The sequence below is a fragment of the Streptomyces luteolifulvus genome (assembly GCF_008806595.1).
GTDB lineage: Bacteria > Actinomycetota > Actinomycetes > Streptomycetales > Streptomycetaceae > Streptomyces > Streptomyces luteolifulvus.
On sequence record NZ_VZRB01000003.1, the window covers coordinates 1 to 57,671 of the forward strand.

The 57,671-nt window shown below is 69.9% G+C and carries 49 protein-coding genes, 6 tRNA genes and 1 riboswitch (1 of these 56 running past the window's edge); of the genes, 27 read left to right on the forward strand and 28 right to left on the reverse strand.

Annotated features, from left to right (window positions below; all coding sequences use genetic code 11):
- The 4 genes from F7R91_RS04880 to F7R91_RS04895 form a co-directional block, all read left to right on the forward strand.
- Positions 1-1,145, forward strand: a 1,145-nt coding sequence (locus tag F7R91_RS04880; protein WP_150944875.1) for a transposase, incomplete at its 5' end; no start/stop codon positions are given.
- 140 nt (positions 1,146-1,285) lie between these two features.
- Complete coding sequence (lhgO, locus tag F7R91_RS04885; protein WP_150944877.1) at positions 1,286-2,503, forward strand: L-2-hydroxyglutarate oxidase; 1,218 nt, start codon at positions 1,286-1,288, stop codon at positions 2,501-2,503.
- Between the two features lie 63 nt (positions 2,504-2,566).
- The gene (gene trmB / locus F7R91_RS04890) at positions 2,567-3,442 is read left to right on the forward strand and encodes a tRNA (guanosine(46)-N7)-methyltransferase TrmB (RefSeq protein ID WP_191971358.1); all 876 of its coding nucleotides are present in this window, start codon (positions 2,567-2,569) and stop codon (positions 3,440-3,442) included.
- A gap of 75 nt (positions 3,443-3,517) precedes the next feature.
- Positions 3,518-4,870, forward strand: coding sequence for a PrsW family intramembrane metalloprotease (locus tag F7R91_RS04895; protein WP_150944879.1), 1,353 nt, complete (start codon positions 3,518-3,520; stop codon positions 4,868-4,870).
- 103 nt (positions 4,871-4,973) lie between these two features.
- On the opposite strand, the gene F7R91_RS04900 is transcribed toward F7R91_RS04895, so the two are convergent.
- The 3 genes from F7R91_RS04900 to F7R91_RS04910 all read right to left on the reverse strand — a co-directional run bounded on the left by F7R91_RS04900 (position 4,974) and on the right by F7R91_RS04910 (position 7,741).
- Complete coding sequence (locus F7R91_RS04900; protein WP_150944881.1) at positions 4,974-6,014, reverse strand: M23 family metallopeptidase; 1,041 nt, start codon at positions 6,012-6,014, stop codon at positions 4,974-4,976.
- 12 nt (positions 6,015-6,026) lie between these two features.
- Positions 6,027-6,183: riboswitch (cyclic di-AMP (ydaO/yuaA leader) on the reverse strand.
- Between the two features lie 297 nt (positions 6,184-6,480).
- Positions 6,481-6,554 (reverse strand) — tRNA-Met (locus F7R91_RS04905).
- Between the two features lie 47 nt (positions 6,555-6,601).
- A complete protein-coding gene (locus tag F7R91_RS04910) occupies positions 6,602-7,741 on the reverse strand; it encodes a dihydrofolate reductase family protein (RefSeq protein ID WP_150944883.1) in 1,140 nt (379 codons plus the stop codon).
- Positions 7,742-7,818: 77 nt separating this feature from the next.
- Between F7R91_RS04910 and F7R91_RS04915 the strand changes: the two genes are divergently transcribed.
- Both F7R91_RS04915 and F7R91_RS04920 read left to right on the forward strand, forming a co-directional pair.
- Positions 7,819-8,334 (forward strand): MarR family winged helix-turn-helix transcriptional regulator, encoded by a 516-nt coding sequence (locus F7R91_RS04915; protein ID WP_150944884.1) that lies wholly within the window; start codon positions 7,819-7,821, stop codon positions 8,332-8,334.
- A gap of 166 nt (positions 8,335-8,500) precedes the next feature.
- Positions 8,501-9,163, forward strand: coding sequence for a GTP cyclohydrolase II (locus F7R91_RS04920; protein WP_150944887.1), 663 nt, complete (start codon positions 8,501-8,503; stop codon positions 9,161-9,163).
- A 441-nt stretch (positions 9,164-9,604) separates the two neighbouring features.
- Here the strand turns inward: F7R91_RS04920 and F7R91_RS04925 are convergent, their stop codons facing one another.
- From F7R91_RS04925 to F7R91_RS04940, 4 genes are all read right to left on the reverse strand, one after another.
- Entirely contained in the window at positions 9,605-11,506 is a 1,902-nt protein-coding gene (locus F7R91_RS04925; protein ID WP_230989783.1) for an ATP-dependent nuclease, read from the reverse strand.
- 321 nt (positions 11,507-11,827) lie between these two features.
- Complete coding sequence (locus F7R91_RS04930; RefSeq protein ID WP_150944890.1) at positions 11,828-12,850, reverse strand: hypothetical protein; 1,023 nt, start codon at positions 12,848-12,850, stop codon at positions 11,828-11,830.
- Positions 12,851-12,938: 88 nt separating this feature from the next.
- Positions 12,939-13,478, reverse strand: coding sequence for a GNAT family N-acetyltransferase (locus F7R91_RS04935; protein ID WP_150944892.1), 540 nt, complete (start codon positions 13,476-13,478; stop codon positions 12,939-12,941).
- Entirely contained in the window at positions 13,475-14,758 is a 1,284-nt protein-coding gene (locus F7R91_RS04940) for a Tat pathway signal sequence domain protein (protein WP_079160324.1), read from the reverse strand. The genes F7R91_RS04935 and F7R91_RS04940 overlap by 4 nt, the downstream gene beginning before the upstream one ends.
- A 241-nt stretch (positions 14,759-14,999) precedes the next feature.
- On the opposite strand from F7R91_RS04940, the gene F7R91_RS04945 reads away from it, so the two are divergent.
- The 8 genes from F7R91_RS04945 (at position 15,000) to F7R91_RS04975 (ending at position 23,996) form a co-directional block, all read left to right on the forward strand.
- Positions 15,000-15,446, forward strand: a complete 447-nt coding sequence (locus tag F7R91_RS04945; protein WP_150944895.1) for an ATP-binding protein — start codon at positions 15,000-15,002, stop codon at positions 15,444-15,446.
- Positions 15,447-15,516: 70 nt separating this feature from the next.
- Positions 15,517-15,657 (forward strand): hypothetical protein, encoded by a 141-nt coding sequence (locus F7R91_RS41855; RefSeq protein ID WP_191971359.1) that lies wholly within the window; start codon positions 15,517-15,519, stop codon positions 15,655-15,657.
- Between the two features lie 18 nt (positions 15,658-15,675).
- Positions 15,676-15,864, forward strand: coding sequence for a hypothetical protein (locus F7R91_RS04950; protein WP_019759144.1), 189 nt, complete (start codon positions 15,676-15,678; stop codon positions 15,862-15,864).
- A gap of 188 nt (positions 15,865-16,052) precedes the next feature.
- Positions 16,053-16,232 (forward strand): FxLD family lanthipeptide, encoded by a 180-nt coding sequence (locus F7R91_RS04955; protein ID WP_016825826.1) that lies wholly within the window; start codon positions 16,053-16,055, stop codon positions 16,230-16,232.
- Between the two features lie 216 nt (positions 16,233-16,448).
- Positions 16,449-19,403: a lantibiotic dehydratase gene (locus F7R91_RS04960; RefSeq protein ID WP_150944897.1), complete on the forward strand. Its 2,955-nt coding sequence runs from the start codon at positions 16,449-16,451 to the stop codon at positions 19,401-19,403.
- A complete protein-coding gene (locus F7R91_RS04965; protein ID WP_150944899.1) occupies positions 19,400-20,674 on the forward strand; it encodes a lanthionine synthetase C family protein in 1,275 nt (424 codons plus the stop codon). Before F7R91_RS04960 ends, F7R91_RS04965 begins: the two co-directional genes overlap by 4 nt.
- A 21-nt stretch (positions 20,675-20,695) precedes the next feature.
- Positions 20,696-22,774, forward strand: a complete 2,079-nt coding sequence (gene fxlM, locus F7R91_RS04970) for a methyltransferase, FxLD system (RefSeq protein ID WP_150944901.1) — start codon at positions 20,696-20,698, stop codon at positions 22,772-22,774.
- 88 nt (positions 22,775-22,862) lie between these two features.
- Positions 22,863-23,996, forward strand: a complete 1,134-nt coding sequence (locus tag F7R91_RS04975) for a hypothetical protein (protein ID WP_150944904.1) — start codon at positions 22,863-22,865, stop codon at positions 23,994-23,996.
- A 6-nt stretch (positions 23,997-24,002) separates the two neighbouring features.
- Here the strand turns inward: F7R91_RS04975 and F7R91_RS04980 are convergent, their stop codons facing one another.
- From F7R91_RS04980 to F7R91_RS05000, 5 genes are all read right to left on the reverse strand, one after another.
- The gene (locus F7R91_RS04980; protein WP_150944905.1) at positions 24,003-25,718 is read right to left on the reverse strand and encodes a relaxase/mobilization nuclease domain-containing protein; all 1,716 of its coding nucleotides are present in this window, start codon (positions 25,716-25,718) and stop codon (positions 24,003-24,005) included.
- Complete coding sequence (locus F7R91_RS04985) at positions 25,715-26,449, reverse strand: MobC family plasmid mobilization relaxosome protein (protein ID WP_225320531.1); 735 nt, start codon at positions 26,447-26,449, stop codon at positions 25,715-25,717. The genes F7R91_RS04980 and F7R91_RS04985 overlap by 4 nt, the downstream gene beginning before the upstream one ends.
- A gap of 172 nt (positions 26,450-26,621) precedes the next feature.
- Positions 26,622-27,551 carry a DUF2637 domain-containing protein gene (locus tag F7R91_RS04990; protein WP_150944907.1) on the reverse strand — a complete coding sequence of 310 codons (930 nt, stop codon included), beginning with the start codon at positions 27,549-27,551 and terminating at the stop codon, positions 26,622-26,624.
- Between the two features lie 432 nt (positions 27,552-27,983).
- Positions 27,984-29,294 (reverse strand): DUF3631 domain-containing protein, encoded by a 1,311-nt coding sequence (locus F7R91_RS04995; protein ID WP_150944909.1) that lies wholly within the window; start codon positions 29,292-29,294, stop codon positions 27,984-27,986.
- 233 nt (positions 29,295-29,527) lie between these two features.
- On the reverse strand, positions 29,528-29,758 hold the full coding sequence (locus F7R91_RS05000; protein ID WP_150944911.1) for a hypothetical protein: 231 nt from the start codon (positions 29,756-29,758) through the stop codon (positions 29,528-29,530).
- A gap of 94 nt (positions 29,759-29,852) precedes the next feature.
- On the opposite strand from F7R91_RS05000, the gene F7R91_RS05005 reads away from it, so the two are divergent.
- Positions 29,853-30,545, forward strand: a complete 693-nt coding sequence (locus tag F7R91_RS05005) for a helix-turn-helix domain-containing protein (RefSeq protein WP_150944913.1) — start codon at positions 29,853-29,855, stop codon at positions 30,543-30,545.
- Complete coding sequence (locus F7R91_RS05010) at positions 30,542-32,125, forward strand: site-specific integrase (RefSeq protein WP_150944916.1); 1,584 nt, start codon at positions 30,542-30,544, stop codon at positions 32,123-32,125. Before F7R91_RS05005 ends, F7R91_RS05010 begins: the two co-directional genes overlap by 4 nt.
- Before the next feature lie 40 nt (positions 32,126-32,165).
- Here F7R91_RS05010 and F7R91_RS05015 read toward each other — a convergent pair whose 3' ends face one another.
- Positions 32,166-32,450, reverse strand: coding sequence for a hypothetical protein (locus tag F7R91_RS05015; protein WP_150944918.1), 285 nt, complete (start codon positions 32,448-32,450; stop codon positions 32,166-32,168).
- A gap of 244 nt (positions 32,451-32,694) precedes the next feature.
- Between F7R91_RS05015 and F7R91_RS05020 the strand changes: the two genes are divergently transcribed.
- Complete coding sequence (locus F7R91_RS05020) at positions 32,695-33,177, forward strand: DUF5994 family protein (RefSeq protein WP_150944920.1); 483 nt, start codon at positions 32,695-32,697, stop codon at positions 33,175-33,177.
- A 24-nt stretch (positions 33,178-33,201) separates the two neighbouring features.
- On the opposite strand, the gene F7R91_RS05025 is transcribed toward F7R91_RS05020, so the two are convergent.
- From F7R91_RS05025 to F7R91_RS05060, 8 genes are all read right to left on the reverse strand, one after another.
- On the reverse strand, positions 33,202-34,395 hold the full coding sequence (locus tag F7R91_RS05025) for a PP2C family protein-serine/threonine phosphatase (RefSeq protein ID WP_150944922.1): 1,194 nt from the start codon (positions 34,393-34,395) through the stop codon (positions 33,202-33,204).
- Between the two features lie 78 nt (positions 34,396-34,473).
- Positions 34,474-34,974, reverse strand: coding sequence for a DUF5994 family protein (locus F7R91_RS05030; RefSeq protein ID WP_225320532.1), 501 nt, complete (start codon positions 34,972-34,974; stop codon positions 34,474-34,476).
- 103 nt (positions 34,975-35,077) lie between these two features.
- A complete protein-coding gene (locus F7R91_RS05035; RefSeq protein ID WP_150944923.1) occupies positions 35,078-36,019 on the reverse strand; it encodes an STAS domain-containing protein in 942 nt (313 codons plus the stop codon).
- Positions 36,020-36,509: 490 nt separating this feature from the next.
- Positions 36,510-36,582, reverse strand: a tRNA-Lys gene (locus F7R91_RS05040).
- Between the two features lie 98 nt (positions 36,583-36,680).
- The gene (locus F7R91_RS05045) at positions 36,681-38,216 is read right to left on the reverse strand and encodes an amino acid permease (protein ID WP_150944925.1); all 1,536 of its coding nucleotides are present in this window, start codon (positions 38,214-38,216) and stop codon (positions 36,681-36,683) included.
- Between the two features lie 118 nt (positions 38,217-38,334).
- Positions 38,335-40,458: a DEAD/DEAH box helicase gene (locus F7R91_RS05050; protein ID WP_150944927.1), complete on the reverse strand. Its 2,124-nt coding sequence runs from the start codon at positions 40,456-40,458 to the stop codon at positions 38,335-38,337.
- 227 nt (positions 40,459-40,685) lie between these two features.
- Positions 40,686-41,162, reverse strand: a complete 477-nt coding sequence (locus F7R91_RS05055) for a hypothetical protein (protein ID WP_150944929.1) — start codon at positions 41,160-41,162, stop codon at positions 40,686-40,688.
- Positions 41,163-41,271: 109 nt separating this feature from the next.
- Positions 41,272-41,622 (reverse strand): metallopeptidase family protein, encoded by a 351-nt coding sequence (locus F7R91_RS05060; protein ID WP_191971360.1) that lies wholly within the window; start codon positions 41,620-41,622, stop codon positions 41,272-41,274.
- Positions 41,623-41,727: 105 nt separating this feature from the next.
- Between F7R91_RS05060 and F7R91_RS05065 the strand changes: the two genes are divergently transcribed.
- The 8 genes from F7R91_RS05065 (at position 41,728) to F7R91_RS42505 (ending at position 48,818) form a co-directional block, all read left to right on the forward strand.
- Complete coding sequence (locus F7R91_RS05065) at positions 41,728-43,347, forward strand: metallophosphoesterase family protein (protein ID WP_150944931.1); 1,620 nt, start codon at positions 41,728-41,730, stop codon at positions 43,345-43,347.
- Positions 43,348-43,427: 80 nt separating this feature from the next.
- Positions 43,428-43,500: transfer RNA gene (locus tag F7R91_RS05070), tRNA-Glu, on the forward strand.
- Between the two features lie 52 nt (positions 43,501-43,552).
- Positions 43,553-43,627: transfer RNA gene (locus F7R91_RS05075), tRNA-Asp, on the forward strand.
- 24 nt (positions 43,628-43,651) lie between these two features.
- A tRNA-Phe gene (locus tag F7R91_RS05080) sits at positions 43,652-43,725 on the forward strand.
- Positions 43,726-43,882: 157 nt separating this feature from the next.
- Entirely contained in the window at positions 43,883-44,161 is a 279-nt protein-coding gene (locus tag F7R91_RS05085) for a hypothetical protein (protein WP_331000533.1), read from the forward strand.
- A 136-nt stretch (positions 44,162-44,297) separates the two neighbouring features.
- Entirely contained in the window at positions 44,298-48,251 is a 3,954-nt protein-coding gene (hrpA, locus tag F7R91_RS05090; protein ID WP_150944935.1) for an ATP-dependent RNA helicase HrpA, read from the forward strand.
- A gap of 94 nt (positions 48,252-48,345) precedes the next feature.
- Positions 48,346-48,420 (forward strand) — tRNA-Asp (locus F7R91_RS05095).
- A gap of 200 nt (positions 48,421-48,620) precedes the next feature.
- Positions 48,621-48,818, forward strand: coding sequence for a DUF6274 family protein (locus tag F7R91_RS42505; protein ID WP_150944937.1), 198 nt, complete (start codon positions 48,621-48,623; stop codon positions 48,816-48,818).
- A 463-nt stretch (positions 48,819-49,281) separates the two neighbouring features.
- Here the strand turns inward: F7R91_RS42505 and bldC are convergent, their stop codons facing one another.
- Both bldC and F7R91_RS05110 read right to left on the reverse strand, forming a co-directional pair.
- Complete coding sequence (gene bldC / locus F7R91_RS05105; RefSeq protein WP_003949541.1) at positions 49,282-49,488, reverse strand: developmental transcriptional regulator BldC; 207 nt, start codon at positions 49,486-49,488, stop codon at positions 49,282-49,284.
- A 512-nt stretch (positions 49,489-50,000) separates the two neighbouring features.
- Positions 50,001-50,852: a hypothetical protein gene (locus F7R91_RS05110; protein WP_150944939.1), complete on the reverse strand. Its 852-nt coding sequence runs from the start codon at positions 50,850-50,852 to the stop codon at positions 50,001-50,003.
- A gap of 222 nt (positions 50,853-51,074) precedes the next feature.
- Here F7R91_RS05110 and F7R91_RS05115 point away from each other — a divergent pair, with 222 nt between their 5' ends.
- Complete coding sequence (locus F7R91_RS05115) at positions 51,075-52,169, forward strand: Leu/Phe/Val dehydrogenase (RefSeq protein ID WP_150944941.1); 1,095 nt, start codon at positions 51,075-51,077, stop codon at positions 52,167-52,169.
- Between the two features lie 297 nt (positions 52,170-52,466).
- Entirely contained in the window at positions 52,467-52,718 is a 252-nt protein-coding gene (locus F7R91_RS05120) for a DUF3073 domain-containing protein (protein WP_067022460.1), read from the forward strand.
- 75 nt (positions 52,719-52,793) lie between these two features.
- On the opposite strand, the gene purM is transcribed toward F7R91_RS05120, so the two are convergent.
- From purM to F7R91_RS05145, 5 genes are all read right to left on the reverse strand, one after another.
- Positions 52,794-53,867: a phosphoribosylformylglycinamidine cyclo-ligase gene (gene purM, locus F7R91_RS05125; RefSeq protein ID WP_150944943.1), complete on the reverse strand. Its 1,074-nt coding sequence runs from the start codon at positions 53,865-53,867 to the stop codon at positions 52,794-52,796.
- A gap of 34 nt (positions 53,868-53,901) precedes the next feature.
- A complete protein-coding gene (gene purF, locus F7R91_RS05130) occupies positions 53,902-55,431 on the reverse strand; it encodes an amidophosphoribosyltransferase (protein WP_150944946.1) in 1,530 nt (509 codons plus the stop codon).
- Positions 55,432-55,492: 61 nt separating this feature from the next.
- On the reverse strand, positions 55,493-56,254 hold the full coding sequence (locus F7R91_RS05135; protein ID WP_150944948.1) for an META domain-containing protein: 762 nt from the start codon (positions 56,252-56,254) through the stop codon (positions 55,493-55,495).
- A gap of 51 nt (positions 56,255-56,305) precedes the next feature.
- Positions 56,306-57,103 carry a maleylpyruvate isomerase family mycothiol-dependent enzyme gene (locus F7R91_RS05140; protein ID WP_150944949.1) on the reverse strand — a complete coding sequence of 266 codons (798 nt, stop codon included), beginning with the start codon at positions 57,101-57,103 and terminating at the stop codon, positions 56,306-56,308.
- A 334-nt stretch (positions 57,104-57,437) separates the two neighbouring features.
- A protein-coding gene (locus F7R91_RS05145; RefSeq protein ID WP_191971361.1) for a hemerythrin domain-containing protein crosses the window boundary here: on the reverse strand, positions 57,438-57,671 show its 3' portion. The gene runs 192 nt beyond the window's last position; 234 of the gene's 426 nt are visible here — the last part of the coding sequence; its start codon lies off the right edge, out of view — the gene reads right to left on this strand; its stop codon occupies positions 57,438-57,440.

The following is a 57,671-nucleotide window of genomic DNA, read 5'->3' on the forward strand; positions in this document are numbered from 1 at the left end:
CCGTCCTCGATGACGCGGTGGCCACCCAGGATACCGTCACCCAGATCATCTCCGCGGTCCGCCGTGTGATCCGTGAGGTTCCCAGGGGCGAGGAGACCGCGGCGCAGTGGTGCCGCGCGCACGACTACAGCGACCCGGGCAAGCCGAGGATCGCCTGGGACGACGAGCAAGCGCGCGCCGCGCTGGTCGACGCGCTGGTCACCGACGCAGTCAACCTGCTCGGACACCTGCCTGAACAGGAACTGGGCGAGAGGGCGGCGAACGCGGTGGGCCTGCTGGCCCTGGTCGCGGGCCAGGACGTGGAGCCGGCCGAGGACTCCGACGGGCGCGACGGACGCTGGCGCATCGCGAAGCGCACGGTCGCGGACCGGACGGTGTCCACCGTCGATGCGGACGCACGGCACATCCACAAAAACCGCACCCGCCACCAGGACGGCTTCAAAGGGCATGCGTCCTTCGAGCCGGAGAGCGGCCTGTTCACCGCGGTCGCCCTCACCAGCGGCTACGGCCCCGGCAACCACGAGGCCGCCGTCGCCGCCGGTCTGCTGGCCGACGAGGAGGAGGGCCAGGAGTTAACCGTGCTCGGCGACTCCGCCTATGGCACCGGCGACCTGCGCGCACACCTGCAGGCCGACGGCCACACCCTGGTGATCAAGCCGCCACCGCTGCGGCAGGCCATCCCCGGCGGCTTCACCATCGACGACTTCCTCATCAATACGACGTCCGGCACCGCGACCTGCCCGGCCGGACACACCGCCAACCTCGGACAGGCCAAAGCCGACGGCGCACGCACCGCCCAGTTCAAACGCCTCTGCACCGACTGCCCCCTGCGCGGACGCTGCACCACCTCCAAGACCGGACGCACCCTCAACATCCACCCCCAGCACGAACTGCTCACCGCCGCCCGCCACCAGGCGGCCACCGACCCCGTCTGGCAGGACGAATACCGCAGATGGCGGCCCCCCGTCGAACGCGCCATCGCCTGGCTGGTCGCCAAGGGAAACCGCCGGGTCCCCTACCGCGGCGTCATCGCCAACAACCTCTGGCTCCACCACCGCGCCGCCGCCCTCAACCTCCGCCGACTGATCACCTTGGGACTCACCAGGACCAACGGCAACTGGCACCTCACCCTCGCCACCGCATAAGCAAGAAGGGCTGTCCGGCCTACGGCCGGACAGCCCACGACAAGATCTTCAGCAGCCTTCTAGTCGTCCACGTTGCCGGGTCAGGTCCTCCCTGCGTTTGAATGCGCTGTCAGTGGCGCAGTGCACTATCGAGGTGGGAGGTGGTGCAGGTGCCGGACGTTGCGTACGACTGTGACGTGCTCGTGATCGGGGGCGGGATCGTCGGGCTGTCCACGGCCTATGCGATCACGCGTGCCGTGCCGGGCACGCGGGTGATGGTGCTGGAGAAGGAGCCGGGGCCGGCCCGGCACCAGACCGGGCGCAACAGCGGGGTCATCCACAGCGGGATCTACTACCGTCCGGGCTCGCTCAAGGCGAGATACGCGGTGCGGGGCGCCGCCGAGATGGTGAAGTTCTGCGCTGAGTACGGCATCGCGCACGCCGTCACCGGCAAGCTGATCGTCGCGACCGAGCGGGAGGAACTGCCATGTCTGCACGCGCTCGTGCAGCGCGGCCGGGAGAACGGCATTCCGGTCCGGGAACTGGGCCCGGCCCAGATCGCCGACTACGAGCCGGAGGTCCAGGGGCTCGCCGCCATACACGTCGGGACGACCGGCGTGTGCGACTTCGCGGGGGTCGCCCGGCAGCTGGCCGAGGGATCGGGGGCGGAGATCCGCTACGGCGCCGACGTCATACGGGTCGACCGGCGCCCCGCGCTGGGAGTCGCCGTGCTCACCGGGGACGGGTCCGTCGTCCGCGGGCGGGTGCTGGTGAACTGTGCCGGGCTGCACTGCGACGAGATCGCGCGGCTGACGGGGGACGACCCCGAGATGCGCATCGTGCCGTTCCGGGGGGAGTACTACTCGCTGGCGCGGCCCGAACTGGTGCGGGGACTGGTGTACCCGGTGCCGGATCCGGCGTTCCCGTTCCTCGGGGTGCATCTCACGCGCGGGATCGACGGAGATGTGCACATCGGACCCAACGCGGTGCCGGCGCTGGCCCGCGAAGGGTACGCATGGGGTGTGGTGCGGCCGCGGGAGCTGGGGACGACACTGGCGTGGCCGGGAACCTGGCGGATGGCCCGGCGGCACTGGCGGTACGGGGCGGGGGAGCTGCGGCGGTCGGTGTCGAAGAGGGCGTTCACGGCGGCGGTGCGGAGGCTGCTGCCGGCGGTCGAGGAGGGCGACCTGGTGGCGACGGCCGCGGGCGTACGGGCGCAGGCGGTGCTGCGGGACGGAACGCTGGTGGACGACTTCCTGATCCAGGAGGGGCCGCGGGCGGTGCATGTGCTCAATGCGCCCTCTCCGGCGGCGACGGCCTCGCTGCCGATCGGGCGGGAGGTGGCCCGGCGGGCGCTGGCTATGCTGGGCAACGCCTGACCGGGACGGTGCCTGGACCGCGGGGCCCCCTTGCCTCCCGCCCGCCGTAAAATCGACCTCACTGTGTCTGACTCCCCCCTCACCCCCGAAGCCGCCCGCCCCGCCGCGCCCGCCCCCGGCGAGCGGACCCCGCACGTCCCCGGTGTGTCCGTCCGGCACACCCGGGCCAAGGGCGAGCCCCGGTTCCCGGACGGGCCGCGGGCCGATCCCGCCGGGTCGCACTTCGAGCGGCGGATCCGGAGCTTCCAGCCGCGGCGGAGCCGGGTGACCGCGGGGCAGGCGGACGCCCTGCAGCGGTTGTGGCCCAAGTGGGGGCTGGACATCGACGGACGGCAGGTCATCGATCTCATGGAGCTCTTCGGGAACGGCAGTCCCGTCGTGCTGGAGATCGGGTTCGGGATGGGGGAGGCCACGGCCCAGATGGCGGCCGCCGCCCCCGGCACCAACATCCTCGCCGTCGACGTACACACCCCCGGCCAGGGCAATCTGCTCAATCTCGCCGATCAGAACGGACTGTCCAACATCCGCGTCGCCAACGGGGACGCCATCATCCTGCTGCGCGAGATGCTCACCCCGGACTCCCTCGCCGGCCTGCGCGTCTACTTCCCCGACCCCTGGCCCAAAAAGCGGCACCACAAGCGGCGGCTGATCCAGCCGGAGTTCCTGTCGCTGGCCGCGACCCGCCTGAGGCCGGGGGCGATCGTGCACTGCGCGACCGACTGGGAGCCGTACGCCGAGCAGATGCTCGAAGTGCTCATGGCGCATCCCGCCTTCGAGAACACCCAGGCCGACGGCGGTTTTGCGCCGCGTCCCGACTTCCGGCCGCTGACCCGTTTCGAGGGGCAGGGACTGGACAAGGGACATGTCGTGAACGACCTGCTCTTCCGCCGCGTACAGCGAGAAGAAGACCGCACAGACCAACCCCTCACCGGCGCCTGAGCCCCCGTGCACGCCCTTGCGGGCGGCACGACGAACCGTCGCGGGCGGCGCCTCTGCCTCGTTAGGGTCAATGCCGTGGCCACCTTTCCCCCGTACCCGACGCACCCCAGCGACACCGCCGGCGGCGTACTGCGGCACGCGCACTGGTGGCAGCGCAGATGGGTGCGTTACGGCGCGCTGATCACCCTGCTCGCGCTCTCCGGGCTGGTCATCCTCGCCCTGGTGCGTGAGCAGACCGGCACCGAGGGGTTCCTGGTCGGGCTCGGGCTCGCCGTTCTTCCCGTACCGCTGCTGATAGCCGCCTTCCGCTGGCTCGACCGGGTCGAGCCGGGGCCCTGGCCGAACCTGCTGTTCGCCTTCGCCTGGGGCGCCTGCGCGGCGGCACTGATAGCGATCGTCGCCAACAGCTTCGCGACCAGATGGATAGAGACGGCGACCGCCGATCCATCGAGTGCGGACACCCTCGGGGCGACCGTGATAGCGCCCGTGGTGGAGGAGACCGCGAAGGGAGCCGCCGTCTTACTCGTCTTCCTCTTCCGCCGCCGGGAGTTCACCGGGATCGTCGACGGGGTCGTCATCTCCGGCGTCACCGCGACCGGCTTCGCGTTCACCGAGAACATCCTCTACCTCGGTACCGCCTTCGGCACCGACCAGCTCACCGGCGACCGCGGGATCGCCTCCGTGACCGCCGCGACCTTCTTCGTGCGCATCGTCATGTCGCCGTTCGCGCATCCTCTCTTCACCGTCCTCACCGGCATCGGCTTCGGCATCTCCGCGCTCTCGGCGGAGCGCCAGCATGTGCGGCGCGTCCTGCTGCCGGTGTCCGGGCTGCTGCTCGCGATGGGCATGCACGCGATGTGGAACGGCTCGTCGGCCTTCGGCGAGTACGGGTTCTTCGCGGTGTACGCGGCGTTCATGCTCCCCGCGTTCGGCCTGCTGACCTGGCTGGTCATCTGGACGCGGCAGCGCGAGCTGAAGACCGTGCGGGCCGAGCTGCCCGCCTACGCCGTGACGGGCTGGCTGACCCCGGCCGAGCCGTACGCGCTCGGCTCGATGCAGGCCCGGCGGCTGGCCCGGGACTACGCCCGGCGCCGCTTCGGGAAGCCGGCGGCACGGGAGGTGGCCCAGTACGAGGCGTACGCGACCTCGCTGGCGTTCCTGCGGCACCGGGGGCGGCTCGGCCGGGCGGGCGCCGACTTCGTCGTCAGGGAACGCGAGTTGCTGCAGGAGTTGTGGCGACGGCGCGGGGTGGCGCGGCCGGCCCTGGACTACGCGGCGCGGGCCACGGTTCCCCCCGTGCAGGTGACCGCGCCGCCCTGGCCGGTGCACGGGGTGCACGGCGTGCACGGGGTTTACGGGGTGTACGGGGTGCACGGCAGCGGGTATCCGGCGGTGCCGTATCCGGCGTACAACCCGTATCGGTCGTAGGGAGAGGGTGCCGGAGCCACGGGTCCCCCCGCACACACCGAACCGGCAGCCCTGACGTCGGGGGGATGTCGTCAGGGCTGCCGGGGTCGGGTGGGGGTGTACGTCAGGGGGTGAGGCCCTTGCCGCGCAGCCAGGCCATCGGGTCGATGCCGTCGGCGCTGCCGCCCGCGTGGACTTCGAGGTGCAGGTGGGCGCCGGTCACGTTGCCCGTGGCGCCCACGCGTCCGATCACGTCACCGGTGGTGACCTTCTGGCCGACGCTGACGTTGATCGACGACTGGTGGGCGAACCACAGCTCGGTGCCGTCGTCGAGGGTCAGGACCGTGCGGTAGCCGTAGGAGCCGGACCAGCCGGCCTCGGTGATGGTGCCGCTGTGGATCGCCTTGATCGGCGTGCCCGTGGGCGCGGCGAAGTCGAGGCCGGTGTGGTAGCCGGAGGACCACATGGAGCCGGCCTGGCCGAAGGTCGAGGTGATGGTGTACGAGGAGGTCGGCAGCGTGTACTGCCGGGCGAGCCGGGCGAGACGCTCGGCCTCGGCCTTCCTCGCGGCCTCCTCCTCCGCCTTCTTCTTCGCGGCGGCGGCCTCGGCCTCGGCCTCCTCCTGCGCCTGGGCGGCGGCGTCCGCGGCCTTCTTCGCGGCGGCGGCAGCGGCGGCGTCGGCGGCCTTGGTGTCGACCTGGTCCTGCTGCTGCTCCGCCTGGGCCATGATCCGGGTGCGCAGCGCCTCACCGGCGTCCGAGGTGCCCTGCTCGGTGTCGGCGGAGGTCACGCCGACGCTGCTGAGCGCGGTCGAGGAGCCCGTGGCCTCGTCCGGGGCGTCGTCCGACAGCAGCGAGCCCACGGAGGGCAGGTCGGGCATGGAGATGGACACCGGCGGCTTGCCGGTGTTCGCGCTGGCCATACCGCCCGCGCCGACGGCGGCGATGACACCGACGCCGAGGACGGTGGAGCTGCGGGCGAGTCCCCCGCCGCGCTGCTTGGCGACGCGATGCCGGCCGCGTACGGGGCGGAAGGACTCCTCGGTGGGGTTCCACTCCTCCCACGGGCCCTCGTCGGTGTGGATGCTGCCGTAGCCGTAGGTCTCGGGTTGACGCTGGCTCGGCACGAACGGGGCTTGCGGGGCAGGCCGGTTGGTGGACGCCACGTGGGCGTACTCCTTTCCTTCCTTCTCGCCTACCGGGTTAGCTGACGGGTTCGGAGCAGGAAGGTCTCCTACGCGCGTATGCCGGCCGTGCCTGCACGGCGGCCTCCACGCGATTCACCCCATGGTGGTGGTTCCCCGGTTCCCTTGCGGGATTCGGCTCGTGAGCACGGAGCCGCCTCTTGTGACGGCTGGGACGACCGCGCTGCGTTATCGAACGTTAATAGACGTGGGCACCCGATTCCAAGCTGTTCCACTTGATCATTAACGCTTTTTCGGGAGGACGTACGGGCTACGAGCGGTAAAAATCGGGCGAGTTGGCCAATCCTCAGCGGGTCCACAAGTGTTGACGGTATGTCAGTTGTTATGCGGAGGGCTGCCGTCCGATCACCCTCCGTCATGCCCACCCTGGGAGATGCAAACGCACCGAGGGCCGGAACCCTTTCGGATTCCGGCCCTCGGCCTTCAGTAGCGGGGACAGGATTTGAACCTGCGACCTCTGGGTTATGAGCCCAGCGAGCTACCGAGCTGCTCCACCCCGCGTCGGTGAACACCAGTGTACGCCATGCGCGGGACGCAAAGCGCCAGCATTAATCCTGGGGGGCGATCAGGTGGCGATTGGGCGCCTTTGCCCGTTCCTCGAACTCCGGCAGTACGACCACATCGGCGCCCTCCGCCGTCAGCAGCCCGCTTCCGTCGGCACCCGCGACGAACGTGTCCGGCTCCCGCCAGGCCGTCACCACCCGCCGTACCCCCGCGTCGAGGATCAGCCGGGCGCAGGGCGCGGGCCGGGACGCGCGCCGGGCACAGGGCTCCAGGCTGCTGTACACCGTGGCGGACGCGAGCCGCGGGTCCGCCGGGCCGATCTTCGCGAGGGCCGCCTCCTCCGCGTGCACGACCGGGTCGGTGCCCTCGCGCGAGTATCCGCGCGCGAGTTCCATGCCGTCGGCCGCCACCACCACCGCGCCCACGCTGAACGCGGTGCGAGACTGCGGGCACCGCTCGGCCAGCTCACAGGCCAGCGCCAGCCAGTGCCGGTCGGCCGCGGAGGGCAGGTCCGCGGTGCCGGGGGCGGTGGGCTCGTAGCGCATCAGAACGACGTCCTCGATCCGCCGGGTCTCCACCAGCCGCAGCCGGCCGCCCTGGTAGGCGCCCGGGCCGAACATCCGGGGCGCGTCGGGGGAGCCGACGAGCAGCGGTGCCAGTACCAGCTGGAGCTCGTCGGCGAGACCCTGCTGGAGCAGCTGGGTGTGTATCCGTCCGCCGCCCTCGACCATGAGGCGCCGCACGCCGCGCACATCGTGCAGATGCTCCAGGATGCGTCGCCAGTCGAGTTCCGGGCCCAGGGCGACGACGTCGGCGGCGACGGGCTCCTGCCGCAGGCGTTCGGCGCCCTTCTCCGTCGTATAGACGATCTTCTCGCCGCCCGTGTGCCAGAAGTTGGCGCTCGGGTCCAGGTCGCCGGAGCCGCTGACGGTGACCTTGAGGGGGTATTCCGGCTGTCCCGCCTCCACGCGGGCGGCCCGGCGCTCGGGCGAGTAGACCAGGAGGCGGGGGTTGTCGGCGCGGATCGTGCCCGCACCCACCAGGATCGCGTCGACGGACGCGCGCACCTCGTCGACCCGGTCGAAGTCGGCCGGGCCGGAGAGCAGCAGGCGCTCGGGACCGGTGTCGTCCAGGTAGCCGTCGAGGGAGACGGCGGCGGACAGCAGGACGTACGGGTGGGGCATTCGGCGCACTCCCCGGTTGGGTGAGACGATGGCTGGCTGGTCTTGGTTCAAGTTTGAAACAAACCTACACTGGGGGCATGACGACTCGCTGGCTCACTCCGGAGGAGCAGCGCGCCTGGCGCGCGTACGTCGCCGCGACGCACCTCCTGGAGGACGCGATCGACCGGCAGCTCCAGCAGGACGCCGGCATGCCCCATCTCTACTACTCCATCCTCGCCAACCTCTCCGAGGCACCGGAACGCAGGCTGCGCATGACCGACCTCGCCGAGAAGACGAAGATCACGCGCAGCCGGCTGACGTACGCGGTGACCCGCCTGGAGAAGGACGGACTGATCCGGCGCGAGAACTGCCGGTGGGACAAGCGGGGCAGCATCGCCGCGCTGACCGACGAGGGAATGGCCGTCCTGGAGCGTACGGCACCGGGGCACGTCGAGACGGTGCGCACCTTCCTCTTCGACCAGCTCACCGACGAGCAGGTGGAGCAGCTGGAGGAGATCTGCACGGGGATCGCGCGGGCGCTGGAGGGGGACGGGGAGCGTCCGTCGGTCGACGAGGTGCCGTGGCTGCGCCGGTCGTCGCCGTCCTGTTCCTGATCTCCCGCTGATCGCGGCAAAACGGTTGCTTCAACTTTAAAGCAGGGGTAGGGTCCCGGACCATGGATCTGCTTCAAATCTGAAGCAGATCCGGCCAGGTGTCACATCAGCCAGGTGTCACACGAACCAGGTGGGCAGCGACACACCACCGGACCGGAGATCCCGCATGCCCGACTTCCCCGCCGCCACGCCGCGCGCCCGCGTCCGGGTACCGCTGCGCTTCCACGAGGGTTACAGCGTCGACGCCGAACTCGTCACCTTCCACGGCCTGGCCGACGGCCGGGAACACGTGGCGGTCGTCCTCGGCGACCCCGGACCCGTTCCCCTGGTCCGCCTGCACTCCGAGTGCCTGACCGGGGACGTCTTCGGCTCGGCACGCTGCGACTGCGGCCCGCAGCTGCGCGAGGCCGTCGAGCGCATCGCCGACCACGGCGGCATCCTGCTCTACCTGCGCCAGGAGGGCCGGGACATCGGCCTCTACAACAAGCTCGACGCGTACGCCCTCCAGGACCGGGGCCTCGACACCTACGAGGCGAACGCCGCCCTCGGCCTCCCCGAGGACGCCCGCGACTACACGGCGGCCGCCCAGATGCTCCAGGCCCTCGGGATCACGGAACTCGACCTGCTGTCCAACAACCCCGACAAGGCCGGGCAGTTGCGGGACCTGGGCATCGCTGTCCGCGACCGTGTGCCCACGGGCGTCTTCACCACCGCGCACAACGTGCGGTATCTGCGCGCGAAGGTGCTGCAGACCCAGCACACCCTGCCGCTGGGCGAGTTGGGGGAGTCGCAGGAACTGCAGGAGCTGATGGAGCGCAACGCGAGCTGAGGCCCCGTGTGCCATCTCGATGTGTAGCGGTTCGATCACTCAACGTCACCAACGCCGAAGCCCCAGGGCAGATGCACTCTGCACTGGGGCTTTCCGGTAGGCCCTGTGGGACTCGAACCCACAACCAATGGATTAAAAGTCCTGGCCAAAGCTTGTTGGGTGGTTCTGGATGCTGGTTCTATGTCCGGAACCACCAGGTCAGGGCAGGTTTGCTTTAGGCGCGGTCCACGTCAGGACGCCTCCTGCCGAACCGTCCGCTCACGCATCGCTCACGCATGGCAGGTAGCAGAGAAGCAGCTCAGCCCCATCAGGGGCAACACGATCTCGTTGCTCAGCTCAGACTGCGGCGCCGCCAGGGACTTGCCGGCCAAGAGGCGCACTTGACGACATCCGGGAGCCAACCTGCAAGGTCTGCTCCCGGAATCTCTGAAAGGTGTTGGCCTACTTCGCCAGATGTTGGACGTTGTCCAGCATGGCTACCAGCTCGACGGGCGGCTCTGAAGAGGCAGTCAGAGTTGCCTCCCGATAGGTAACCGCGTCCTTCCCTGCGAAGCCGTCACCAGAGTCGATCAGCTCCCGCCGACGTGCCCACCACGCCGGCCAGTCTGTCTCCAGGTAGATCTCAAGGTTGTCGTGGAACACCGCGTAGGTGGCCTCCGCAGCAGTCGTGGGCCACGGGGCCACGGACGCCCCGAGATATCGCAGGAGATCGGCGTTCTTCTCAGCGTTTTTCCGCGCCTGCTTCTCGAACTCCAGCTCCTTCTCTCGTCGCTTCTCCTGGGCCAAGTCCCGTACCGACTCACGCTTGCGCTGCTCCATGCCCGCGTCCCCGTCGAAGACGACGTAGCAACGGACTCCGAGGGTGGTAAGGATGGCGTGGCACAGAAGCAGGTTGTCCTTGCCCTGGGCGTTGATCACGGTGATACCCAGGGCACCGAGATTCCGGCGATGCCGCTCCGCGCAGGCGAGGAGCACGGCCTCCTCAGTGAATCCCTCGACCAGCATTACGGCATGGGCGAAGAAGCCTTCGGCCAGCGTGCTGGAACACCGGGTCCCCGCATACCGCTTGATGGACTCCTCTTTGACCAGGCCCGCAAGGGTCTGGCAAAGGTCGGCCTCGGTTACCTGCCAGACTTGGGTGACGGGGTGCTCCGCAGCGCCCTCCCGGCTCAGGCGGCGGATCTGGTGGTAGTCGCGCGGATCGATGAAGATCGGACTGTGCGTCGCGTACATCACCTGGGTTCGTCCCTCAGGGGATGACGCGACCAGCTCACGCAGCACGCTCGCGAACGTCTTTGCCTGCGGGGGATGCTGGAAGAGCTCGGGCTCCTCAATGGCGAGGCAGAAGGTTCGGGTTCCGTCTTGCGGGTTCATACGCTCGGCGAGGAGCTTCAGGGCGGCAATGATCAGGGCGCGCTGGAAGCCGTGCCCCTGCCGGTAGACCGAGGTCTTGGCGGCGCCGTCCTTGATGCTGACCTCGAACGACGTCCTGGAGAGCTTCGGTGCCTGGACGACGGGGGTCACGACCACCTGCCGTCCCGTCGTGAACTTCGCGACCTCGTCCGACAACGCGGCTGAGAGGTCGTCGAGCACAGGCCCGTACACCTTGGTGTGCACGTCCTGCCGCGCCTGGTGTGCGTTCTCCTCGATCTCTCCGAGCTGCTCGGTCGCCTCCGACCGGTCCACGGCGTGATCGAGAATCCGCCCGATCGCGGTGTTCCTGCGGTCGTCGGTCTCCTCGTACGCGCGCAGATCAGCAGAGATGAACACGAAGTCGATCAGCTTGGCCAGCAGGCTCTGCCCGGCGAACCCGAAGAAGTGCGTGTCCTCGACCTCCGACTCGGTGAGCCGGTCGCGGTGGGACAACTCCCAGAGTCGCATCGCCTCGTCGACGGCGTCCGCGTTGCCCGCCGGTGGCAGCTCAAGGCCCGGGTCGCTCTCCCGAAGAGCGCTATAGGCCCTGCGCTTGTCCATGGCTTTCGTGTGTCGGCGGACCTCCTCGAAAGGACGGAACGCAAGCGCCTTGCCGGTGATCTTGTCTGAGCCATCCTGCCAGGTGCGCCAGATACTTACGCTCTCCGCTCCCTCCGGGGCGTAGCGGCCGAGAGACTCGCGGTCGTAGGCAGTGAGACCGTCGAACTCCACCTCCACGGAGATGCGGTCGCTGTCCGCCGCGGAGTGAAGATCGTCCGTGCTCAGGCCGACCTCCTTTTCGCCGTTGAAGAACCAATCGAGCGCTCGCAACACGGTGGACTTACCGACCCCTGTCGGGCCGATGAAGGAGGTTATCTCCTCGAAGGAGATGTCCACTTTGTGTAGACAGCAGAAGTTCTGGATGCGCACGCGCTTGATTTTCACGGCCGTCCTGAAGCGTGGTCCGGAAGGGCTCTTTGAGCCGCTTGTGACGGTCGTGATGCTAGCGACGCGGGTTACGGGGCGTCACAGAATATGAAAGCCTTCGATTGGATCTTCCGACATACATGCAGATAATGACCAAAAATATGCGAACCACTCTTCTATCTTCGCTCGTTTGAGCGAAACCTCAACGGCTCACTGTGACACGGCATGAACTTCGCCCGCACGACTGGGCTTCGCTAGGTCTCCGCCCCCTTGACTTTGCCGCCGGGCTGCTCGACTGTTCCGCAACAGAGGGGGTTTGACCCCTCAGACCGTCAGCTCGGCCAGCGCCGTGCACAGGCTTGTGGCGTCGTCGACTGCCCGACGGCAGATGGCTTCGGAGATGACGAGGCGCCGACCGACCTGTGCCGACGATGTGGGGACCTTCCGCAGGTACTTCTCGTCGACGATGCCGTCGTTGTGGGTGAAGACGTGGCGAGCCGCCCACGTCTCAATGAGACGCTGCCAGGTCTCCGGTTCCAGAATCCCGCGGAGGTCGTCGTACCCGGCGCCCACGAAGAGGTCGGCCATGTCGTCGAGACGCTGAAAGACATTCCCCTTGCCCCGGAGCCGAGCAGCGGCATCCGTCACTGCGGACTCGAAGACAGCAGAGGCTAGGGCCTCGACGACCCCCACGACGTTCTCGATCGTGTCGACCCAACTGCGGGTGAAGACCCCTTGTTCGCGCAGTATCGCCTTCGCGTCGTCGGCCACGGCGTTCAGAGCGTCGAGGCGCGCCATCTCGGCTTGGAGGGCGTCGAAGGCGACCGATGCGGCCGGGAGCCGGCCACACACTGGACAAAACCGGTGCTCGTCGAAGACTGCATAGCGGACCTGGCAGCCAGCGCAGGTTCGGATGCGGGCCAGTCGCTCTTCGTCGATGCCCGGAAGAGGGCGGGGGTAGAAGGGCTTCTCCTTGTACGAGATGGAGAAGCCGGACCGGCGTGAACTGCCCCTCGACAGACCTCGGAAGGCGTCACTCAGGGCCTGACTCACGATCTGCATGCCGAGGTCACCCGCAGCCCGCATAACGCGATCCCGCTGCTGAGCGGTCATGAACTCCGAATGCTCCTGATGGTGGCCGCAGTAAACACACCAGAGTTCGATGTCATCAGGCAGGGCTTTGTAGTCCTCCCCGTTCATCCGGAAACTCATCGAGCACTCGGGGCACTGGCGGCCGAGGTACCCGTCCTCGTCGAGGGGCACGCTGACGTCCACCTTGAACTCGTCGCCCTGATGGCTCACGATTTCCGCGCCTTCGGGCATTCTGAACCCACGCTTGTTCCACATGAGTCGATTGTGACGCCCGGCACTGACAACGCCGGAAGCACAGCCACGTAGCGATGGCAGAGCCCGGCGGCGGGACTGCGGCCCATGCTCAGCGGCTCGCTCGGATCATCACCGTGAGCAGCGGCGAGGCCGGAGACGGCTGGCTCTGTCCGATGTCCTCGTAACCCCACGCCTTGTAGAGCGCATGGACTTTTCCGTCCCCGGCGGCCGGGTTGACCATGAGCGTGACGTACGGCTCGTCGCGGCTGGCGAGGAGGGCGTCGTGGATACGGCGGGCGGTGCCAGTCTTCCGCCAGGTCGGTCGGACGCCGATCTCCTTGAGGGCCACGGCCGGGCGCTCGGTGTATTTCTCCGCCGGCGCCGGGCTGGTGCGCTGCCAGTAGCGGTCGCCGTGCTCGATGGTGTTGCCGTAGGCGTAGCCGACCGGATACCCGTCCGCGTACGCGAGGACGGCCGTGAACCCCGGCTCGGTGCCGTGTCGGTCCAGGCGTTCGCCGAACGCGGTGACCGCGTAGTTCGGCAGGTGGAGGAGTGGGGCGCGTACGTCGGCGTACACGTCGAGGAGGTCGCCGCGGGCTGTGTCGAGGGTGGTGAAGGTGCGCAGTTCGATGGCGGGCGCCGTGGTCATGCGGCCATCCTCCAGGTGGCGGTGTGCTCGGTCCAGGTCTGCACGGTGGAGGTGCCCGGCGCGGTGGCGCGCAGTGCGGCCCCGAACTCCTGCAGCATGCGTGTGACCCGGGCGTGTTGGGTGGCGGCTTCGGCGGGGACCTTCATCGCGGTGGCCGTGGCGGCGTCGGGGGCGCCCTGGGCGAGCTGAGCGTGTGCGAGCCGGGTGGTGGTGATGGCCCGGGAACGGATCATGTGGGGCCGGAGGGCGGACAGGCAGCGGTGGGCGTGGTACTCGGCGGTCGAGTAGTCGCCGAGCGCCAAGTGTGCGGAGAGGGCCAGGGAGTCCAGCTCGGCCTGGTCGTAGAAGGCGAGCATCCACACCGGCCGGTAGTCGGCGGGGTCGGCGCGCAGCATGGCGTCCTGGGCCTGCTCGAAGGCCCGGCGGGTGCCGGTGCGGTCCTGTGCCGTGCCGTGGATTGCGCCCTGGCGCGCCAGACCGAGGGAGGCGAACAGAGGGTCGCGGCGTGTGAGGTGCAGGTTGCGGGCGACGTCGTTGGCGGCGAACGCGTCCGCCGGACGGCCCATGTGGCGGTACATGGTGCCCGCGTGACTCCAGATGCGGAACTTGATCGCCTGGTCGCCGGACATCTCGGCGAGGGCCTGGGCCTCGCGCATGTGTGCCTTGGCGATGTCGTAGCGGCGGCCGTCGATGGCGGCCCACATCGCGGAGGAGCGGAAGGCGGCTGCGGAGGCGTAGAGGTTGCTGCGCACCCGCTGGGTGGCGCTGCCGGCGTTCTGGAGGTTGAGTGCCTCGTCGGCGAGGGCGGCGGCCCGCTGTTCGATGCCGAGTTGTCCACCGTGGCGGTGGTCGCTGGCGATGATCTCGGCGAAGCGCTTGTTGAGGCGGTTGACGTCGCTCATGCCGATACGGCGCGGCGATGTGGTGCCGGGTGCGGCTGCTGCTGCGGCAGCCGCCGCGATGCTGCCGACGAGGGTGCGGCGCTTCATGTCGGGGTCCTCCTGCTGCGGTGGGGCCGGGGTGGACGAAGGCCGGCTCCGTGGCACGAACCCTAAAGCGACGGCGGGTAGTCCGGTGACGTCCTCAAGTGCCTTGCGGGCGGCTGACTTTGGCCACGTGACCCGGCCCGCTTTCCATGCCCGGACCGATGAGCCGTCGAGTCCTCCAGGGCGCCCGGTCAACCGTTCAATGGCGCTGTTCACGGCCTCGGCGAGGCTGTTGGAGCTGTAGCCGTGTTCGGTCATCCACGCCTCAAGAACGGTGTTGCGGGTGGTGTCCATGCGGGCACGGTAGTCCGCGCGATCCCTCCCCACCAGGTAAAGGGCAGGTCAAAACGCCCTAGGTGGGTCCGTCGGCTGAGTGCCTGAACGTCCTAACCAACCCGTTGGGAAAGGGAGTTGTCTGGGTGCTGGTCGCCCGCCGCGCCCCACCGTGCGGGCGGCTGTTGACGGCCCGGCCCGCCCCTGAGGTTCCCCCGTGGGGGCGGGCCGGGCGCCGAGACGACACGAAGGCTCCACCCCAATGACGAGTCTGAGAACACCAGTTGAGGCCCTCTCCGTCGGCCACCCCACGTACAGCCAGACCTTCCCGTGCGAGCCGTCCACGGCCGAGCTCGGCCGCGAACTCGTCCGAGACGTCCTCGAAGTGTGGCACCTCGACGGCCTCGCCGACCGTGCCGCGCTGATCGTCACGGAGCTGATCGCGAACGCCTCCAGGCACACTCCGTGTCCCGAGATCCGCCTCACGGTTGGGCGGCCGAGCGCGACACGACTGCGTGTCGGGGTCGCGGACCGGGAACCATCGCGTCTGCCCATACTCAGCCAGGCGGCTGACGACGACGAGTCGGGGCGCGGGCTGCTCCTCGTCGATGCTGTCGCCGACCGCTGGGGCTACGACCTGCACGGCTCGGGCAGACGCCCCTGGGGCAAAGAGGTCTGGGCGGAACTCCGTACCGAGGACGGCAAGTGAGCATCCCGGCCACGGCACCCTCGCCCCTTCCGGAAACCTCGCCCGACTCCGGCCCCGCCAGCAGATGGCCATGGACTGCCCCCTCTGCGCCCGGCTGCTGGGAGCGAGCGGTCGACGGCTGGGCGAGATACGCCACCGGGGCCTGCCGTTCCAGCTCTGGGCCTGCGCTCCCCACTGCCAGGCCGCCCGGTCGACCATCCCGACCATCTGAGAAAGGGGACGTCTTTCCATGGAGTGGCCGTGGATCACCGGTGATTGCTGGCTTGGCTGCGGGCGTACCGGAGTCCTGGTGATCTGGCTCGGCCCGGTGCAGTGGGACGGGCAGCACGCGCCCTTCTACGCGTGCGAGCCGTGCCTCGATCGCCTCAAGGCCCAGGCGCTCGCCTACTTCATGGAGCGGCGACCGGCATCGGCTTGATCGGACTCCCGGCACACGACTTCCCGGCGTGAGGCAGCCACCCCGCGAGGACTTCCTACGCGGAGGCCGTCCTCTCGTGCCGGGCGGCCAGGAGCCGTCGGGGAGCAGCCGTCTGGCAACGCTCCCGTGGCGGCACCTGGTGGGCGCTCCAGCCCAGTAACACCACAACGATTACGAGGAGTTGAAGCATGACGCGCAGCACCGTAGTTCCCAGCCGCACCGAAGTACGCCCGCAGATCCCGGGGGCATCGGACGGCTTCGACCTGGACGTCTCCCTCGTCGAGATCGCCGACCCGGCGGGCCTGGTCAACCTGACCGACGACAACTGCGGGTCCACCTGCGGCGCCTGCACCACCAACGTCGCCTGATCCGGCCCCAAGCCATCCCGGTCTGGTGCCGCCGCGTCTCCACGCGGCGGCACCAGCCGCCCGCCCCCTCGCCTACGGAGGTACTTGGTGGTTGCTCCGCCCGCAGCGTTCCGCACCGGTTCCACTGCTCTCGTGCGCGCCGTGGTCCGACCCTCGCTGCCGTTTCCTCCATGCCCTGACCTCGACGACCGCTCGCCCAATGGTTCGTCTGCCCGTGTGGCGTGGCTACGCGCGGTCTGGGCGGACAAGGACGTCGCCGAGGCACTCCAGCACTCCAGCCCGGTCCTGGCCGCGCAAGTAGGGGCCCTGTGTACGGCCGAGCATCCCGCCCTCCGGGATGTGCAGCGTGCGGCGCTGTCCGTGGCCCGCTACCTGCTGCGGGCCCAGCACCGCGCGACACCCTTCGGCCTGTTCGCCGGCGTGGCCACCGCGGAGTTCGGCCTGCAGGCGCAAGCAGACTGGGGCGAGGAGCACGTGGCCGTGGGCCGCGCGGGGGCAGAGTGGCTGGCGGCCCTGGTCGAACGGTTGGAGTCCTGCCCGGACCTCCTCGAACGGCTGCCCGTCGTCATCAACAACACCGTGACGTCCCGGGGAGACCGGCTCATCGTGCCGTTCCAGCCCGACGTCCAGGACGACCGGACTCGCGCGGTCGAGGCGTCCCTAGCCCTGAGCGGACCGGTGCGCGCGGTCCTTGCCGCGACCCGGGCGCCGATCCGGTTCGGCACCCTCGCGGACAAGCTCCGAGCGGAGTTCCCCGAGGCCGGTCCCGAGAAGGCACGTCAACTGCTGACGGAGCTGATCCGGCGACGGGTACTGATCACGAGCTTGCACGCACCAAGCACCGAGACCGACGCCCTCGGGTATTTACTGGGCCAACTCGACGCGATCGACGCCCGAAGCATCGCCCCGGTCGCGGAGACCGTACGCGAACTCCACGCGGCTCGGGCGGGCCTGGAGGATTACGCCACGCACGGCGGCCGGGACACCGTGGCGGCGCAGATGCGAGACCTCGTCCCCGGCCTGCGCCGCCACCCCGTCGCGCTCGACCTCCGCTTGGACGCGCAGATCGTTCTGCCGGAAGCGGTCGTACGCGAGATCGAGCGCGCCGCTCTCATCCTGACCCGCTTGAGCAGCCGCCCGTACGGGACCGCTGCCTGGAACGAGTACCACCAGCGGTTCTACGAGCGGTACGGCATCGGCACGATGGTGCCGCTCGCGGAGGTCGTGGCGGACAGCGGCACCGGCTATCCCGACGGCTACCCAGGCGCTCCGGCCGGCGCACGCAGGCCCCGCGTCTCCGCTCGGGACGATGCCCTCGTTCGGCTGGCTCAGGCCGCGGCGCTCGACGGCCGTGACGAAGCGATCCTCACGGACGAACAGATTGAGGCCCTGGACGTGGGGCCCGACGAGCCTCGGCTGCCGCCGCACTTGGAGATCGGGGTGCGGGTGCATGCAGTCAGCCTTAAGGAGTTGCAGCGCGGGCGGTTCCGGCTGGAGGTCATGAGCGTGTCCCGAGGCGCCGGCGTCTCCGCGGGCCGGTTCCTCAGCGTGCTGGCCCCCGCCGAGCGGAAGGCCCTGGCCGCCGAGCTTGCCGACCTCCCGGCCGCAGACGGCAACACCATGCCCGCGCAGCTCTCTTTCCCGCCCCTGCTCCCCGCGAGTGCCCATGTCACTCGCTCCCCACAGGTCCTACCCAACGTGATCAGCCTTCAGGAGCACCGCGCCCCGCAGGGCACCGTCCTCACCCTGGAGGACTTGGCCGTGGGATGCGACGGCCGCCGCATCTACCTCGCCGTCCCCGAGCGAGGCCACCGCGTCGAGGCCATCGGGATGCACGCCCTGAATCTCCACACCCACACCCCGCCACTGGTGCGGTCCCTCACCGAACTGTCCCGCGCCCAGTGCGCGCAGGTCACCGTCTTCGACTGGGGCGCCGCAGCGGCCATGCCGTTCCTTCCACGTCTGCGGTACGGCCGCATCGTGCTGGCCCCGGCACGCTGGCGGCTGGAAGCGCCCGAACTGCCCGGCCACGTCCGCCCTCGGGACGAGTGGGATGCTGCGCTCGCCGACTGGCGTGCCCGGCGGAGGCTGCCGCGCCATGTCCATCTCGTTGAGGACGACCGACGTCTCTTCCTCGACCTCGACGAGGCCGGCCACCGGACGCTCCTGCGTCAGCACCTCGACCGCACGCGTCTGGCCGTGCTGGTCGAGGCCCCGGAACCGGAAGCGTACGGCTGGTGCGGCGGGCGAGCTCACGAGGTCGTAGTTCCGCTCAAGGCCACCCGACCGCCGACGTGGCCGCCACTGCCCGACCCCAGCCGGGCCCGTGCCCTGTCTTCGACCCAGATGCAGACGCCTGCCGCTTCCTCAGTTCTTCTGGCCGCCCTGTACGGCGACCCCCGCCGCCAAGACGTCTTGCTCTCCCGGCATTTGCCCGGCCTCCTCGAACAGCTCGGCAACCCGCCGTGGTGGTTCATCCGCTTCCGAGACCCGGACCAACACCTCCGCGTACGCATCGCCCTCCCCGACCCGGAAGCCTTCGCCGACACGGCCCGAACGGTGAGCGGTTGGGCCGACGAGCTACGAAGCATTGGCCTGCTGGCCGATCTGCGCTATCCCACCTCCTACCGTGAGATGGGCCGCTGGGGCTCCGGCGCCGCATGGGAGGCGGCCGAGGAGGTGTTCCAGGCAGACTCGCGCACCATCCTGGCCCAGCTCAGGCAGCCACGGCGCCCCAGCCAGCGCACGCTGGTGGCGGCCCACACCGTCGCCATCGCCTCCGCGTTCCTCGGCACCATCGAGGCCGGAATGCAGTGGCTGATCGACCACATCCCGCCGACAGCCCACAAACCGGTTCCACGCCCCCAGTTCACTGACGCCGTACGGCTCGCCGACCCGAGCGATGACTGGTCGGCCCTGCGTAGCGTCCCGGGCGGAGACGCCATCGTGTCCGGATGGGCCGACCGGGAATCGGCACTCGCCGCGTACCGGCCGCACCTGCCCGGCCCGGACACCCAGGGCATCGCCGTCGACGACGTCCTGACCTCCCTGCTGCACGTCCACTTCGTGCGCCACGTCGCTGTGAACTTCCCGGAGGAAGAGGTGTGCCTCTACCTGGCGCGCGCCGCCGCCCTGGCCTGGACCGCCCGCACCAGGGCGAGGGCCTCGTGACCGCCCACCTCGCGCTCGGCCTGGTCGAGGCCATCGCCACCCGGCTCGCCGACCCCGACACCGTGCCCCTCGGCTCCAGGACGCTGTCCTCGGACCGGCAGCATCTTGCTTACGGCCCTCCCGGAATCGCGCTCCTGCACATCGAGCTGGCCGCGAACGGCCTCGGCCCGTGGCACCGCGCCCACGAGTGGCTAGCAGCCGCCTCCCGGCAGCCGCTCACCAGCGGCCCGGACAGCCACCCGTTCTACGGAGTGCCCGCCTTCGCCCACGCCCTGACCTGTGCGGCCGATCACCTTCCCGACTCCTACCAGCGCGCCCTCGACGTGATGGACGGAAAGATCGCAGTCGACGTCGGACGCCGTCTCGACGCCGCACACCGCCGCATCGATGCCGGACGCCTGCCGCAACTCGCCGAGTTCGACACCATCCGGGGCCTCACCGGATACGGCGCCTACCTACTGCGCCGAAACCCCGGCAGCACCACGACCCGAGCCGTTCTCGACTACTGCGTGCGCCTCACCGAACCGATCACTCACCACGGCGTAACCCTGCCGGGCTGGTGGACGGAGACCGGCCCCTCGGGCCGTCCGGACGAGCGATTCCCCGGCGGGCACGCCAACACCGGTGTGGCCCACGGCATCGGCGGCGTGCTCGCGCTCCTGGCCCTCGCCGCTCGGTTCGGCTCCGCCACTGACGGGCACCATGCAGCACTGCGCACCATCATGGCCTGGCTGGACCGCTGGAAGCAGAAGGCCGACGGCGGACCGGTCTGGCCGTACTGGGTCACCCACGGCGAGCTGCGCAACGGGCACCTAGGCTCGTCAGCCCCCAGGCGGCCCTCCTGGTGCTACGGCACCGCTGGCCTCGCCCGCGCCCAGCAACTCGCGGCACTCGCTCTCGACGACACCCGCCGCCAGATCGACGCGGAGAACGCCCTCGTGGCCGCCCTCACCGACCCCGACCAGCTGAAGGCCACCACGGACAACGGCCTCTGCCACGGGTTCGCCGGCCTCGCCCACACCGCCGCGCGTACGGCCGACGACGCCCACCCCTCGACCGCGGGGAAACTCCGAGCCGCGATCCCGGCCCTCCTGGCTGCGGTCATCCCACCAGGCACCGACCCCGAACTCATGGCCACAGCGCTCATGCAGAACGAGGAAGGCGGCCCCGGCCTCCTCGACGGCGCCGCCGGCATAGCCCTGGCCCTCCTGGCGCCCAGCACCGCCGCACCACCCCGGTCCTCCTGGGACGCCTGCCTCCTCATCACTTGATCCACCGACCGAAGGACCTCTATGCCTCCCGACCGCTGGCAGCAGCACAACATCACCTTCGTCGACCGCGAGATTGCGCGGCGCACCATCGCCGAACGCCTCGGCCCCGCCCTGATCGAGGCCGAGGCCGACGGGCAGATCACCGGCTGGTGGTTCATGAACAAGCAGCCCTGGCCGCTTCGTTACCTCGCCGACAAGCCCTCACCAGCCATCGAGCCGCTCCTGAGCGATTTCATCGGCAACGGTGTGGCCGTATCGTGCCTGCCCAGCATCTACGAGCCCGAGGTCGACGCATTCGGCGGACCCGAGGCCATGGACGCAGCCCACGAACTGTTCCACAGCGACTCCCGCCACCTGCTCACCTACCAGCCGAGCCCGATGCACTTGGGACGCCGAGAGACCGCCGTCCTGCTGGCGAGCGCCATGATGCGCGGCGCTGGGCTCGACTGGTTCGAACAGGGCGACGTATGGGCGAAGGTCGCGGCCCTTCGACCGACCACCGCTCCACCCCCCGAACGAGCCGCCGAACTGGCCCCGGCCATGCGGAAACTCATGACCGCCGACGCACACAGCCTCAGCCGCCTGGGCGGCCCACTCCACGCTCACGAGGAATGGGTGGCCGCCTTCGAACGGACCGGCGCCAGGCTCGCCGACCTTGCAGCCCGCGGCACCCTCACCCGCGGCCTGCGAGCCGTCATCGCCCACCACGTGATCTTCCATGCCAACCGCGCCGGTCTCCTCCGGGACGACCAGAGCGCCCTGTCCCACATCGCACGAGAGGTAGTCATGGGAACGAGTGACCACACCGAGTCGCCCACCGAGGCAACGGCCGACATGGATAGCGTCAGCGCGGTGAAAACCGACACGATCACCACCCCCACAGCGGACGCCGAACGCCTCCGCAACGCCCTGGTCGACCAGCTCCGCGCGGACGGACACGCCCGCACGCCCGCCGTCGAGACCGCGTTGCGGACCGTGCCCCGCCACGTGTTCGTGCCCGAGGCGACGCTCGAAGACGCCTACGCCAACGCACCGGTGCACATCAAGTACGACACCGACGGCACGTCCATCTCCTGCGCCTCCCAACCGGGCGTCGTCGCCCTCATGCTGGACCAGCTCGACGCCCAGCCTGGCGAGCGCATCCTCGAACTCGGTGCGGGAACCGGCTACAACGCCGGTCTCCTCGCCCACCTGGTCGGTGAGAGCGGACACGTGACCACCCTCGACGTCGACGACGACCTCGTGGAAGGCGCCCGCGCCCACCTCGCCAGCGCGGGAATCACCAACGTCCGGGCCGTGACCCGCGACGGGGCTCTCGGCTACGCCGAAGGAGCGCCGTACGACCGGATCATCGCCACCGTCGGCGCCCACGGCGTACCGCACGCCTGGCTGCAGCAGCTCGCTCCCGGCGGCCGGCTCCTCGTCCCCCAGCGCCTCAAGGGCACGGTGTCCCGCTCCATCGCCTACGAGCAGCGTGACAGCCGGTGGGTGTCCCTCGGCAGCGAGATGAACACCTTCATGCCGCTTCGGAGGGGCATCGCCGACGACGTCCGCCGAGTGATCCCGCTCAGTGCGGACGGCGCCGTACGACTCCAGGCCCCCGCCGGTCTCAGCATCGACGCCGATGCCCTCGCAGGCGTACTTGACCAGCCGCGCACCGAGGAGTGGACCGGCATGACGGTCCGCGCCATGGAGTCGCCGGAGTGGATGGAACTGTTCGTCACCTGCTCCCTCCCCTCCGGTCTGATCCGGATGCTGTTCCCCCGCAGCGCCAAGGGCACCCTGCTCACCGAGGACCCCTACCCTTCCTCCACCGCGGCCGTCGACAAGGGCGCCGTCACCTACCTCGCCCGGCGCGTGTCCAAGGAGAAGACCCCCGAGGGCGACAAGCTCTGGGAGTTCGGCGTCATCGGCCACGGCCCCGGCAGCGATGAACTGGCCGCGAAGGTCGCCGACGCCATCCGCACCTGGGACCGCGAGTACCGCGACCGCGAGGCCACGTTCGAGCTCCAGCCCCTGGACACCCCCGCCATCGAGCAGCGTCCCGGCCTCTTCGCCCTCGATACGCCGCTGAACCGCATCGTCGTCGATTGGCGATGACGCCCCACACGTAGCGGATGGTGCCCGTCGGCACACAGCTGGCGGGCACCGTCGCCTCAGTAGTCGTCACTCTCGACCCGGGGGATCCATGGACCCGTACGGCCCCATAGCCCAGCGCTTCCCGCTCGTCGCCCGATTCCGCCCCGCTTGCCTGCCCCTCCCCAAACGGGTACGCGCGCTCTTCGACCTGGCCGACACCGCAGTGAAACAGGCCGATCAGGGGCTCGCATCGGCCGTCTACAACCAGGCCGCGCTCATCGCCTCCGACCTTGATCTCCCCGATCTCGCCCGCGAGATGTGCCACCAGCACGCCGCCGCCTACCTCCACGCCTGCCCGCTGCGCGGCATGAGCGCGATCCGAGGACTGGAACCGGTCGTCAACCTCGCCCGCCTCCAGATCCGCGCCGGCCACGCCGATGAGGGCCGTCAGCGACTGCTCGACCTGTACAGGGCCGTCGAGACGGGCACGGCCGCCCGGTTCGAGGGCGTCAACGTACCCGCGGACCTCACTGCGACCGGCGAAGACCGTCAGGAGGTTGGCGCATGGCTGTGGCGCGTCCTCCTCGCAGACGGCACGCGCACCCTCACCACCGAGGGGCGGTGGGCCGAGGCGCTGGCGCACATCGAAGCCCACCAGGGCATCGGAAAGCGGATGCTCGACGGTCGGCAGGTCGCCGTACTCGCCGCCCTCGTTTCGGGTGACACCGCGTGGGCCGCTGTCCTCCTTGCCGACACGAGGCCCGGCGACCCATGGGAACAAGCCGTCACGGCATGCCTGACCGTTCTATCTCGGCGCGACGCCGGGCAGCCGATGGACCACCACCTGACGGACCTGGTGACGGCCTGCTCCGGACGGAAAACCGAACCCGGGATGACCGTCTTCGACACCCGGCTCGGACTCACAGTCCTCGACGCGATCGGGTCTGCCGAGCCGCTCGCCGCGCACCGCATCGTCGAGGACCTCCACCGCAGGACGACGGACGCCGAGGACGGCTACGCGGCCCGCGAGAACTTGGCTCATCCCCTGTTCACCGAGATCGCTACGGACCGGCAGGTGCAGGACTGTCGCGCGCTGGTGCGCGCCTGCGCCCTCGACGCAAGGATCCTCCCGGACCCGCTGCGACGAGAACTGACGGCGGCTCTGCGCGCCAGCGACAGCGTGATCCGGGAAAGCCTCGCACGTTCCTCCGGGCCCGGAGGAACGCAACTCCTGCGGTTCTGACGGTGTCTATCGGCGCTGCCCGTGCTGCTGTTCTGCAGGTGTCGGGGTCGCCGATGGAAGCTGACTGTCATGGATCTGCCGAACGCGGATCGAAGCCGTCATGGTGGTGCGGCTGCGGGCGGCTTCGGCACGGCGGTTGGGTACGGGGTTGCGGCTGGTGTGCTGGATGCGGGTGATCAGGACGCGGGCGGGCTGACGGGCAGTGTCCAGTTCGCGCTGGGCGGTGGCTTCCTTCAGGAGTTGGTGGGGTTGGTGCCCACGGGCTTCGGCGTCGGCGAGGACGGTGGCGAGCGCTGGCCAGGCGGGATCGGCGAGTATCCGCTCGGCTTGGTCCGGCACGGCGGCGCGCACGTCGCCAGCCAGGGTGAGGCGGGCCTGCTCCCTGGGAGGGCGGGCTTCGAGTTCGACGAGCACCGGGGCGATGGCATGGTCGGCAACGCTCTTCAGATGCTGGACGGTCTGGCGCGCGGCTTCAGTTTGCTGGGCGTGGCCCTTGGCCTCGTGCCAGCGGGCAGCGACGATCACGGCCCAGACAAGAGCCGCCATCAGGGCGGCCACAACGCTGCCGTCGGGGCCCGTCGCGGTGTGGACAATGTCGCGGGCCGCGCTGCGCAAGGCGTAGGCGGTGCGGTCCTCGGCCCGGATCTGGGAGCGCTGGGCTCGTGCGAACGCCTTGGAGGCGGCATGGAGTTCGGCGCGCAGGTGGGCGGGTGCCTTCTGGGCGGTCGCTTCAAGGAGTTCACCGAGGGCGGTGATGTGGGCCTGGGCGTGGGTGTCGTCGGCGAGGTCGGTGTGGAGGGTGTCGAGGGCCTCGGTGGCTTGGTGCCAGGGGGTGGTGGGGCGGTTGCGGCGGGCGGTGGGGTGTTCCTCCGGCACGGCGCTTTCCAGGCGGGCCTTGATTTTGGGCAGAGTGAGGTCTGGGGCGATCTTCTTGCCGGGGTGGAAGATCTGCTCGCCTTGGCTGTTGAGGTCGCCGGGACGACCGACGGCGTAGCCGAGGAGATCACCCGACGGGCCGCGCCTGGCCTTGACGGGGATGCCGTCGGCTTCGAGGTAGGCGATGAATTCCTCGGCGTCGGCCACGTGCGGGATGGCAGCACGGATGCGGTCTTCGAGCCACTCGGGGCTGGTCTGGTCCCAGCCCAGCCGCTGGGCCTTATGCATCTCGGCCTGGGTGGGCCGGCGGGTGCCGGTGCGGTCGCCCTTCTTCAACTGCCTGAGCCCGTAGTCCCTTTCGATCTCGCGGCAGGCGTCACCGACGCGCAGGCCGCTGTCGTGGAGTTTGGGGCGGCGTCCGTCCTCGCGAACGGTGGTGGCGAGGATGTGGATGTGGTCGTCGGCGTGGCGTACGGCGATCCAGCGGCAGGCCAGGTCGTCACCTTCGGGCGCGATGCCGGCCGCGATCACGATGCGCTGGGCGATCTCGCCCCACTCGGCGTCGGACAGGTAGCGGTCCTCGGGTGCGGCGCGGACGGCGCAGTGCCAGACGTGGTCGGTGACCTGCTGGCCGAACTCACTGTTGCGCAGCCTTACGGGCTCGTCGAGGTAGTGGCCGAGTTCGGTCAGGGTGGCGTTCTCGCTGCGGCCAGGATCGGGCATGGCGAGCATCGCGAAGGCGGCCACGATGTGCGGATCGAGGTGCTCGTCGTGCCGACCAGGTCCATAGAGGTAGGCGAGCAGACCGCGGGTCTTGGTCCCCGTGGCTTTGATGGCGGCGATCACGCGGCCAGGTCCTCTGTCGGGTCGGCGGGCTCGCGCAGAGCCTCGGCGATCAAGGTCAGCAGGTGGTCAAGTTCGTCGAGCCTCTGGCGTATGTCGGGTGGGGTGAGGTCGCTGTTGAGCGCTCGGGCGATCTGGTTGACGTTGACGCCGATCCGGTTGAGCTGGCGCAGCACCTGGGCGCGGAACATGTGGGTGCGACGGCGGTCCTCGGACAGGGGCAGGTTCGCGGTGAAGCGGCCGTCGAGGAAGGCGACGACGACGTCGGCGCAGAACCCGGCCTCTCCCTTGTAGCCGTGCTCGGCGGTGGTCTCCCGGAGGCGTGCACGCTCGTCGGTGCGGAACTGCAGGGGGCCAACGCGTTCCGTGCGCTTGTCACCCGTGTAGCGGCGGATCGTGGGCTGCGCGCTCTTCACGGTGGGCTCGCCGGCGGCAGCGCTGTCTTCGCGTACGGGGCGGAGGATGGCGCGCTGGACGGCGTGGAGCGTGCCCGGCTCAGGGCCGCCCTCGGGCCCGACATCCTGGCCCGGCGCCCCCTGGCGCTGGGCCTCCTCCACCACCCCCGGGGCGGAGGTACCCGAGATCCGGCCTTGAGTCGGACTCGGGGTACTACTGGCTCCGCCCGGGGCAGCCCGCCCGAACGCGCGGCGCCAACGGTCCATCAGCGTAGGGGACTTCGTCAGCGGCATCGGCTCGTCGGAAGTGTTGTCGGGGTGGTACGGGTCGTGCTTCATGGACGGTTCTCCGGAGAGGGGTGGGGAGGGCATGCGGATCACCGAGAAGATCGGATGGAGTTCGGACGGTTACCGCCTCATCCACAGGTGTGGACGATCGCGCGTTACGTGGCGGCGGTGACCGGCGGGCCGGGTGACCGGAAGGGTTCCGGTCACCCGGCAGCGGTTCCGTTCAGCCGCTGGGCCGATGGGTCGCGGCGGAGGGTTCGAGTTCGGCCCGGAGGATGTCCATCACCTCGGTCAGTCGCTCACTGCCGACTGTCAGCCCTTTGTCCTCAACTGCCGTCCGGACGACGGCCCGGGTGAGCTTGCCCTGCTCAGCGGCAGCAGCCCGGCCGATCTCCACGAGTACCTCAAGCGGGGCGCCGGGCGGACGGCCACCGCGCGACTTGCCTGCGGCAGCGGAGGCGGACGATTCCGGCGACGGGACGGATACGGCGGCCGAGGGCTCAGCGACCGGGCCGGGTTCAACCAGCAGATCGGCAGGCCCGACGCGCGTGACCGGGGGAGCCTCGCCGGACTGGCCGACCGTGGTGGTCAACGGCTCGGTGAGCTGGACGGATGTGGTGACCGGTGGTTCCGGCGCCTGCGCTGAACCGGTGGCCGGATGATCGGCGTCAGGCTGCACGACGTGCTCGTGGAGCTGCCGCATCAGCACGCCGAAGGCCACCATCGCGGCGGCCGGGGGAACCGCGGCGACCACGTAGTCAAGCAAGGGGACACTGCCGACTTCGCGCGTACCGGTCACCCCGGCCACGTTGAGCCCGATGGAGCCGACCGATCCGATGGCGGTCACTCCGATGGCCCACAGGTCCGTGACCTGGCGCAGGCCCGCACGGAGCATGAGGAGCTCGCCCACGACGATGAACGCGTCCAGCGTCGCGGGCCACGCCCATCGGCGGGTCGGCGAGTCGCGGAGTCCGTGCTGGGCGGCGACCTCGGCCAAGTGGGCGTAGGAGAGCCAGAACGCACCGGCGGTCAGGGCCACGATGACGACGCCGGCCGCGCGGAGCACGTACTGCTCCGCGGTGAGCTTCGTCTTCGCCGACTGCTCCTGACCGGGCCGGTCTCCGCGCGGCGGGCGGTGTCGGCGACGGGACATGCGAGGGATCCTCAAGCGGGATACTCCTGGGGTAGTGGTGTGGTGCGTCTTTGCCGTCTTGGCCGTTGCAGGCGCAGGTCACAGCGGGTACGGCAACCGCCTCGGCCCTCCGTCCCGGCAGGTACTGCCGACGTTGCGTTCCGAGTCGGAACACGCGCGGGAGGTCCTGGCGGGCCTGGCGTCGGTGTGACCGTGCCCCCGGGCCGGGACGGTGGCGTTGCGTCTTCCGTCCCGGCGGGCAGGGCTGCGACCTGCGGCGATACGGCAGGACGGCGGCGGACGGCACAAGACGGATACGGGCGGCGTCTTGGCGGGAGGGGTGCGACTGATGATCGCGTTCCCGTCTTGGCCCCGGTTGCCGTCTTGCCTGTAGGCCGTGTGACCTGCGAGATCACGGCAGGGACGGCAGGTACGGCAACCAGGGGGCGGGGCTCAGCCCTCGCCGCGAGCGGGGTCGGCGTCGACGGGGTGGACGGTGGGGCAGTACCGGCGCCAGGCGTCCAGGAACTTGTTGCGCATGTAGCCCTTGCGCTGGGTCCGGTCGGCCATCCGCACGTTGCCGGGCTTGATCCCGAACTCGCGCAGCAGCCTGCCCAGTTCACGGGCGGTCAGCCCTCCCCGCCCCCACTCCGCCCACGGAGCCTCCGCGTCCTGGCGCAGGTGGTGGAGGAGTTCCTCGGTGGACAGGCTGTCCGCCTCGCGCTGGGCGTAGAAGACCCGGCGGATGTCGGCGAGGATCCGCGCCCCGCTCGGGTGGTCCTCCTCGGCCGCCACTTCGGCGGCGACCATCCGCGCACACGCGAGGCGCGCCAGCCGGGGCCAGTGCCCGCCGGCCAGGTCGGCGACGATGACCAGGGGCTCCCACGTGTCGGCGGCACGGTCCTCGACCGGCATCTCCGGCTCCAGGTCCGCGGCCTCCTCCAGCAGTGGCCGGGCCCACGCGTGGATGCGGTCGCGCAGATCGTGCAGGGCCGGGATGTCGCGCCGCGAGCGGAAGGGCTTGACCTTCTCGCCCTCGGCCCTGCGCCTCATCCGGATCACCACCGACCGGTCCATGACCGTGTCCGGCAGATCGCCGATCCCCGCGATGGCCGCCATGGCGAAGGTGGCGAACTTGTGCGGGGTGTGATCGTTGCCGACGACCCGGGTCACATACCGGCCCCGCTGGTGACCGGCGTTGAGCAGGCCACGCGTCTCCTCGTTCTTCTCCGCCACCTTCGGGCCGAAGATGGTGTCGGCCTCGTCCACCAGCAGCGTCGGCGGCTCCTCCTCGGTGATCGACCGGAAGATCGCAGCCGGTGTGGTGTTGATGGTGAGCATCGGTTCGTGGACCGTCTCGGTCAGCACGTCCAGCAGCCGAGACTTGCCGCACCGCTTCGCCGGCCCCACCACCGCCAGACGCGGCGCGTGCTGCCACGCGGGTTGCAGGTGCGTCGCCGCCACCCACAAGGTGATCGCGTCCAGAGCCTCGGGCGAGGGCGGGATCACGAACTGGGCGATCTGCCCGCGCAGTTCGTCCAGCAGCTCCGAGCCGAGTGTCGGCTCCGCATCGGGTATTGCCTCCAGGCCGCTTGGAGTGTCCGCTTCGTCAGTGCTGCGGGCGCGCGCATCGTCGCTCGCGTCCGGATCGGCGTCTTCAGCCTGCGCGGCGCTCAGGTGGGCGCCGGGTCGGCCGGGGATGGCCGCTGCGGGCCAGATGGCCTGCGCGGGAGCGGAATAGGGCTCGGGGTTCTCGGGTTGCACTCGGCAGCTCCTCGTCTGGCGGTGGCGGGCTCGCACGCCCTTGCCGCCGGGTTGGTTCTTCCAGGGCCGTTCGGGGTTGCTCGGGCCTCCGGCGTTGCACCGCCGGGGGCTCACCCCTTTCTCGCGGGCGCCAGGCCATCGCGAGGGAACACGGACCGTACGTCCACGCCTGGCAACAGTCCAGCACTTCTGTGTCAGCTCAGCGCAGAAAGGCCTGCTACGGCTCCCGGCTGTCATGCGGCCAGGCCCAGCAGGGCCAGGAGGTCTGCGGTCACCACCCGGTAGGCGTTGCCCAGCCGCAGCACCCTGCAGGGGTACTGGCCGCGCTTCGCCAGCTCGTACCCCTTGCTCCGCCCGAGCCCCAGCGCCCGGTTACCTGTCTCCAGGTCAACGGCGGCGGGAAGCTCCAGCAGCTCCTCGCGACTCATGCCCTTCACCCGGCCGACGAGTTCGTTCTCGCGCATGCGCGCTCCATCCATGACTGAGCCCTCGGCGAACACGGCGATCGCGCTCGTCTCCAGGCCATGGAATCAACGGTAGGCAAGTTAATGTGTCTGCATGACACAACGCCGTTTGGATGCTGGAAGGGACAGGGACGAGGACGACGTCCCGGAGTGGGTGGACCAAGTGATGGCCACGGTGGCCGCCGAGGTCCGCAGACGGAGGAAGGAGCTGCGCATGAGCGCCCAGGACCTGGCCGACCGCTGCGAGGAAATCGGCCACCCGATCCCCCGCAACGTGATCGCCAACATGGAGTCCGGCCGCCGCGCCAACCTGCCCCTGGTCGACGTCCTCGTCCTCGCCGAAGCCCTGCGGACCTACCCGATCTGCCTGCTCTACCCCGTCGGCTACGTCGACCGAGTCCAGCGCCTTCCCCTGCAGCACTCCGACCCGACATGGGACGCCATGCGCTGGTTCACCGGCGACATCGAGGACTTCGGCATGGAAGACGACATGCTCCGCTCCTTCCGCGCACACGTCCGCCACCAGCGCGCCGCCCTGGCCGCTCTGAAGGGCGAGAAGCACGAGCGCTGGAAAGCCGAGACAGCACCCAACCAGGCCGAACGCGAGGAAGCCGTACTCGCCCAAGCCGACTACGCAGAGAGGGCGTTGGAAGCCAAGTACCGGCTCCGCAGCGCCCGTGCCTTCATCCGCGAAGACGGCGGCACGCCACCGACCCTGCCGCCGGAACTCGCCGACGTCGACCCACCCGAAACCGACCCCGACACCACCGAGGAAAACGATCTTTGAAGGGTTCCACCCACCGCCGCTGCTACTGCCGCGACCCCCACACCGGCAAGCCGCTCGGCAAGAAGTGCCCGAAACTCTCCAGCCGCAAGCACGGCTCGTACTCCATACGCCAGGAACTCCCACCCCGCGAAGACGGCACCCGCCGCTCCTTCAACCGCGCCGGCTACGACTCCCTGAAGACGGCTCAGGCCGACCTCGACCACGTCCGCGCTCTTCTCGCCCTGGCGGACAAGGATGACCCCGACAGCCTCCAGCGCCTCGTCGCCCTGCTGGAGGAGGTCGCCGCAGAGAAGGCCCCGCTGCCCGCCATCGAGGAGACCCGACGCCGCCTCAGGGCGGGCCTGGCCCTCCGTGGCAGTCTCACCGTCGGCGAGTGGCTCGACCAGTGGTTCGCCGCGAAGAAGCGCCGCAAGACCACGCTCAACGGCTACGCCTCCCACATCCGCGTCCACCTGAAGCCGCGCATCGGGCACGTACGCCTCGACCGCCTCAACGTCGGCCACCTGGTGGAGATGTTCGACGGGATTGCCGACGACAACGAGGTCATCGCGGCCGAGAACGAAGCCCGCCGCGAGCAGATCGCCCGCTGCAAGCCGAGCAAGCCCGGACGACCCGTGGGAGCCGAGCGGAAGCTGCTCGCAGCCGAACGGGCCAGGCTGGCGGAGATGAAGCCGTTCCGGAAGATCACCGGCCCGGCCACCCGGCAGGCGATCCGCCGCACCCTGCGCGCGGCGCTGAATTCCGCGATCGCCCAACAGCTGATCATCTTCAACCCGGCCTCCCACGTCGAGCTGGAGTCCGGCAGGCGCCCCAAGCCCCTCCTCTGGACCGAGGAGCGGGTCCGACGCTGGCGCGAGACGGGCGAGATCCCCGGCGCGGTCATGGTCTGGACCCCGCAGCAGTTCGGCGCCTTCCTGGACGCCGCCGAGGGTGACCGGCTGTACGCGGTCTTCCACCTGATGGGCACCCGCGGCCTCCGTCGCGGCGAGGCGGTCGGCCAGGACTGGCACGAGATCGATCTCGGCGCCGGCCTCATCACTCCGGCCAAGGAGATCGTGGTGGACGGCTGGGACCTCTACGAGTCCGAGCCGAAGACAGACGGCAGCGCGAACACGATCGCGCTCGACAGCATGAACATCGCCGTGCTGCGCGACCACAAGGCCCGCCAGGACAAGGAGCGTGCGGACTGGGGCGGCGCCTGGCAGGACACGGGCAAGGTCTTCACGAAGGAGGACGGCTCCTGGCTCCACCCCGAGACGGTGTCGGAGACCTTCCGCCGTATCCTCGCCACGACCGACCTGCCCCCCATCACCCTGCGGGACCTGCGCCACGTGGCCGCGACGCTCACGCACGGAGGCGGCGGCGACATCCACACGGTGAAGGAGACCCTCCGGCACTCCACCATCACGCTGACCTCGGACACGTACACGAGCCTGCTCCCGGAGCTCGACCGCGAAATCGCTGAGAAGGCAGCGAAGCTGATCCCGCGGTCTCGTCCGGCAGCCGCCGAACCGTCCGCCCCGGCAGCGTTCGATCCGCAGGCCACCGGCACATCCGCCCAGGCATCACACGGGGATTGAAGTCCCGGCCCGAAAAGCAGCGACCGGGCGTGGAGCCGCGTCACTCACTCGGCCTGGGATCACCCCACTCCTCTTCCTCCTCCATGTAACGGATGCCCTCATGGGACAGTGAGACGGTGGCGGGCGTCTTGTGCAACGTCCACTCGACGGTGATCAGGCCCTCGTCGGCCAGGTAGGCGCAGGCTGCGGACAGGTCGTCGTCGGGCAGCCGGAGCGCCTCGCGCAGTGCCGCCCCGCTGACCTCAGGTCGGTTGCGTTCCATGGCTCCGTAGAGTTGCCGGAGGACGGCCTTGCGGTAGGTCTTGCGTTCACGGAGTGTCGTCATGGCTGGCGCTCTCAGGCTGGTATCCGAGGCTGCTGATGCCGACAGGCAGTCGGCCTTGCGGCCTCGCTCAGAGCCTCCGCCGCCCGGGTGCCCCGCCGCGCAGCCCCTCATGCGGCTTCCCCTCGCTGTATGCGGGCGTCCCGGCGATTCCCGGCGACGCCGATGCTCGCGGTGATGGGGAGTAGCGTGGTCAGAAGCGAGGCGGATCCCGTGTTCGCACCGGATCCCGGACAGGTGGTCCTCCATGACCGGCTCCGACACATCCCCTGGTTCCAGGCACCTGCCGAGCGGTGTGCACCATGCCGTGCGGCCGGGGAGTGCACTGCTCCGGCTGGAGACGACGGCATCGCGCGAAGGCGTCCTCGACGGGGCGTGGTGGCCGCGGTCGCGCGACATCGGTGCCGAGCTGCCCGCGCTGCTGAGCGCCCTCACCGAGCACCTGGGCCCCCTGACCCGCGTCGGGCTGGATGCCACGGCCTGGGAGGGGCTGCCGACCCGGATCGTCGTCGGCGACCACGTGGTACACGTGGACTCCTTCCCGGTGGGTGACGACACGGTCCTGATCACCCGGGGCGACCGGGACCTCTTCTCGCTGCTGGTGGTCCCACCGGACACGCCGCCCGAGGCCGCCCGCGCGGCGATGGCACAGGCCGTCCTGGCCGGCAACGTCAGCGAGGCGGAGCAGATCCTCATCGACACGGGAAGCGGGCAGAGGCCGTCCGGCTGACCCCTGTCGTGGCCGGTGGTGCGGTCAGCCGCGCCACTCCACCAGGAGCAGCGTCGCGTCGTCCGTCGTGTGTCCGCCCCGCGCCCGCTTGAGGGTGTGCGACAGGGAGCGCGCCACCGCCCGGACCCCGCGACCGGTCCTCTCCAGCCGGTTCACCCAGTCGATCAGCTGGTCCTCACCGAACTGCTCCTCACCCACGGCGTGTTCCTCGATCAGTCCGTCCGTGAAGCAGAGGACGCGGTCTCCGCGCTCCAGGTCCAGCTCGCCGACCTCTGGCTCCGCGCCGCCCATGCCGACCGGGAGGGTCGTGGGGACGTCCAGCCGACACATGACGCGGTGATCGCGCACGAGTATCGGTGGCGGGTGTCCCGCATTGACCCAGTGCATCCGCCCCGTGGCCGTGTCCAGCCGCATCATCTGGGCGGTGACGAAGTGGTCCGGGCCGAACTGGTGTACCACGGCGACGTCCATGGCGGCGTAGATCTCCGACAGGCCGGTGCCGAGGCGGCGGGCGTGACGGTAGGCGCCGATGGCCACGGTGGCCATGGTGGCCGCTCCCAGGCCGTGCCCCATCGCGTCGATCATGGCCACGTGGAGGATGTCACCGTTGAGCGCGTAGTCGAAGCTGTCCCCCGCCACGTCGTAGGCGGGCTCCAGGATCCCGGCCACGGCGACCCGCGGCATGACCATGGCCAGAGGCGGCAGCAGGGACCACTGGACCTCGGCGGCGACGCTCATCGGCTCACCGCGGCGGGTGGAGAAGAACAGGTCGGAGTAGCCGTGCTTGGTCACCAGCAGGTCGGCAACCAGGCCGGAGAGCCTGGCCAGCAGCCGCCGGTCGTCGTCATCGACCCGGTCCAGCGTCACGGCCATGACGCCCACCTGGTCGCCGCCGTCCAGCAGCGGCAGGTGGACCCGTACGCCGTCGGCCTCGGGCACCTCGACGGGCTGGGCATCGAGAAAGCACCGGCCCGCGACGGAAGCGTCGATGTCCTGCGGATCCCCGCCCGTGAGGCCCTCACCGCGCAGAGGTACGAGCAGCAACTGGCCGTAGTCCTGGAGCAGCACCTGCGGACGGCGGCCGCCGAGCCGCTCCACCACGTCGGCGACCAGCGGTCCGATGAGGTGGGGCGGGAGCTCGTGCGCCCGGTCGAGAACCGCCCCCAGAAGCGCTTCCCCGAAGCTCTCGGAGCGGTCCGTGCCCGGTTCGGCCGTCATCCCGCTCACCCGCTGTGATCCACATGGACACCGGCGGCGGGGTCGGCCGGCGAAAGGACTACCCGTCCCATCACTCCATCATGGGCCGTGCTGTTCCCCCGCGCCCTCCCGGCCGAAGCCGTCCTCGACATGTGCCAAGGTGCGCTGAGCCGACAGCGGATTCCACGGATCGGCGGCGGCGGTCAGCAGGCGTTCGGCGGTTCCGGCCGGCTCGTCGGGCGGGACGACCAGCAGCTCCCAGCGCCCCAGGGTGCCGCAGTCCAGGGTGATGGCATGCTCCTCGGCGGTGGCGTCGCTCAGGACGACCTCGATCACGTGGTCCGGCGCCGACACGGTCAGTGGCGCGTCAGGCCAGGCCGCAGCGCCGACCGTGACGCGGGTGACCGTGCCAAGGCCGGGGTCGAGCGAGCCCACGAGCGCGGGCAGCTCCAGTTCCAGGGCGTCGCAACGCGGCCACCACGCTCCGTCCAGCGGGCCGTGGCTGGCCTCCGGCGTGAGCCTCAGCCGGGCCAGCGGCATCCTGTACGTGTGCGCGTCACTCGGCGGCCGGTCTCCTGCGGGCGGTGTGGGGGAGTCCATCGTGCGATCCCGTCCGGGCGGCCTGGAGCTGCCCTCGTTCGCCACTCGCCGGGAACGGCGCTGTCCTGATCATGCGCCCGACATGCTCTCGGTGTCTTCAAGGCTACGCCCGGCCTGGACGGGCGGCCCGAGGCGCTGGAAGCGACGGTCCGCTTCCCCGGAACAGGGTCAACACGCAAGGAGCACCCCGACCGGGCAGCCCGACCATCTCCCCGTGGTTCCGCCAGCCCCACGAGTCGTAGGCGGCTCGTCCGGCCCGGTCAGCCGGATTCAGCAGGGCCAGTCCGAGCTCTGTGCGCTCATCGGCCAGCAGACGCTGTTGCAGACGGCGGCCGATGTCGCGGCGCTGTGGGTGCTGGTGCGCCACGACCTGAGTGAGGAGCAGGAACCGGGCACAGCCGGTGAGCCGTTGGACGCTCTCCTGCAACCCCTGCTCGGACCGGCTGACGGAAGTCACCGGAAACCCGAAGACGCACCCCACCAACACCGTCGTCTCGGCCACCAGCAGCGCGAAGCCAGGCCGTCGGGCGCTGACGGCAAGCCGCCGCAGGAAGTCGTCCCGCATGAAGGGGCCGGCCACGGCCAGGTCGGCGATGTCCTCGCTCATCCCCTCCACCTGCCGGCGAGTCAGCCTGCGCAGGCGGATCCCGTCCTTGACGACCGACGCATCGGCGCGGTCGCCGGACGTCTGCGTGCCGCCGGCCGACGGACCCGCCGCGGACGTGTCCAGCAGATCGCGGAGCAGGGGCGCGGAGCCGGTGAAGGCGAGGAGCCGGGTGATCTGCGCGCACGGATGGTGCAGGTGCAGGCAGGCGTGCACGCGGCCGGCATGCCGTGACGCCGTCAGGAAAACGTCCAGGCCCTTGGCGTCACAGGAGCCGACCGTGGTGAGATCTACGTCGATGGCGGTCATGCCGTCGCGCAGGCACTGCTCCAGCGCGGCCCGCAGCAGGGGCGCCGAGGCCGGCCAGATGTCGCCGACGAGCGTGACGAGGGCCCGCTCCCCCCGGTCACGCCGGTGGATGTCCAGGCGCTGCACGGCCATCACCCCGCCCTTCGGCAGGGAAACGCAACGACCAGGGAAGGGTGCGGAGTTGTTGTGATCGCGGCGGGCATGATGCCGACCCGTCTCCGCACCGCCGCTCGGACGGCCCGGGGTTCGTCTCTCGCCGAGGACGACCCGGCAGGACGGCCGGATTGCGTGATGCCCTCGGTATCTCCACCGTACGCCGCCGGCCGACTCGACCCGCAGCACCGGACGGGCTCACCCGTAAGGCCCGTAAGGAGCGCACCGCCTGCCGAGGCTCATGGAGACATCCGGGGCAGACGGCCCACTCGTGGGGCACACTGCCGTACCTCACGCCCGCCGGGTATCCGCTGAGGGCGGTCTCACACAAAACCGCCGCAGGTGGCCGCGCTTCCCGCTCACGCATCGCTCACGCAGGAGCCCGGAAACGAAGCAGCGTCCGAGCCAGCTGACGCCGGCTCGGACGCTGCGTAGCAGGTCAGGGGCCATATCCCCCGCCTACCAGCCGTAGGCCCTGTGGGACTCGAACCCACAACCAATGGATTAAAAGTCCACTGCTCTGCCAATTGAGCTAAGGGCCCAGGCGATGTTGCCTCCCCGAGCATAGCGGGACGTGGCCGTCTCTCCGATCGGGTATCGGGGACACGGCCACGTCGGACGGGTGAACAGGCCGGGAGTGTTACGGATCGACCGGTTCGGGCGCACCCCTGCGGCTCGCCTCGCGGGCCAGCGTGCGTTCGTGGTCCGGATTCAGGAACCAGTGCCGCGCGGAGGCCACCCACCACAGCGCCGCGAAGCCGAGGACCACCAGGACCGCGACGGGGGCGTAGTTGAAGGTCTCCCAGGTGACCGGCGAGACCTGCGGCAGCATGAACAGGATCGTGATGATCCCGACCCAGGCCACCGACACCACGCCGATCACTCCGGACCAGCGGCCCAGGTGCCACGGCCCCCGCTGGAAGTCGTCGCCCTTGCGCACCCGCAGCAGCGTCGGGATGACGTACGCGATGTAGAGCCCGATCACCGCGATCGACGTCACCGCCGCGTAGGCCGTGTAGTTGATCAGATACGGCAGCCCGAGCACCAGCGCGCCCGCCGCCGCCAGCCACACCGCCGCGACCGGCGTCCGTGTGCGCGGGCTCACGGTGTGCCACACATGGGAGTAGGGCAGCGCGCCGTCCCTCGAAAACGCGTAGATCATGCGGCTGTTGGCCGTCACCGACGCCATCCCGCAGAACAGCTGCGCCCCGACCACCACCAGCAGGAGCAGCTTGCCGGCGGTCGCCCCCAGCGCGTCGAGCAGGATCTGGGCGGGCGGCGCGCCGGTCGGGGAGGCGAGGGCGCCGTTGTACGACTGGATGGCGAAGGTGAAGCCCAGCAGCAGCACGAAACCGGCTATCCAGGACGTCCAGATGGACCGCACGATCCCCTTCGGGCCCGCCGTCGACGCCTCGTGCGTCTCCTCCGTCATATGGGCCGAGGCGTCGTACCCGGTGAAGGTGTACTGGGCCATCAGCAGGCCGAGCAGGACGACGTACACCCCGCTCCCCCAGCCCGTGTTGTTGACGAACTCGCCGAACACGAAGGACGCGGACTGGTGCTTGTCGGGGACGAAGGTCAGCGCGCCGACGATCAGCGCCACGCCCAGCACGTGCCACCACACGCTCACGCTGTTGAGCAGGGCGACGATCCGCACGCCGAAGGTGTTGAGCAGGCCGTGCAGCAGCAGGATCCCGGCGAACAGCAGCACGGTCCGGCCCGGGGTCACCTCGAAGTCGAACTGGAGGTTCAGATAGGCGCCCAGGAAGGAGGCGGCGCCGAAGTCGATGCCGGCCGTCACCGCGACCTGCCCGAGGACGTTGAACCAGCCCGTGAACCAGGCCCAGGCCGCGGCCGTACGGGGCGGGGCGAGCCGGTGCGCCCAGAAGTACAGGCCCGCCGACGTCGGGTAGGCCGAACAGATCTCGGCCATCGACAGGCCGACGAACAGCGTCATCAGCCCGACCGCGACCCAGCCCCAGGTGATCACCGCGGGGCCGCCGGTGTTCATGCCGAAGAGATACAGCGTCAGGCAGCCCGACAGGACCGAGATGATCGTGAAGGAGACCGCGTAGTTGGAGAACGCCGACATACGGCGGGCGAGAACCTGCGTGTAGCCGAGCTGGGCCAGCCGTTCTTCGTCCGTCAGCCCGCTCGCTCTGGCGTCATCTGTCATGTCCCCAGCGATTCCCCCACCGGGGGCGTGACACACCTCACAACTTGGCCAGAAAACGACGGAGCGCCGTGACCCCGGTGGGGGCCACGGCGCTCAGCGCTCTTAGGCGTCGGCCGCGTCAGCCGTTGCGCTTCCAGCGCGGCTTGTCCTCGCGGCGGCCGAAGGAGCCCGTGCCGCGGTGGTCGTCGCGGCGGCCGTACGGGCGGTCGTGGCCGGCGGAGCGGAAGCCCGGACGGTCGTCGCGGCGGTCGCGGTTGAACGGACGGTCGCTGCCGCGGTGTCCGCCACGCTCGTCACGGCGGTCGAAGGAACGGGGCGCGCGGTCGTCGCGACGGAAACCGCCACGGTCGTTGTCACGGCGCTCGAAGGAACGGCCGCCGCGGTCACGGTCGAAGGAACGACCGCCACCGTCACGGTCGAAGGAACGACCACCACGGTCACGGTCACCGTCGCGGCGCTCGTCCCGGCGGAAACCGCCACGCTCGCCGTCACGACGGTCATCGCGACGGAAACCGCCACGGTCGTTGTCGCGACGCTCGAAGGAACGGCCGCCACGGTCACGGTCGAAGGAACGCCCACCACGGTCGCGGTCACCGTCGCGGCGCTCGTCCCGGCGGAAACCGCCACGCTCGCCGTCACGACGGTCGTCACGGCGGAAGCCACCACGGTCGTTGTCGCGACGCTCGAAGGAACGGCCGCCACGGTCACGGTCGAAGGAACGACCACCACGGTCGTACGAGGACGAAGTCTCCGTACGCACCTCACGCTCGGCCCGCTCGACGTCCTGCGCCACCGGCTGCTCGGGCAGCGACACCTCGACGGCCTCGGCCGCCGCCGGCCCCTCGACGGTCACGGTCTCGCCGCGCTCGCGGGCGACCAGGCCCACCAGCCGGTCGGCCTCCTCACGCAGCTCGGTCGCGCGCCGCTGCGCCCGCTCCAGCTGCTTGGTGAGGTGGGCGACCTCGCGCTCGGCCTGCTGCGCCGCGTTGGCCGCGGACTCGGACTGGACCTCGGTCATCGAACGGGCGCCGGTGATCTCGGCGACCTCCGGCTCGAAGGCCGTACCGGAGTTGATGATGTGACGGCCGGCGTCGACGCCCGCGTCCTCCATCAGCCGGAAGATCTGGCGGCGCTGGTGCGGCAGGGAGAGGGAGACCACGGTGCCGGTGCGGCCGGCACGCGCCGTACGGCCCGCACGGTGGAGGTAGTCCTTGTGGTCGCCGGCCGGGTCCACGTTCAGCACCAGGTCGATGCCGTCGACGTGGATGCCGCGCGCCGCGACGTCCGTGGCGACCAGGACGTTGACGTACCCGTCCTTGAAGTCGGCCAGCGTCCGGGTCCGCGCGCCCTGCGTCATACCGCCGTGCAGCGCGTCCGCCTTCACGCCCGCGTCGCGCAGCTGCTCGGCGACACGGTCGGCGCCCAGCTGGGTGCGGACGAAGATGATGGTGCGGCCCTTGCGGGAGGCGATCGCGGCCGTGACCGGCGCCTTGTCCTTGGGCTTCACGATCAGGATGTGGTGCGACATGGTCGTCACCGCGCCCTGCGCCGCGTCCACCTCGTGGCTGACCGGGTTGTTCAGGTACCGGTCGACAAGGGTCTTGATCTCGTTCTCCATCGTCGCGGAGAAGAGCATCCGCTGACCGCCCGCCGGGACCTGGTCGAGCAGCTCCGTCACCTCGGGCAGGAAGCCCAGGTCGGACATCTGGTCGGCCTCGTCGAGAACGGCGATCTGCACGTCCTCCAGGGAGCAGGCACCGCGGTTGATGATGTCGCGGAGACGGCCGGGGGTGGCGACGAGGATGTCGACGCCGCGCTCGAGGGCGTAGATCTGGTTGCCCATCGACGTACCGCCGCAGACGACCTTCATCTTCAGGCCCACGACGTCGCCGTACGGCTGCAGCGCGTCCGCGACCTGCATCGCCAGCTCACGCGTCGGCGTGAGGATGACGGCGCGCGGCTTGCGCTTCTCGGTGTGCCCGCCGGCCAGCGTGGCCAGCGTCGGCAGACCGAACGAGAGAGTCTTGCCGGAGCCGGTGCGGCCACGGCCGAGGATGTCCTTGCCGGCCAGGGCGTCCGGGATGGTCGCCGCCTGGATCGGGAAGGGGACCGTCACGCCGTTCTGGGCGAGCTTGCGCACCACGCCCTCGGGGAGACCGAGGTCCGCGAAGGTGGCCTCGGGAGCGTCCTCGGTGCCCTCGTTCTCGGGCACGACGACGTGATCAGTACTGGAAATGGACATGCGTATGCGAAACCTTCCGGAGTCTCGTCGGCACGCGCCCGTCAACTCCGTGATTCGCAATACGACCGCCTCTATGCGGTCCGCCACGGCAAGGGAGAGTACGCGCCACACGGCGCGCTCTGCGATGGCGCCGGGCAAATGGGATCAAACGATCTACCACCATACGCACCCACCACCCTCGAAGGCAAACCGATCCCCGTAGACGTACGTCACACCGCAGCGCCCCCCTAGGGCCCCGTCCCCTCGTGCGCGGACGACGACGGCTCGGCAACCGTCGGCTCCGGCGTCGGGGACGCGGGCGGCTCCGACGGCGACGGCTCCGGTTCCGCCGTCCGCGTCGCGGTGGGCTGCGCGTCGGGCGGCGACGGCATCCCGGGCCCGGCCTGTTCCCCCGGCGTCGGCACCGCCTGGGAAGCCCCGCTCGCGGCCCCGGACGCCGAAGCGGACGCCGACTCCCCCGGCTTGCCCTTGCCTCTGCCCTTGTTCTTGCCTTTCCCGCGCCGTCCGTCGGCCGCCGCCCCGAGTCCCGAACCGCCGCCCGACGCCCCCGATCCCCCGTCCAGCGCCTCCCCGCCCCGCGGCCCGGCGGAGTGGGACGGCTTCGCGCCCCCGCCTCCGTCGTCGCCCACGCTCACGCAGCCGGCGGCAGCGGTGACGGCCATGACCGTGGCAGCCAGACGAACGGGTACGTACAAGGGGCGCACGGGAGCCACCTCCGAGGGCGGGCGCGGATGAAGGGCCAACCTGCCCAACTCCCGCCGCCCACAAGAGGACACGCGCACCGGAGGCGAGAACCTCAGGCGTGGGAGCGGCTCACCCGTACCCGAGCGCGTGCAGCCGAGCGTCGTCGATCCCGAAGTGGTGCGCGATCTCATGGACCACCGTCACCTCGGTCTCCTCGACGACCTCCTCCCGCGACGTGCACATCCGCAGCGTCGGGCCGCGGTAGATCGTGATCCGGTCCGGCAGCACACCCGCGTACCACTCCCCGCGATCGGTCAGCGGAGTCCCCTCGTACAGTCCGAGCAACTCGGGATCGTCCGCCGGGGGCTCGTCCTCGACGAACACCGCGACGTTGTCCATCAGCCGCGTCAGCTCCGGCGGAATCCGGTCCAGCGCCTCGGCGACCAGTTCCTCGAACTCCTCGCGCGTCATCTCCAGCACAGACCCATTGTCCGGTACGACGCCCCGGCGGCCCTCGCACGAGCGGCACGAGCCGACACGAGCCCGCCCGGCATAACGGCGCCGCTACGTGGGCATACGGGATCAATGGTCCGCGTCCCCGTCGCCGTCCGTCAAGCCCTGGCCGCCGTACGAAGGTTCCCCCGCACTCCCGGGAACTCCCCCACCCGCCGTCCCCGCCCGACCCTCGAACTCGTCGCCCAGCCCCACCCCTGGACCCGCGCCATCGGCCTAATCGCGGTCGTCCTTGTCGGCGCCTGGCTGGGGCTGCTGATCGTCGGCAATGTACGGACGCCCGTCGGCCCCATGAACACGACCATGACCCTCCGGCCGTCACTCACCGGCGGCACGAAGATCAACGTCTCACCGCTCGGCGCCCTCACCCTCGACAGCCACCACGCCCCGGTACGCCTCGACGTGAACGTCGACCAGCTCGACCCCGACCGCTCCCAGGCCCTCGTCGACCACCCCGAGCGCATCTCCGGCCTCCAGGACGAGGTCACCCACGACGTCCGGCACGGCACGCTGGATCTCGCCCTGCGCTCGGGCGTGGCCGTCGTCTCCGGCGCCACCGCCCTCGGCCTCGCCGTCTACCGCCGCCCGCGCCGCGCCCTCGCAGCCGGCGGCCTCGCCCTCACCCTCCTGGCGGCCTCCGGAGCCTCCGCGTACGCCACCTGGAACCCGGAATCCGTCCTGGAACCGAAGTTCTCCGGGCTCCTGTCCTCCGCTCCGTCCCTCGTCGGCAACGCCCGCAGCATCGTCACCGAATTCAACGTCTACCAGCAGGAGTTGGCCCGCCTGGTGACGAACGTGACCAAGCTGTACGACGTCACCTCCACCCTGCCCGCCTACCAGCCGGACCCCAGCACCATCCGGGTGCTGCACGTCTCCGACATCCACCTCAACCCGGCCAGCTGGAAGATCATCGGCTCGCTGGTGCAGCAGTACAAGGTCAATGTGATCGTCGACTCCGGCGACACGATGGACCACGGCACGGCTGCGGAGAACGGCTTCCTCGACCCCATCGCCGACCTCGGCGCCCCCTACGTCTGGGTCCGCGGCAACCATGACTCGCTCGTCACCCAGCGCTATCTCGAAGACATCAAGAACGTCCACGTCCTCGACGACGGCCGGGCGCGGACCATCGCCGGCCTGCGCTTCGCCGGCATCGGCGACCCCCAGTTCACCCCCGACCGCTCCACCACACCCGGCGCCAGCGCGTCCCAGGAATGGGCCGGTGCCCGCCTCGCCGCGGCCCTGCGCGCCCAGCGGACCGCCGGCACCCCCGTGGACATCGCCGTCGCCCACGAACCGTCGGCGGCCCGCCGGACGGACGGCGAAGTCCCCCTGGTCCTGGCCGGACACCTCCACCACGAGGAGATGGAGGTGATGAAGAACGGCACCCGCCTGCGCATCGAAGGCTCGACCGGCGGCAGCGGGCTGCGTGCGGTCGAGGGCAAGTACCCCGACCCGATCCAGGCGTCGATTCTCTACGTGGACCGCGCCACCCACCGCCTCCAGGCGTGGGACGAGATCGAACTGGGCGGCCTCGGCCTGACGACGGCGGAGGTCAGCCGCCACCTCCCGGAGGAGAACCTGCCGGGAGCACGGACAACACCGCCCACCCCGTCGGGCACACCCTCGACCACGGGCTCGACCAGCCCTTCGGGCACACCCTCCCGCACGCCTGGGCAGGTAGCCCGTTAAACGGTTTTGGCGATACCTCCCGCCATCCCATATGCTTCTCACGTCCCCGACGCGCTGCGAAGCGCCCAGGCGGGCCGATAGCCCTCATCGTCTAGCGGCCTAGGACGCCGCCCTTTCAAGGCGGTAGCACGGGTTCGAATCCCGTTGGGGGCACGCAGTACCGTGTGCGACACTTACGTCCGTTGGTTCGCACACAACCACACCGGGTCCTGTGGAGCAGTTTGGAGTGCTCGCCACCCTGTCAAGGTGGAGGCCGCGGGTTCAAATCCCGTCAGGACCGCCGAGGTTTCTCAGGAGACCTCGTGGCTGGGTAGCTCAGTTGGTACGAGCGTCCGCCTGAAAAGCGGAAGGTCGCCGGTTCGACCCCGGCCCCAGCCACAACCGAAGGCCCCGTCCACGTGGACGGGGCCTTCGACGTTCTGGTCAGTTGTGTCCTGGCGGGGCATGGCCCGCGGGGTTCCGGTTGTCGGTGTCCTGGTTCAGGCCGCCGCCGGTGCAGGTCGGCTGCTGGCCGCCGGGCTGATCGCCGCCGTTGTTGGTGGAGCGGGACCGGGCGCGGTACGGGCTGCTCGCTGTGGTGCTGAGCAATCCGGCGATCTCGGGCGTCGCGATCTTCGGGGTCTGGCGGCTCGACGGCGACAAGGCGGTGATCGTCGGTGTCCTGACGGCCGCGTTCACCGCGGTGAGCAGCATGACCACGGCGTATCTGGGGATCAAGGCCGTGTCCAACACGGCGAAGTCCATCGCTCTGGGCGACACCGGCTCCCGCCGCGCCCAGGCGGCACCCACATCGACGACGCCACCACACCTCTGACGAGGCCGTTCAGGCCGATCCGGGGTCTGGGGGCAGAGCACCCAGGGACGGTCACCGCGGCCCACCAGCCCCGCCGAACCGCCGGAGGCAAAAGCGTTCGCCACGCATTTCCCCGGGATGAGATCCTGGACCGCGTATGTCTACGCATCCCGCCCCCGGCACCTCCGCCCTCGGCACCCTCGCCCCTCGCCTGACCGAGCTGTCCCTGCGCGATGCGCATCTGCTCGGGCGCAGGCTCGAAGGCGCGCGCAAGATCCGTAAGCCGGAGGCGCGTGCCGCGGTTCTGGCCGAGATCGAGACGGAGGTCGGCAGGGCCGAGGCCCGGATCGGCGCACGGCGGGTCCGCGTGCCCGCGGTGACGTATCCCGAACAGCTGCCCGTCAGCCAGAAGAGGGACGAGATCGCGGCGGCCATCCGTGATCATCAGGTCGTCATCGTCGCCGGTGAGACCGGTTCCGGGAAGACGACGCAGATCCCGAAGATCTGTCTCGAGCTGGGGCGCGGGGTCCGCGGCATGATCGGGCACACCCAGCCCCGCCGTATCGCCGCGCGCACGGTCGCCGAGCGGGTGGCGGAGGAACTGGCCACGCCGCTGGGCGAGGCCGTGGGCTGGAAGGTGCGGTTCACCGACCAGGTGAACCCCGACGCCACCTTCGTCAAGCTGATGACGGACGGCATTCTGCTCGCCGAGATCCAGACGGACCGCGAGCTGCGCGCCTACGACACGATCATCATCGACGAGGCCCACGAGCGGTCCCTCAACATCGACTTCCTGCTCGGCTATCTCGCCCAGCTGCTGCCCAAACGGCCGGATCTGAAGGTCGTGATCACGTCCGCGACGATCGATCCCGAGCGTTTCTCGCGGCACTTCGGCGATGCGCCGATCGTCGAGGTCAGCGGCCGGACGTATCCGGTCGAGGTGCGCTACCGGCCGCTCCTGGAGGAGGACGGGGACGACGCCGACCGGGACCAGATCACCGCGATCTGCGATGCGGTCGAGGAGCTCCAGGCCGAGGGCAAGGGCGACATCCTCGTCTTTCTCTCCGGTGAGCGGGAGATCCGGGACACCGCGGACGCCCTCATCAGGAAGAACTACCGCTTCACCGAGGTCCTCCCGCTCTACGCCCGGCTCTCCCACGCCGAGCAGCACCGGGTGTTCCAGCCGCACACCGGCCGAAGGATCGTTCTGGCGACCAACGTCGCCGAGACGTCGCTGACGGTCCCGGGCATCAAGTTCGTCATCGACCCCGGCTTCGCCCGGATCTCGCGCTACAGCCATCGCACCAAGGTCCAGCGGCTGCCGATCGAGCCGGTGTCCCAGGCGAGCGCCAACCAGCGCAAGGGCCGCTGCGGGCGGACCAGCGACGGTGTCTGCATCCGTCTGTACGGCGAGGACGACTTCAACGCCCGTCCGGAGTTCACGGACGCGGAGATCCTGCGTACCAACCTGGCGAGTGTCATCCTCCAGATGACCGCGGCCGGCCTCGGCGACATCGGGAAGTTCCCGTTCATCGACCCGCCGGACCATCGCAACATCCGCGACGGCGTGCAGCTCCTTCAGGAGCTGGGCGCGCTGGACCCGGCGCAGAAGGACGTCCGCAAACGGCTCACGCAGACCGGCCGGAAGCTGGCCCAGCTGCCGGTCGACCCGCGGCTGGCCCGGATGGTCCTGGAGGCCGACAAGAACGGCTGTGTGCGCGAGGTCATGGTCATAGCGGCCGCGCTGTCCATCCAGGACCCGCGCGAGCGCCCGTCCGACAAGCAGGCGCAGGCGGATCAGCAGCACGCCCGTTTCAAGGACGAGACGAGCGACTTCCTCGCCTATCTCAACCTGTGGCGCTATGTGCGGGAGCAGCAGAAGGAGCGGGGCTCGTCGTCCTTCCGGCGGATGTGCAAGCAGGAGTACCTGAACTTCCTGCGCATTCGCGAGTGGCAGGACATCTACAGCCAACTCCGCACGGTCGCCAAGCAGATGGGCATCCACCTCGACGAGGAGGACGCCCCCGCCGACCGCATCCATGTGTCCTTGCTCGCCGGTCTGCTCTCGCACATCGGCATGAAGGATGTGAAGGAGGGCGCGAAGAACGAGTACCTGGGCGCCCGCAACGCCAAGTTCGCCGTCTTCCCGGGCTCGGCCCTCTTCAGGAGACCCCCGCGCTTCGTGATGTCGGCCGAGCTGGTGGAGACCTCCCGGCTGTGGGCCCGCGTCAACGCGAAGATCGAGCCGGAGTGGGTCGAGCCGCTCGCCGGGCACCTGCTCAAACGGACGTACAGCGAACCGCACTGGGAGAAGGATCAGGCGGCGGTGATGGCGTACGAGAAGGTCACGCTGTACGGCGTGCCGATCATCGCCCAGCGGAAGGTGAACTACGGCCGCATCGACCCGGAGGCGAGCCGCGAGCTTTTCATCCGCAACGCCCTGGTCGAGGGCGACTGGCGAACGCACCACAAGTTCTTCGCCGACAACCGCAGGCTCCTGAGCGAGGTGGAGGAGCTGGAGCACCGGGCGCGGCGCCGGGACATCGTGGTCGACGACGAGACGCTGTTCGACTTCTACGACCAGCGGGTCCCCGAACAGGTCGTGTCCGGCGCCCACTTCGACTCGTGGTGGAAGCGGAAGCGGCACGAGCAGCCCGACTTCCTGGACTTCGAGCGGGAGATGCTCATCCGGGAGTCGGCGGAGGCGGTCACGAAGGCCGACTACCCGGACTCGTGGCGGCAGGGGCAGCTGAAGTTCCGTGTGACGTACCAGTTCGAGCCGGGCGCGGACGCGGACGGTGTGACGGTCCACATCCCGCTCCAGGTGCTCAACCAGGTCACGGACGAGGGCTTCGACTGGCAGATCCCGGGCCTGCGGGAAGAGCTGGTGACGGAGCTCATCCGCTCCCTGCCGAAGCCGATCCGCCGCAACTATGTGCCGGCCCCTGACTTCGCGAAGCGGTTCCTGGACCAGGCGGTCCCGCTGCAGGAGCCGCTGACGACGACGATGGCGCGGGAGCTCAAGCGCATGGTCGGCGTCCCCTTCACCGCCGACGACTTCGACCGGGCGAGGGTCCCCGACCATCTGCGCATCACCTTCCGGATCGTCGACGAACGGCGCCGCAGGCTCGCCGAGGACAAGGACCTGGAGGTGCTGAAGCTCCGGCTGAAGCCGAAGGCGCGCCAGGCTCTGTCGCAGGCCGCGGCGGCGACGGCCGAGCGGCAGGGCGGGGAGTCCCTGGAGCGCAGGGGCCTGACCGACTGGACGATCGGTTCGCTCACCCGGGTCTTCGAGACGCGCAGGGCCGGCCAGCCGGTGAAGGCGTACCCGGCGCTGGTCGACGACGGCGACACGGTGTCGGTCCGCCTCTTCGACACGGAGGCGGAGCAGGCGGAGGCGATGTGGAAGGGCATGCGTCGGCTGATCCTGCGCAACATCCCGGTGAACCCGGCGAAGTTCGCGGCCGAGAAGCTGACGAACGCGCAGAAACTGGCCCTGTCCGCCAATCCGCACGGTTCCGTCCAGGCCCTGTTCGACGACTGCGCGATGGCGGCGGCGGACAAGCTGATCGGGGACTTCGGGGGTCCGGCGTGGGACGAGGAGTCGTACCGGAAGCTGTACGACAAGGTGCGCGCGGAGATCGTCGACACGACGGTCCGGACGGTGGGCCAGGTGCAGCAGGTCCTCGCCGCCTGGCAGGCCTGTGAGCGCCGTCTGAAAGCCGTGCGGAGCCCCGCGCTGCTGGCGAACCTCCAGGACGTACGGGGGCAGCTGGACGCTCTCGTGAAGCCGGGCTTCGTCACGGAGGCGGGCATACGGCGGCTTCCCGACCTCATGCGCTACCTGGTCGCGGCGGACCGGCGCTTGCAGCAGATGCCGACCGGCGTACAGCGGGACACGACCCGCATGGAGAAGGTCCATGAGATGCGGGACGAGTACGCGTGGCTGCTGGAGCAGCTGCCGCAGGGCCGCCCGGTCCCGTCGTCGGTCCGGGACATCCGCTGGATGATCGAGGAGCTCCGGGTCAGCTATTTCGCCCACGCGCTCGGCACGGCGTACCCCGTCTCCGACAAGCGGATCGTGAAGGCGATCGACGCTGCCGTTCCGTGACAGGCACGCCACACAGGGTGAGTTCGACCGGGGCCTCACCCTCCTGTACAGTCTCTTCTCGCAGCACAGCGCACCGCCAAGTGCCGCGAAACCTGGTCCTGTGGAGCAGTTTGGAGTGCTCGCCACCCTGTCAAGGTGGAGGCCGCGGGTTCAAATCCCGTCAGGACCGCAGTGAACAGAGAGCCCGGGTCTTCGGACCCGGGCTCTCTTGCTTGTGCGGACACCTGGAAGCTGCCTCTGCGGTCGCCTGGAAGCCCCGCACAGACGCCTGGAAGCGCGCGTACGGGGCTCAGGCTCTCTTGACGCCGTCACATTCCCTCGGTACCCAGAAACCAGGGCCCCTTCTCCGTACGGCCCCGGAGGTGGCGCATGACGGCATCGGCGAGGCACGAAACGCGGGCATTGCTCCGCGCGCATCTGTCGGCTGCTTCGTCGTATCGGTACCGCCATCTCACGCGCCACTGCCCGATCTGCCATCACCTGCTCCGCCTGGCGATGGACACCGCTCCACGAGCCGTGGGGGCTCAGCCGGAGGCGGTCGAGGACGAGAGCCCGTCCCCCGCGTGACCACCGTCACTGCCCAACAGCCGTGCTGCCGCGGGGCCCTGGAGCCGCGTGGCCCCTTTAGCGCACACGTACCAGCAGCAACAAGCGGCCCGTCATGTGACGGGTGTCACCGCATGAGTTTCTGAAACCGCGGTACTTACCCCTCACGTACAACAGGTCAATTTAATATGTGCAATTGCACCACTAGGGCAGGGTGTCCGCGGGAGATCCGACACCCCTCCCCAGACTCCGACAAGGCTGCTCACAGAGCACCTGCCAGAACACGTTCCGCGCACAAAAAAGATCGCGCTGGACCCGGCGGAGTCCAGCGCGATCGACGACGCACCCGTGTGCACTGCTCGGAAAGCTTCAAAGAGCGTGGGCGTGGGACCTGTTGGGGCAGGGCCCGCGTCGCTTGGAGCTGTGGTTCCGGGCGTCTCGGCAGGTTGGGGGACCTGCCGGTTTTGCCCGGTTATTCAGTTGTTCAGGCCTCGCTGCGCTGCTGCGGGATGCCCGCGAGCAGAGCGCGGACCTCAGCCTCGCGGTAGCGGCGGTGCCCGCCGAGCGTGCGGATCGACGTGAGCTTGCCGGCCTTCGCCCACCGCGTGACCGTCTTGGGGTCGACGCGGAACATCGTGGCGACCTCAGCCGGGGTCAGCAGCGGCTCGGCATCAGGGGTGCGAGCGGTCATGAGCGGCCTCCTCGGGAGAACCGAACCTTCTCGGTTCTTTCCTCTAAATTCTGCACCTTGACCCGCGTTGCCCGAAATGGCGGACGCGAGTCGAGTCGGTTATAGGACGAACGGCTTGTCCTCGGCACTACAACTACACCATCTGTCCAGCCGCGTCGGCCAAACCGATGGAATTGCCCCCCAGGTGTTCATCGGCGACGGAAGCCGATGGACCATGCCATAGCGGACAGTCACGCCACTGTGACGATCAGTCACAGGGCGATCAGGAGTCACAAGACCCCCCAAAGCGTGCAATGCTGAGATTCCACCCTTTACGTGGGCAGACAGAGCCTCCCCCGGACTCCTTGTCCTATTTTGGCACGAGGAGGGGCAAGGGACGCAAGGGCCGCGTACGTGCGGTCCGTCACGCTTGACGGCAAACGCCCGTATCGGTATCTACGTCCGTTGTTGACGAAACCTCAGGACCAAGCCGGTCCGAGGACGAAACACCAAAATCGGCGTCGGGTCAAACGTCAGTTCGCCGAGCGCCGGTCCCGCACCGACCGCCAGCGCTCCACGAGCCGCGCGTACGCCTCGGCGGCGGCCGCCCCGTCGCCGTGCCGCAGCGCCTCGATCCCCTCGGCCACGTCCGCCGCCGAGTGATCGTCCGCCAGCTCCTCGGACGGCAGCACATGCACCAGCCCGCCGTAGTCCAGCTCCACCAGCGAGCGCGGGTGGAACTCCTCCAGCCAGCGGCCGACGTCCACCAGGCCGTCGATCAGCGGCCCTTCGTCGATGGCGTCCTTGAGCGCCCTCAGGCCCCGGGCCACCCGCCGCCGGGCCTGCACCATCGGTGTCCGGTACCGCAGCACCGGCTCCTCGCCCCCGGCGTCGCCGGAGCCCTTGCCGTACTCCCGCTCGTCGTCGGAGACCAGCACGAACCAGTTGATCGGCACCTGCCAGGTCGCGGTGCGGATCCAGGGCCGGGCGTCCGGATTGCGGACCAGCCAGCGCTCGTAGTCCTGGGCCGCCTGGCGCCGCACGACCGGCGGCAGCACGGCGTCCAGGACGGGCACCGGGAGCTCGTCGCCGAGATCGCCGAGGGCCTGCCAGCCGCGCAGCCGGGTGCGCCAGGGGCAGACGCACACGACTGAGTCGACGTCGAGCACGAAGGCGTCACTGCTCTCGTGGACCGGCACGGCGACGGGCGGGGTGGGCAGCAGGTCGGCCAGGGAGCGGCGCAGTTCGTCCTGGTAGGAGGGGCGGTCGGCGCGACGGGCGTAACGTGCCCAGTGGGTGCGCTCGGGCTCGGGGAAGGCGGCCAGCGGTTCGTACACGCGAAGGTAGGCCGCGTACGGGACGATCACCGAGGACACCTTGGGCACGCCTGCTCCCTCCCCCTCCCACCATCAGGAAAACCTGCGGAATCCGCTCACAAACCTGCGGGAAATCTATGCAAATCGTCGCACGGGAGTACTCCGGGAGCAGGTGATCCTGAGCACTGCGCGGTCGGCGGGCGCACCCAGGCTCTAATCTCATGCTCACAGGCCCCGCCACCCGTACGGGAGCCCTCCCCAACCGCCGCTACTTACCCAGGAGTCACCACAGTGACCGACGTAACCGGCGCACCTGCTGATGTACTGCACACCCTGTTCCACTCGGACCAGGGAGGCCATGAGCAAGTCGTGCTCTGCCAGGACCGCGCCAGCGGCCTCAAGGCCGTCATCGCCATCCACTCCACCGCTCTGGGCCCCGCCCTCGGCGGTACGCGCTTCTACCCGTACGCGAACGAGGAGGAGGCCGTCGCCGACGCCCTGAATCTCGCGCGCGGGATGTCGTACAAGAACGCCATGGCCGGTCTCGACCACGGCGGCGGCAAGGCCGTGATCATCGGGGATCCCGACCGCATCAAGACCGAGGAGCTGCTGCTCGCCTACGGCCGGTTCGTGGCCTCGCTGGGCGGGCGCTACGTGACCGCGTGCGACGTCGGCACGTACGTCGCCGACATGGACGTCGTCGCGCGAGAGTGCCGCTGGACCACGGGGCGCTCCCCCGAGAACGGCGGCGCGGGCGACTCCTCCGTGCTCACCGCGTTCGGCGTCTACCAGGGCATGCGCGCCAGCGCCCAGCACCTGTGGGGCGACCCGTCGCTGCGCGGGCGCAAGGTCGGCATCGCGGGCGTCGGCAAGGTCGGGCACCACCTGGTGGAGCACCTGCTGGCCGAAGGTGCGCGGGTCGTGATCACGGACGTACGACAGGATGCCGTGCGGCGCATCGCCGACAAGCACCCCTCGGTGGACGTGGTCGCCGACACCGACACGCTCATCAGCATCGAGGGGCTCGACATCTACGCCCCCTGCGCGCTGGGCGGGGCCCTCAACGACGACAGCGTTCCGGTGCTGACCGCCAAGGTGGTCTGCGGCGCGGCCAACAACCAGCTCGCGCACCCAGGCGTCGAGAAGGACCTCGCCGACCGCGGCATCCTCTACGCGCCGGACTACGTGGTGAACGCCGGCGGCGTCATCCAGGTCGCGGACGAGCTGCACGGCTTCGACTTCGAGCGGTGCAGGGCGAAGGCCGCGAAGATCTTCGACACCACGCTGGCGATCTTCGCACGTGCGAAGACGGACGGGATTCCTCCGGCGGCCGCGGCCGACCGGATCGCGGAGCAGCGGATGGCAGAGGGACGCCGGGCACGCTGATTCCGCGGCGCGTTCGGGTTTGACCGGTACCCGCCGACGGGCACTTAGAGAGAACTCTCACGTTCGTCGGCGGGTCGTCCGCCAATAAGTGGTTAAAATCGCGGTTGACCAGCGGGGACGGGGCACCTCGCGGGTTCTGGGACCCGGCACGTCCTGCGGGCGACGTACCGTATGGGCGCGGGCTCAGGTACCGTGGAAGCCCTACGGACCGGTCTCTCCACGGAGAGCCCGTTCCAGATCATGAACGCGTGTCAAGACTCTGGGGCCGTCGAGCCCCGTCACCGAGGGGGTCGAGCCATGGGGCGCGGCCGGGCCAAGGCCAAGCAGACGAAGGTCGCCCGCCAGCTGAAGTACAACAGCGGCGGGACTGACCTGTCGCGTCTGGCCAACGAGCTGGGCGCATCGACTTCGAACCAGCCGCCGAACGGCGAGCCGTTCGAGGACGACGAAGACGACGACCCGTACGCCCAGTACGCGGATCTGTACAACGACGACGAGGACGATGAGGACGACGAGTCCGGTCCCGCGTCGCAGCGCCGAGGCGCTTGACGATCCAGTAGTGCTCGACCCGGTCCGGAGTGGTTTATACCACCGGACCGGGTTTTGCGCTGCCTGTCGCCTGCCTCAGCCGGCGTAGTCCCCGACCAGCTCGGCGCCCGTCGTGTGGTCGCCGCGGTCGGTGATCTCGCCCGCGACCCATGCCTCGACGCCGCGGTCCGCAAGGGTCGACAGGGCCACGTCCGTGGACTCCTCCGGCACGATCGCGATCATGCCGACGCCCATGTTCAGGGTCTTCTCCAGCTCCAGGCGTTCGACCTGCCCCGTCCTGCCGACGAGGTCGAAGACCGGTGCCGGGGTCCAGGTGGAGCGGTCGACGACGGCGTGCAGGGTGTCCGGGACGACCCGGGCCAGGTTGGCGGCGAGTCCGCCGCCGGTGATGTGGCTGAAGGCGTGCACATCGGTGGTGCGGGTCAGGGCCAGGCAGTCCAGCGAGTAGATCTTGGTCGGTTCGAGCAGTTCCTCGCCCAGGGTCCGGCCGAGCTCCTCGATCTGTGCGTCCAGCGACAGGCCTGCCTGGTTCAGCAGGACGTGCCGGACCAGCGAGTACCCGTTCGAGTGAAGCCCGGACGCGGCCATGGCGACGACCGCGTCACCCTTCCGGATGCGATCCGCGCCGAGCAGCCGGTCGGCCTCCACCACGCCCGTACCGGCGCCGGCGACGTCGAAGTCGTCCGGGCCCAGCAGGCCGGGGTGCTCGGCCGTCTCGCCGCCCACCAGGGCGCAGCCGGCCAGTACACAGCCCTCGGCGATGCCCTTGACGATGGCGGCGACCCGCTCGGGGTGCACCTTGCCGACGCAGATGTAGTCGGTCATGAACAGCGGCTCGGCACCGCACACCACGATGTCGTCCATGACCATGGCGACCAGGTCGTGGCCGATGGTGTCGTACACGCCCAGTTGCCGCGCGATGTCGACCTTGGTGCCGACGCCGTCCGTGGCGGAGGCGAGCAGCGGGCGCTCGTAGCGCTTGAGGGCGGAGGCGTCGAAGAGGCCGGCGAATCCGCCGAGGCCGCCGAGGACCTCGGGGCGCTGCGTCTTCTTCACCCACTCCTTCATCAGCTCGACGGCGCGGTCGCCCGCTTCGATGTCGACGCCGGCAGCCGCGTAGGAAGCACCGGGAACAGCAGTCTCAGACATTGCCTGGGATCTTTCGGGTTGGTTTCTACGAGGCTTACGGGCGACGGATCGCGTCGGCCGCGGCCGTGGCTGCCGGACCGGCGGCAAGCTCGGTCTCCAGGAGCTGCTTGCCGAGCAGCTCGGGGTCCGGGAGCTCCATCGGGTACTCACCGTCGAAGCAGGCGCGGCAGAGGTTCGGCTTGGCGATGGTGGTCGCATCGATCATGCCGTCGATGGAGATGTACGCCAGGGAGTCGGCGCCCAGCGAGGTGCCGATCTCCTCGATGGTCATGCCGTTGGCGATCAGCTCGGCGCGGGTGGCGAAGTCGATGCCGAAGAAGCAGGGCCACTTCACGGGCGGGGACGAGATCCGGATGTGGACCTCGGCGGCCCCGGCCTCGCGGAGCATCCGCACCAGCGCGCGCTGGGTGTTGCCGCGCACGATCGAGTCGTCGACGACGACCAGGCGCTTGCCCTTGATGACTTCCTTCAGCGGGTTCAGCTTCAGACGGATGCCGAGCTGCCGGATGGTCTGCGAGGGCTGGATGAACGTACGTCCGACGTAGGCGTTCTTGACCAGGCCGGCGCCGAACGGGATGCCGGAGGCCTCCGCGTAGCCGATGGCGGCGGGGGTGCCGGACTCCGGGGTCGCTATGACCAGGTCGGCCTCGACCGGGGCTTCCTTCGCCAGGCGGCGGCCCATCTCGACGCGCGAGAGGTACACGTTCCGGCCGGCGATGTCGGTGTCCGGGCGGGCCAGGTACACATACTCGAAGACACAGCCCTTGGGCTTCGCTTCCGCGAACCGGGAGGTCCGCAGACCGTTCTCGTCGATCGCGACGAACTCGCCGGGCTCTATCTCGCGGACGAAGCTCGCGCCCGTGATGTCGAGGGCGGCGGTCTCGGAGGCGACGACCCAGCCGCGCTCCAGGCGGCCGAGGACCAGCGGGCGGATGCCCTGCGGGTCGCGGGCGGCGTACAGGGTGTGCTCGTCCATGAAGACGAGCGAGAAGGCGCCCTTGACCTGCGGGAGGACCGCGTGGGCGGCCTCCTCGATGGTCAGCGGGCTGCCGTCCTCGCCGACCTGGGCCGCCAGCAGCGCGGTGAGCAGGTCGGTGTCGTTGGTGGCGGCCACGCGGGTGGAGCGGCCGTTGGTGTCCTTCGGGAGCTCGGCGACCATCTCGGCGAGCTCCGCCGTGTTGACCAGGTTGCCGTTGTGGCCGAGCGCGATGGAACCGTGCCCGGTGGCGCGGAACGTCGGCTGGGCGTTCTCCCACACGGAGGCGCCGGTGGTCGAGTAGCGGGCGTGACCGACCGCGATATGACCCTGGAGCGAACCGAGCGAGGTCTCGTCGAAGACCTGGGAGACGAGGCCCATGTCCTTGAAGACGAGGATCTGGGAGCCGTTGCTGACCGCGATTCCCGCGGATTCCTGACCCCGATGCTGGAGGGCGTAGAGCCCGAAGTACGTGAGCTTTGCGACCTCTTCACCCGGAGCCCAGACACCGAAGACGCCACAAGCGTCCTGGGGGCCTTTCTCGCCGGGGAGCAGATCGTGATTGAGTCGACCGTCACCACGTGGCACGGCACCGAGTGTAGGCGAGATCGACCACTGGTCCGAATTGGGGATGGGCGCCCGTAGTGGATCACTTATCGGCGACCGCTCCGACACTGTCGGCGTTTTCGCTGGTCAGAGTGAGCGTTCGATGATCGATTACATAGGACACCGTGCCGTCGAAGAGCCGCAGGAGGCTCTTCTCCGACTTCATGAGTGAGGTGTCGCACATCATTCGGGTGGTCGCGGCGGTGCCGAGGGTGATCTGTCCGTCGCGGACCGTTGCCCTGGCGTTCACCTCGTTGCAGCCGAGGCTGCCCGAAACCTTGCCGGACTTCTGGTCGAAGGTGAGGTGGGCCCGGCCGTCCGTGTCGGGGGACGTGATGAGCCATTTCGTGCCGTACAGCGGGGCGTCGGTCTCCTTGGTGAGACGGATGCGGTCGCCGTCGGCGGTGGTGAGGGTCAGTTGGTCGCCCTTCATCCGTGCGGTGAGGTCGCCGTCGGAGAGGGTACGGGCGAGGGTCTCCTCGAAGGTGACGGGAACACCCTGGCAGGCGATCTCGGTGGCCGACATCCCGTCGAAGGAGACCCTGCCGTCGTCGAAGCCGGCCTCGGCGCCGAAGTTGTTGCAGCCGAGGTTGCCCCGGACCTTGCCGTCGTCGGCGATGCGCAGGTAGGCGGTGCCCGGCGCCTCGGTGGTCCGGCCGTCGACGGTGAGGTCGTCGACGGCCCAGTGGACGCCGGTGACGGAGGATCCGGCACCGACCGCGTCACTGGCCGCGTTCTCGGTGCCGCACGCCGCGGCGAGCGGCAGCAGGGTCAAAGCGGCGAGCGTCAGTCGCTGTTTGTCCATGCCGGTGGGACGGGAGGGACTCAGGACCGGTTCCCCCTGCGTCCGTCCGGCTCACTTCATCAGCGGCAGCAGCCCGCCCAGGTCCGCGCGTTCGCCGCTGGCGCTGACCGTGGCCGTCTCGACCGCGTCCGGCCAGGTGATCCGCCCGGTCGCCAGGCGGATCCAGGTCAGTGGGTCGGTCTCGACGACGTTGGGCGGCGTGCCGCGGGTGTGCCGGGGTCCTTCGACGCACTGCACGACGGCGTACGGCGGGATCCGCACCTCCGTCGAGCCGCCGGGGGCCTTCGCGGCCAGGGCGTCGGCGAGGAGCCGGGTGCAGGCGGCGAGGGCCTGGCGGTCGTACGGGATACCGAGGCCGGGCACGGCCGCGTTCAGGTCGTCGGTGTGGACGACGAGTTCGACGGTGCGGGTGACGAGGTAGTCGTCGAGGCGCATGGTGCCGGTACGGGCGGCCAGCAGCCGGCTGCCGGGGGCGGTGGCGAGGCGCTCGGTGAGGCGTTCCCCGGTGCGGGTGTAGAGGGCGCCGAGGTCGGGCTGGGCCGCGGTCAGTTCGCGTGTGCCCTCGGCGATGTCGCCGGCCCGGGCGGCGGTGGCGAAGGGCCAGTCGAGGAGGGCGAGGTCCGGCTTCGCGGGCTCGTCCCGGTCGAGGTTGCGGCTGACGCTCTCCACGGCCATGGTCAGGTGCGCCGCGAGCTCGCGGACGGTCCAGTCCCCGAGGCGCGTGGGCAGGGCCAGCTGCTCGGGTGTGAGGGTGCGGACGGCCTCCCGTACGTTCCCGAACTGGGCGAGGACCGCGGCGCGGATCTTGGCGGGGTCGTACGTCCGTGTGCGCTTCTTGGCCGGAGGCATGGCGGCGAGCTTAGGGCCTGCTCGGCGGATCAAGTCGCAGGGTGGCAGCGGCATCTGATCAGAGCAGGTGAGCGGGGGCGATGGGGGTCACCCCGCTCGAGCGAAGCCGAGAGTGGGGGAGCCGGCAACCGACGACAACGCCGGTGGGGGCACCTCCCGCGCGAGCTTGGCCGAGAGTGGGGGAGGACGTGCCAGGCCCCGCGTCTGCGGCATGATCCGCCGGACAGGCCCTGGTCGGCCCGGTCGGCGGGGAGGTTGCGGTTGTCCGGGGCCGGTTGCTGCGTGGGCGCGGTGACCCCGGGGCCGGGACGCCGCGGGGTCACGCTGCGCACGGTCAGGCGGCCCCGCATCGGCCTCCGCAGGCGCAGGCGCTGGGGGCAGCGGCATCGACGGCTGCCCAGTCCTCGGCGTCGAGGACGGCGTGCGCGGCGGGGAAGAGCTCCAGGTTCTCCTTGCGGATGTGTTCGTCGAGCTCGTCGAGGATCCGCGTGACTGCGTCGCGCCAGCCCACGAGGGTGAGGCCGGCCTGGTCGATGGCCGCGTGCAGGCCGGTGTGCTCGGCCTCCAG

Coding starts and splice junctions, on each gene's coding strand:
- F7R91_RS04990 (WP_150944907.1), bottom strand. CDS start 27,551: ATGTCCCGTCGCCGACACCGCCCGCCGCGCGGAGACCGGCCCGGTCAG.
- F7R91_RS42505 (WP_150944937.1), top strand. CDS start 48,621: ATGACGGCATCGGCGAGGCACGAAACGCGGGCATTGCTCCGCGCGCAT.
- F7R91_RS05025 (WP_150944922.1), bottom strand. CDS start 34,395: ATGACGGCCGAACCGGGCACGGACCGCTCCGAGAGCTTCGGGGAAGCG.
- F7R91_RS04930 (WP_150944890.1), bottom strand. CDS start 12,850: ATGTGGAACAAGCGTGGGTTCAGAATGCCCGAAGGCGCGGAAATCGTG.
- F7R91_RS05140 (WP_150944949.1), bottom strand. CDS start 57,103: ATGCCTCCGGCCAAGAAGCGCACACGGACGTACGACCCCGCCAAGATC.
- F7R91_RS05120 (WP_067022460.1), top strand. CDS start 52,467: ATGGGGCGCGGCCGGGCCAAGGCCAAGCAGACGAAGGTCGCCCGCCAG.
- F7R91_RS05005 (WP_150944913.1), top strand. CDS start 29,853: ATGACACAACGCCGTTTGGATGCTGGAAGGGACAGGGACGAGGACGAC.
- F7R91_RS41855 (WP_191971359.1), top strand. CDS start 15,517: ATGGACTGCCCCCTCTGCGCCCGGCTGCTGGGAGCGAGCGGTCGACGG.
- F7R91_RS04975 (WP_150944904.1), top strand. CDS start 22,863: ATGGACCCGTACGGCCCCATAGCCCAGCGCTTCCCGCTCGTCGCCCGA.
- F7R91_RS04955 (WP_016825826.1), top strand. CDS start 16,053: ATGACGCGCAGCACCGTAGTTCCCAGCCGCACCGAAGTACGCCCGCAG.
- F7R91_RS05135 (WP_150944948.1), bottom strand. CDS start 56,254: ATGGACAAACAGCGACTGACGCTCGCCGCTTTGACCCTGCTGCCGCTC.
- purM (WP_150944943.1), bottom strand. CDS start 53,867: ATGTCTGAGACTGCTGTTCCCGGTGCTTCCTACGCGGCTGCCGGCGTC.
- F7R91_RS05030 (WP_225320532.1), bottom strand. CDS start 34,974: ATGGACTCCCCCACACCGCCCGCAGGAGACCGGCCGCCGAGTGACGCG.
- F7R91_RS04945 (WP_150944895.1), top strand. CDS start 15,000: ATGACGAGTCTGAGAACACCAGTTGAGGCCCTCTCCGTCGGCCACCCC.
- F7R91_RS05035 (WP_150944923.1), bottom strand. CDS start 36,019: ATGGCCGTGCAGCGCCTGGACATCCACCGGCGTGACCGGGGGGAGCGG.
- F7R91_RS05015 (WP_150944918.1), bottom strand. CDS start 32,450: ATGACGACACTCCGTGAACGCAAGACCTACCGCAAGGCCGTCCTCCGG.
- F7R91_RS04950 (WP_019759144.1), top strand. CDS start 15,676: ATGGAGTGGCCGTGGATCACCGGTGATTGCTGGCTTGGCTGCGGGCGT.
- F7R91_RS04910 (WP_150944883.1), bottom strand. CDS start 7,741: ATGCCCCACCCGTACGTCCTGCTGTCCGCCGCCGTCTCCCTCGACGGC.
- F7R91_RS04935 (WP_150944892.1), bottom strand. CDS start 13,478: ATGACCACGGCGCCCGCCATCGAACTGCGCACCTTCACCACCCTCGAC.
- F7R91_RS05000 (WP_150944911.1), bottom strand. CDS start 29,758: ATGCGCGAGAACGAACTCGTCGGCCGGGTGAAGGGCATGAGTCGCGAG.
- F7R91_RS05050 (WP_150944927.1), bottom strand. CDS start 40,458: ATGTCCATTTCCAGTACTGATCACGTCGTCGTGCCCGAGAACGAGGGC.
- F7R91_RS05065 (WP_150944931.1), top strand. CDS start 41,728: ATGGTCCGCGTCCCCGTCGCCGTCCGTCAAGCCCTGGCCGCCGTACGA.
- F7R91_RS05045 (WP_150944925.1), bottom strand. CDS start 38,216: ATGACAGATGACGCCAGAGCGAGCGGGCTGACGGACGAAGAACGGCTG.
- F7R91_RS05020 (WP_150944920.1), top strand. CDS start 32,695: ATGACCGGCTCCGACACATCCCCTGGTTCCAGGCACCTGCCGAGCGGT.
- bldC (WP_003949541.1), bottom strand. CDS start 49,488: ATGACCGCTCGCACCCCTGATGCCGAGCCGCTGCTGACCCCGGCTGAG.
- F7R91_RS04940 (WP_079160324.1), bottom strand. CDS start 14,758: ATGGACACCACCCGCAACACCGTTCTTGAGGCGTGGATGACCGAACAC.
- F7R91_RS04915 (WP_150944884.1), top strand. CDS start 7,819: ATGACGACTCGCTGGCTCACTCCGGAGGAGCAGCGCGCCTGGCGCGCG.
- F7R91_RS04920 (WP_150944887.1), top strand. CDS start 8,501: ATGCCCGACTTCCCCGCCGCCACGCCGCGCGCCCGCGTCCGGGTACCG.
- F7R91_RS04985 (WP_225320531.1), bottom strand. CDS start 26,449: ATGAAGCACGACCCGTACCACCCCGACAACACTTCCGACGAGCCGATG.
- fxlM (WP_150944901.1), top strand. CDS start 20,696: ATGCCTCCCGACCGCTGGCAGCAGCACAACATCACCTTCGTCGACCGC.
- hrpA (WP_150944935.1), top strand. CDS start 44,298: ATGTCTACGCATCCCGCCCCCGGCACCTCCGCCCTCGGCACCCTCGCC.